This window comes from Pseudomonas agarici, from assembly GCF_001543125.1.
GTDB classification, from domain to species: Bacteria; Pseudomonadota; Gammaproteobacteria; order Pseudomonadales; family Pseudomonadaceae; genus Aquipseudomonas; species Aquipseudomonas agarici.
This window is the reverse complement of sequence record NZ_CP014135.1, coordinates 2,067,876-2,114,256: the sequence shown is the minus strand read 5'-3', so window position 1 is coordinate 2,114,256 and position 46,381 is coordinate 2,067,876. Positions and strand designations below refer to the sequence as shown.

Annotated in this window: 34 protein-coding genes, 4 tRNA genes and 1 riboswitch; of the genes, 7 read left to right on the top strand and 31 right to left on the bottom strand. The window is 57.8% G+C overall.

The window, feature by feature from the left end; genetic code table 11:
- Positions 1-567: 567 nt before the first annotated feature.
- The 3 genes from AWM79_RS09310 to AWM79_RS09300 form a co-directional block, all read right to left on the bottom strand.
- Entirely contained in the window at positions 568-2,010 is a 1,443-nt protein-coding gene (locus tag AWM79_RS09310; protein WP_060782677.1) for a hypothetical protein, read from the bottom strand.
- 73 nt (positions 2,011-2,083) lie between these two features.
- Positions 2,084-3,235 (bottom strand): iron-containing alcohol dehydrogenase, encoded by a 1,152-nt coding sequence (locus AWM79_RS09305; protein WP_060782676.1) that lies wholly within the window; start codon positions 3,233-3,235, stop codon positions 2,084-2,086.
- 181 nt (positions 3,236-3,416) lie between these two features.
- The gene (locus AWM79_RS09300) at positions 3,417-4,790 is read right to left on the bottom strand and encodes a sigma-54 interaction domain-containing protein (protein WP_060782675.1); all 1,374 of its coding nucleotides are present in this window, start codon (positions 4,788-4,790) and stop codon (positions 3,417-3,419) included.
- 1,115 nt (positions 4,791-5,905) lie between these two features.
- Between AWM79_RS09300 and AWM79_RS09295 the strand changes: the two genes are divergently transcribed.
- The gene (locus AWM79_RS09295) at positions 5,906-6,583 is read left to right on the top strand and encodes an OmpW/AlkL family protein (protein ID WP_017131603.1); all 678 of its coding nucleotides are present in this window, start codon (positions 5,906-5,908) and stop codon (positions 6,581-6,583) included.
- A 348-nt stretch (positions 6,584-6,931) separates the two neighbouring features.
- On the opposite strand, the gene AWM79_RS09290 is transcribed toward AWM79_RS09295, so the two are convergent.
- The 6 genes from AWM79_RS09290 to AWM79_RS09265 all read right to left on the bottom strand — a co-directional run bounded on the left by AWM79_RS09290 (position 6,932) and on the right by AWM79_RS09265 (position 13,295).
- Positions 6,932-7,216 (bottom strand): hypothetical protein, encoded by a 285-nt coding sequence (locus AWM79_RS09290; protein WP_017131602.1) that lies wholly within the window; start codon positions 7,214-7,216, stop codon positions 6,932-6,934.
- Positions 7,217-7,813: 597 nt separating this feature from the next.
- The gene (locus tag AWM79_RS09285; RefSeq protein WP_060782674.1) at positions 7,814-9,187 is read right to left on the bottom strand and encodes a beta-propeller fold lactonase family protein; all 1,374 of its coding nucleotides are present in this window, start codon (positions 9,185-9,187) and stop codon (positions 7,814-7,816) included.
- Positions 9,188-9,465: 278 nt separating this feature from the next.
- Entirely contained in the window at positions 9,466-10,491 is a 1,026-nt protein-coding gene (locus AWM79_RS09280) for a sensor histidine kinase (protein WP_017131600.1), read from the bottom strand.
- Positions 10,492-10,500: 9 nt separating this feature from the next.
- Positions 10,501-11,961 carry an ATPase domain-containing protein gene (locus tag AWM79_RS09275; RefSeq protein WP_060782673.1) on the bottom strand — a complete coding sequence of 487 codons (1,461 nt, stop codon included), beginning with the start codon at positions 11,959-11,961 and terminating at the stop codon, positions 10,501-10,503.
- Positions 11,958-12,392: a hypothetical protein gene (locus tag AWM79_RS09270; protein WP_156430098.1), complete on the bottom strand. Its 435-nt coding sequence runs from the start codon at positions 12,390-12,392 to the stop codon at positions 11,958-11,960. The genes AWM79_RS09275 and AWM79_RS09270 overlap by 4 nt, the downstream gene beginning before the upstream one ends.
- 826 nt (positions 12,393-13,218) lie before the next feature.
- Positions 13,219-13,295, bottom strand: a tRNA-Arg gene (locus AWM79_RS09265).
- Positions 13,296-13,851: 556 nt separating this feature from the next.
- Between AWM79_RS09265 and AWM79_RS09260 the strand changes: the two genes are divergently transcribed.
- Positions 13,852-14,178, top strand: coding sequence for an Arc family DNA-binding protein (locus AWM79_RS09260; protein ID WP_017131596.1), 327 nt, complete (start codon positions 13,852-13,854; stop codon positions 14,176-14,178).
- A 140-nt stretch (positions 14,179-14,318) separates the two neighbouring features.
- Here the strand turns inward: AWM79_RS09260 and mgtE are convergent, their stop codons facing one another.
- Positions 14,319-15,761 (bottom strand): magnesium transporter, encoded by a 1,443-nt coding sequence (gene mgtE, locus AWM79_RS09255; RefSeq protein WP_060782672.1) that lies wholly within the window; start codon positions 15,759-15,761, stop codon positions 14,319-14,321.
- Positions 15,762-16,081: 320 nt separating this feature from the next.
- Between mgtE and AWM79_RS24270 the strand changes: the two genes are divergently transcribed.
- The gene (locus tag AWM79_RS24270; RefSeq protein WP_082712598.1) at positions 16,082-16,561 is read left to right on the top strand and encodes an outer membrane protein assembly factor BamE; all 480 of its coding nucleotides are present in this window, start codon (positions 16,082-16,084) and stop codon (positions 16,559-16,561) included.
- 40 nt (positions 16,562-16,601) lie between these two features.
- Here AWM79_RS24270 and AWM79_RS09245 read toward each other — a convergent pair.
- The 7 genes from AWM79_RS09245 to ltaE all read right to left on the bottom strand — a co-directional run bounded on the left by AWM79_RS09245 (position 16,602) and on the right by ltaE (position 22,575).
- Positions 16,602-16,678 (bottom strand) — tRNA-Arg (locus AWM79_RS09245).
- Between the two features lie 71 nt (positions 16,679-16,749).
- A tRNA-Arg gene (locus AWM79_RS09240) sits at positions 16,750-16,826 on the bottom strand.
- A 107-nt stretch (positions 16,827-16,933) separates the two neighbouring features.
- Positions 16,934-17,024, bottom strand: a tRNA-Ser gene (locus AWM79_RS09235).
- 62 nt (positions 17,025-17,086) lie between these two features.
- A complete protein-coding gene (gene csrA / locus AWM79_RS09230) occupies positions 17,087-17,275 on the bottom strand; it encodes a carbon storage regulator CsrA (protein ID WP_002554426.1) in 189 nt (62 codons plus the stop codon).
- 188 nt (positions 17,276-17,463) lie between these two features.
- Positions 17,464-18,705 (bottom strand): aspartate kinase, encoded by a 1,242-nt coding sequence (locus tag AWM79_RS09225; RefSeq protein WP_017131593.1) that lies wholly within the window; start codon positions 18,703-18,705, stop codon positions 17,464-17,466.
- A gap of 94 nt (positions 18,706-18,799) precedes the next feature.
- On the bottom strand, positions 18,800-21,424 hold the full coding sequence (gene alaS / locus AWM79_RS09220; protein WP_017131592.1) for an alanine--tRNA ligase: 2,625 nt from the start codon (positions 21,422-21,424) through the stop codon (positions 18,800-18,802).
- Positions 21,425-21,549: 125 nt separating this feature from the next.
- Positions 21,550-22,575, bottom strand: a complete 1,026-nt coding sequence (gene ltaE, locus AWM79_RS09215; RefSeq protein WP_060782671.1) for a low-specificity L-threonine aldolase — start codon at positions 22,573-22,575, stop codon at positions 21,550-21,552.
- Positions 22,576-22,780: 205 nt separating this feature from the next.
- A riboswitch (FMN riboswitch) is annotated at positions 22,781-22,950 on the top strand.
- 131 nt (positions 22,951-23,081) lie between these two features.
- Here ltaE and AWM79_RS09210 point away from each other — a divergent pair.
- Positions 23,082-23,573, top strand: coding sequence for a 6,7-dimethyl-8-ribityllumazine synthase (locus AWM79_RS09210; RefSeq protein WP_060782670.1), 492 nt, complete (start codon positions 23,082-23,084; stop codon positions 23,571-23,573).
- Between the two features lie 133 nt (positions 23,574-23,706).
- A complete protein-coding gene (locus tag AWM79_RS09205) occupies positions 23,707-25,179 on the top strand; it encodes a M91 family zinc metallopeptidase (protein WP_060782669.1) in 1,473 nt (490 codons plus the stop codon).
- A 130-nt stretch (positions 25,180-25,309) separates the two neighbouring features.
- Here the strand turns inward: AWM79_RS09205 and astE are convergent, their stop codons facing one another.
- From astE to AWM79_RS09170, 7 genes are all read right to left on the bottom strand, one after another.
- Positions 25,310-26,317, bottom strand: a complete 1,008-nt coding sequence (gene astE, locus AWM79_RS09200; protein ID WP_017131589.1) for a succinylglutamate desuccinylase — start codon at positions 26,315-26,317, stop codon at positions 25,310-25,312.
- A gap of 17 nt (positions 26,318-26,334) precedes the next feature.
- Entirely contained in the window at positions 26,335-26,622 is a 288-nt protein-coding gene (locus AWM79_RS09195) for a hypothetical protein (RefSeq protein WP_017131588.1), read from the bottom strand.
- 65 nt (positions 26,623-26,687) lie between these two features.
- The gene (astB, locus tag AWM79_RS09190; RefSeq protein ID WP_017131587.1) at positions 26,688-28,034 is read right to left on the bottom strand and encodes an N-succinylarginine dihydrolase; all 1,347 of its coding nucleotides are present in this window, start codon (positions 28,032-28,034) and stop codon (positions 26,688-26,690) included.
- Positions 28,035-28,101: 67 nt separating this feature from the next.
- On the bottom strand, positions 28,102-29,568 hold the full coding sequence (gene astD / locus AWM79_RS09185) for a succinylglutamate-semialdehyde dehydrogenase (protein WP_167375456.1): 1,467 nt from the start codon (positions 29,566-29,568) through the stop codon (positions 28,102-28,104).
- Positions 29,565-30,590 (bottom strand): arginine N-succinyltransferase, encoded by a 1,026-nt coding sequence (astA, locus tag AWM79_RS09180; protein WP_017131585.1) that lies wholly within the window; start codon positions 30,588-30,590, stop codon positions 29,565-29,567. Before astA ends, astD begins: the two co-directional genes overlap by 4 nt.
- A 72-nt stretch (positions 30,591-30,662) precedes the next feature.
- Positions 30,663-31,679, bottom strand: coding sequence for an arginine/ornithine succinyltransferase subunit alpha (gene aruF / locus AWM79_RS09175; RefSeq protein ID WP_017131584.1), 1,017 nt, complete (start codon positions 31,677-31,679; stop codon positions 30,663-30,665).
- A 161-nt stretch (positions 31,680-31,840) separates the two neighbouring features.
- Entirely contained in the window at positions 31,841-33,061 is a 1,221-nt protein-coding gene (locus AWM79_RS09170) for an aspartate aminotransferase family protein (protein WP_017131583.1), read from the bottom strand.
- Between the two features lie 655 nt (positions 33,062-33,716).
- Between AWM79_RS09170 and AWM79_RS09165 the strand changes: the two genes are divergently transcribed.
- The gene (locus tag AWM79_RS09165; protein ID WP_060782668.1) at positions 33,717-36,935 is read left to right on the top strand and encodes a type III effector HrpK domain-containing protein; all 3,219 of its coding nucleotides are present in this window, start codon (positions 33,717-33,719) and stop codon (positions 36,933-36,935) included.
- A gap of 72 nt (positions 36,936-37,007) precedes the next feature.
- Complete coding sequence (locus AWM79_RS09160; RefSeq protein WP_017131581.1) at positions 37,008-37,547, top strand: winged helix-turn-helix domain-containing protein; 540 nt, start codon at positions 37,008-37,010, stop codon at positions 37,545-37,547.
- A 163-nt stretch (positions 37,548-37,710) separates the two neighbouring features.
- Here AWM79_RS09160 and argR read toward each other — a convergent pair whose 3' ends face one another.
- The 7 genes from argR to acs all read right to left on the bottom strand — a co-directional run bounded on the left by argR (position 37,711) and on the right by acs (position 45,520).
- Entirely contained in the window at positions 37,711-38,703 is a 993-nt protein-coding gene (argR, locus tag AWM79_RS09155) for a transcriptional regulator ArgR (RefSeq protein WP_026013131.1), read from the bottom strand.
- Between the two features lie 124 nt (positions 38,704-38,827).
- Positions 38,828-39,592, bottom strand: coding sequence for an ABC transporter ATP-binding protein (locus tag AWM79_RS09150; RefSeq protein ID WP_017131579.1), 765 nt, complete (start codon positions 39,590-39,592; stop codon positions 38,828-38,830).
- A 28-nt stretch (positions 39,593-39,620) separates the two neighbouring features.
- The gene (locus AWM79_RS09145; RefSeq protein WP_017131578.1) at positions 39,621-40,733 is read right to left on the bottom strand and encodes a succinylglutamate desuccinylase/aspartoacylase family protein; all 1,113 of its coding nucleotides are present in this window, start codon (positions 40,731-40,733) and stop codon (positions 39,621-39,623) included.
- Between the two features lie 2 nt (positions 40,734-40,735).
- Positions 40,736-41,434 carry an ABC transporter permease gene (locus AWM79_RS09140; protein WP_017131577.1) on the bottom strand — a complete coding sequence of 233 codons (699 nt, stop codon included), beginning with the start codon at positions 41,432-41,434 and terminating at the stop codon, positions 40,736-40,738.
- A complete protein-coding gene (locus tag AWM79_RS09135) occupies positions 41,431-42,120 on the bottom strand; it encodes an ABC transporter permease (RefSeq protein ID WP_060782667.1) in 690 nt (229 codons plus the stop codon). The genes AWM79_RS09140 and AWM79_RS09135 overlap by 4 nt, the downstream gene beginning before the upstream one ends.
- A gap of 90 nt (positions 42,121-42,210) precedes the next feature.
- The gene (locus tag AWM79_RS09130; RefSeq protein ID WP_017131575.1) at positions 42,211-42,987 is read right to left on the bottom strand and encodes an ABC transporter substrate-binding protein; all 777 of its coding nucleotides are present in this window, start codon (positions 42,985-42,987) and stop codon (positions 42,211-42,213) included.
- Positions 42,988-43,564: 577 nt separating this feature from the next.
- Positions 43,565-45,520: an acetate--CoA ligase gene (gene acs, locus AWM79_RS09125; protein WP_060782666.1), complete on the bottom strand. Its 1,956-nt coding sequence runs from the start codon at positions 45,518-45,520 to the stop codon at positions 43,565-43,567.
- Positions 45,521-46,381 lie beyond the last annotated feature (861 nt).

Genomic DNA, 46,381 nt, shown 5'->3' with positions numbered 1-46,381 from the left:
TGATAATCTAGTGACTATTCAGCCTGACTCCACAAGCACCCACACGAATTGCTTGATTCAGTTGTTAAAGAGCGGTGGGTTGAGCTGTTCGCTGAACCGAGGCGCGCATTCTACAGCAGCGCCAGTTGCTGTCAAGTGATTATTTGGAAATTTTCGGCTGTTTCTTTTCAAAAAACGCTTCAACTTCAACCACTTGCGCTGTCGATCTCTCATCAGCGGGAGGCGAATTCTACAGCGTTACACGCTGCTGTCAACACCTCTTTTACAGCGCTTCCGGGCTTCGATGAACTGAAGACCGCACCGATCTAAATCTACTTAACCCACTGAATGAAAAGGAGTTTTTCGTTTCGACCGCGTCGGAAGTGGGGCGAATTATAGGCCCATGGAAGCTACCGTCAACCCTTATTTTCATCTTTCTGTCGCAGGCTATTTTTGCCTTGCTTGATCGACACCATGAACAACTGCCAGAAGCGCCTGGCCATCACCCCACCATCAGTCACCGCATTGACCAGCATCTAGATCAAGCCTTGAACAGACGCAGATCTAAGGCGCTGCAACGGTGACTATTCAGTCGACCAAGACCTCCTCTGTCCCCTGCTCAACAACCGTTGCCGACAGGGCACCTACGACAGGACGGGCATCCACGGTCTTCAAGTCTTTGGCAAATGTCCCATCCTTCTCGCCCTTGAAGAAGTTCTTGCCGTAGATCAACAAACACAAGACCACGCCAACTCCAAATGCCCAGCTCGCTCCCTTGATCGCCAGCACCGCGCCGATCACCCCCGCGATGCCCAAGTCGCGCTGGCTGCGGGCTTCGAGGATGCCCAGACGGACACTCACATAACCCTGGATCAGCAATGTCAGCGACAGCGCGACGCCAAGAATCGGCTGTACCAGAGTCACCACCGGCAACAGCAGGAGGCCGGTGTTGGTCCCCCAACGGAACGAGCCGACGCCACCGATGATCGACGTCATCGCCTTCGGACCGCCCTTGAAACGCTCAATCACCACAACCAACATCGCTGCCCATTTCGGGCCACACATGGCGACGTCCGGGCCGAAGATGCTCATAAATGCATTACGCGCACCAAAAATCAGGTGCGCACGATCGGCGTTATAGTCGACCACATCATCGGTACGGACCGTCTCTGCCTCATCGAGCAGCGATTTCGCACTGAGCACGTCGCCAAAGACAATAATGTACGCCGCCAGCATCGTCGGCAGCGCGGAGAGGAACATCGACAACGGCGGCATACCCAGGCCAAACACTATGTAGTTGCTCCACAGCCCGGCGAAATCCGGTTTGCTGATGCCCCACCGAATGATTGGCCATGGCGCTTCACCGAACAACGGCGCAATCACCACCGCCAACAAAATGATCGGCAAGATGCCCAGTTTGGCAAAATTCCACCAGAAACGGTTGCGCTGCTTCAGTTGGTTAAAGTGCTGGGAGAAAATCAGGTAGAAGGCGATGCCGACCGCAATGGCGATAGTCCATGGCAGTACATCGAATTTGCCGCCGACCTTGAACACCGCGATCACCGCACTCAAGCCCGCGCCGACGATAATCCCAGACTTGATCGCCGAGGGCACATACTCCACGACTTTCTTCGCCATCCCGGTCGCTCCCAGCGCAATCGAGAAAACCCCCAGCATCAACTGGAAGGCAATCAAGGCATGGACACGCTCCGGGCCCACCGGAAATTGCGCGCAATAAGCCATCAACAACGGCACCGCCGGGGTGATCCAGCCGGGTACGGTCGGATCGCCAAGTAAATGATGCGTGAGATAAAGCAAGCCATTGAGCATTACAACGGCCAGCGCGATCTCAAAAGACATGCCCAGCAGTTCGGTCATCAATGGGATGGCGGCTAAGTCCACGGCACACATTAGCAAGCCTTGCAGATAGTCCGGCAGCTCGAATTTGTAGTGCATGAACGGCAACCGGACCTTGAAAGGGCCTAGCGGGATGTACGGACTTTCGCTGCGCTGCGCAGGGGTATTGGACATGAGTCTACCTGTATTATTGGTTTTGTAATGGCAGACGACCGAACCGGTGGGCCGGACGTCGTGGTTTTCGGGATCAGTAGGCCGCGCGATAGATTTTCTCGATATCGCTGGCGTTCAACGTGCGCGGGTTGTTGCGCATCAAGCGGTCGATCTTGCTGGCCTCTTCGGCCATAGCCGGGATGGCATCCTCAGGCACATTGAAGCTGCGCATCCCGGATGGGATTTCCACGGCAGCGCACAGATCCACCATGGCTTTGACTGCCTGATCCGCCGCATCCTTAGCGCTCAGGTCGATGACACGCACGCCCATGGCTTGCGCAATGTCACGGAAGCGCTCGACGCAGGCCATCTTGTTCCATTCCATCACATACGGCAGCAGCAGGGCATTGCTGACGCCGTGGGCAATGTTGAAGCGTCCGCCCAATGGATACGCCAGCGCATGCACCGCACCTACCCCCGCGTTGCCAAATGCCATGCCGGCCATCAGGCTGGCAGTGGCCATATCTTCCCGAGCTTGCAGGTTGGACGGATTGGCATAGGCCTTGGGCAGCGCCTTGGCGATCAGCTTGATCGCACCAAGCGCGATGGCATCAGTGATCGGCGAAGCGTTGAGCGAAATATAGGATTCGACCGCATGCACTAGCGCGTCGACACCACTGGCCGCCGTCACACTGCGTGGGCAGGTCAAAGTCATAATCGGGCTGACCAGCGCCACGTCGGGCAGCAGGTAATCGCTGACAATACCTCTCTTCAATTGCGCCTGCTTGTCAGAAAAGATCGCCACGTTGGTCACTTCCGAACCGGTGCCAGCGGTGGTCGGAATGGCGATCAGCACGGGGCCTTTGCGTTTCACCAGATCGACACCGAACAGTTCGGCCAGCGGACCTTCATGATGGGCAAACGCCGCGACGCCTTTGGCAATGTCGATAGCGCTACCGCCACCCAGAGCGATCAACCCATCGTGGTTGCCCTCGCGATAGACACGGGTGCAGTCCTCCACGATGGCAATTTCAGGCTCAGGCTTGACCTGGTCGAAGATGCCGTAACGGCGTTCACCCAGTTGCGCCAACGCCAGATCGACGGTGCCGGATTTGACCAGAATGGCGTCGGTGACGATCAGCGGGTTGTTGACGTTGAGGCGAGTCAGTTCCGCCGCAAGCTGCTCGATAGCGGCTTGGCCGGTTATCAATTTGTTGGCGATTTTAAAGGCAGAGATGCTGCTCATCGGACTCGTCCTGTGTGCGTTGTTTTTGGAAGACGTGCCAGAAGAGATAGCGAAAGCTGTGCCAATACGCGAAAAGCCTTGTGGCAGAGGCGCTTTCGCGATTCACAGGAAATTTGAAAGGGTTTTAACCGATCAGTGTCGATTAGATTTTTGATCGATTTCAGCGGTAGCGATTGAAATACTAATCAGAACGTTCCCAGCGTTTCATCTTCTGCACCACGGTTGCCTGACTCACGCCCAATGCTTTGGCCGCCAGGCGAGTGGTCTTGTGTACCTGCAACGCGGCACGAATCGCCTTGCGCTCGGCGCTCTCCAGTACCTTGCGCAGCGGCAGGCGGCTGTCGTTGGCGTTCTGCGGATTGAGGTTGAGAATCTCTTCGGGTAGATCCAATGCCTCGATGGTCCCGGCCTGATTGGTCACCACCATCCGCTCGACCAGGTTGATCAACTCGCGGATATTTCCCGGCCAGGCATACTCGTACAGCAGATCGAGAGCCTCCAGGCTCCATTGCACCTGGCGTGCATAACGGACGTTAAACTTATCAAGGTAATAATGTAACAGCGGCGGGATTTCCTCACTGCGCTCGCGCAGCGCCGGAATGTTGATCGGCACCACATTGAGCCGGTAATACAGGTCGGCGCGAAAGCGCTTTTGCGCCACCATCTGTTTGAGGTCATGGTGGGTAGCGCTGATGATGCGCACATCGACCTCTTTCAGTTCCAGTCCACCGACCGGAATGAAGCGATTTTCTTCGATGACCTTAAGCAACTTGACTTGCACCGGCAGTGGCAAATCACCGATTTCGTCGAGAAACAACGTGCCGTGATGTGCCAGCTCCAGCAGGCCGCGCTTACCCTTGGGGCCTGCACCGGTGAACGCGCCGGGCGCATAGCCAAACAGCTCGGCCTCAATAAGGTTCTCGGGCAGCGCGCCGCAGTTGAGCGCGAGAAACGGCTCGCTGGCACGCGGACTGGCGTTGTGAATGAATTGTGCAACGAGGGTCTTACCGACGCCGGTTTCACCCTGAAGCAAGACTTTCACCGAGCTACCGGCAACCTGTCGAGCCAGAGAGAAGACACGGCCGGAAACCTCCTGATCGGCCACCAGCGGCGAATGCAGGAGATTGTCTCGCTGGCCCGCATGAAGTTTGGCGGTGCTGTTGCGCAGTTGCTTGAACTGCTGCAGCTCATCGCGCTCGTGTTTCATGCGTAGCAGTTCAGTCATGTCGCGCACGGTGCTGACGACGTAGGAAATACGGTGTTCAGCGTCGAGAATCGGCGTAGCGCTGACCAGCAGCTTCTTGCCCTGACTCAGGCTCTGCATCACCGACACCGGTCGACCTTCCTGCAATACACGCAGTGACGCCGATTGCGAGATGACACCCTCCTTGACCAACTCCCGCATGGGTCGGCCGATAAGATCCGCACCATTGAGTCCGGACAGACGCTCATAGGCATGGTTGACCTTCAGCGTCTTGCCGTCGCCATCGGTGATATAGACGCCGTCATGCAAAGCGTTAAGCAATTCTTCGAAACCGGTGTCGTTGACGTTCACCGAGGGGCTCCGCGGGTGACTGGGAGGATTGAGAAGTCTAAGCGTTGTGGTGGCCTTGGTCTGCGATAGGTTGCCGGGCAGCCCATTAGGCGACATCCTCGGATAAGGTACAAGATGCGGGCATCCCGGCTGCTTGCCCTTGGGATAGAAGGGTTTCGGCCTTGCGATCAATATCTGTCACGGGATGACGGCGTCGATTTCGACCAGAAAACGGCTGCGGCTTATCAGCTTTTCTTGATAGTGCGCTCAAGGTCGAAAAGCTCGATTGCATGACAGGCTGGCTCGCTGCTGTCCAGGGCGGTTGATTATCCCAGGTCAAGCATGGTGGCGAAATTGTTCGAGTAAAGAACGAGAGTAAACCAGTGCTGCCTTAGTCCTGGACGAAGGCGATACCGGACTTGCGAATATCCCTATAGAAGAAGCTGCCGAACTCCTAATCCACTCGATGTGGATTATTTCAAGCATCGAGCACTTCACAAATACTCAACGATAACGAAAGATACAATCGCTCGAGGCTAGAATTAGAATTTCTTCGTGGGCACGCAAAGAGAATTTCATAAATTGTCATTCAGCGGCCATTTTATTTAAGCCGTTTACGGTCTTCATCGGCGCAGTTTCTTCACCCGTCTACCTTATAAAATCCGCATCTTTTTGAAAGCAAACCAGCGGGGTTGGTGCTAGCGTATGCGTACAAGCATTTTGTACTGGAATCACTACTAATGTCTTCTATTATTTACAAGGACAGCCTACTTCCATCAATAAAATTTGGATCTGAGGACGTTTCCATGAGCGTAACACCTAAAGTCGTGCTATGTGCTTCGGGGACCTATTCCAGTTGAGCTGCTTTCGCGGGTGATGAAAAAAAGCCTTTGCACATTAACGAATAACATCGTAAAAGAAGAAAATACGACCGCGCAAATATTGAGGGTTTAATATACTCCGGGCTCGTGACAAAAAATCAACCAAGTGCGTGTTTATGTGATGATCCGGGCTGTTTGTCAATTTAGGTGTAAAAGCATCCCATCGGCTTCTTTAGCTGAGCCAATATCAGTTTTTGTTAGCAACATATGATTTAACCAACACCGAAAAACCCAATAATTTAAAAGGAGTTATCCATGAATAAATACACGCTCATAGCTCAACTGCTTGCTCTTGCCATCGCCCCTGGTTTTGCTCACGCATATGAAGCGGGCGATATCATTGTTCGCGCTGGTGCGATCACCGTTGATCCGAACGAAGACAGCTCTGGCGTGAAGAGCCCACTGGGTAACCTGGGCGGCAGCGCGACAGTTGAAAGCGACACTCAACTGGGCCTCAACTTCGCTTACATGTTTACTGACCATTTGGGTATCGAGTTGCTGGCCGCCACATTCAACCACGATGTGGGTGTACATGGCCTGCAAGGCGGATTAGCTGGACTCAATGGCAACCTCGGCGAAGTCAAACATGCGCCACCAACTCTGAGCTTGATCTACTACCCGTTGGACAAGAACTACGCGTTCCAACCATACGCAGGCATTGGCGTCAACTACACGGCCTTCTATGACACCGACACTTCAAACAGCGCCGAAGCCAAAGGCTACAGCCACCTTGATCTGGATAATTCATGGGGCATGGCTGCGCAAATCGGCGCCGACTATATGATCGGCGACCATTGGATGATCAACGGCCAACTACGTTATATCGATATCGACACCAATGCCCACGTTGACCTAGCCGGTGCTGGCGACCTGAAGCTCAATGTGGATATCGACCCGTGGGTATATATGGTTGGTCTGGGCTATAAATTCTAAGCCCACCGTGACAGCAAGGGGTTGGACCTTCACAGGCCGCGACCCGCAGCGGGCGGTTCGAGAGGTTGAGGTTAGAAAAGACGTGCCGCCATCGCTTGAACTGGATGGCCTGCAACGGTGCTGTATCCACTCACCCAACCTGCGCCAGATTTGAGGAGCCAGTAACAGAGCGAAGTAGGCTTTCACACCCGCAATCATCATTCGGCTTAAGGGCCTTATCTACCCGACAACGACATTGGTTGATTTTTTGTGTCCGGCGTAGGAGCGTAGAACCTCATTCGGTACTTTTCAAAACATCGAGGCTCCGAATATTGGCCTGTCTTCGCCCCTACGCCAGCTCTAAAAGCGTTATCTGCTACCGCCGCCACCCATGGTGCTGTTTTCGGCGTTACTTAATACGCGTTGAGTCAAATTTATGCACTTATCAATGTCACCAGCTTTTTTTGCCGCCAGCGCCTCTTTCTTCGCTTGCTTAAGGTTATCCGTCGCCCCCCCTTCTAAATTTTGGCTGGCCGTAACGAGCACCTCATCAATTTTTTCTAGATTGAGGTCACACAAATTATCAGCAGCATGGGACTGGATTGAAAATACGGAAATGGCAATCGATGCAAGCAACGCAAATTTATATCTCATAATTTACTCCAGCAATGGCTGTGGGTTGCAGAAAAGAGTTTTTATCGTCCTAGCAAAAATCAGCGCTGTCCATTTTACCCCTATTACTTATAGCGCAACAAGACATTAAAGCAAGTGGTAAACATCAAATAAAAACCATCACCAAAAAGCACGTTTATAAAATACAAAATAAACGATTATTTCTAGCAGATGACACCCCCAGAGTTAGGGGGATAAAGTGAGGCCTTCTCAGCCATAAAGCTCTAAATCCGATGTCAATCACCTAGTGACCTGTACGGTGAGTTCGTTAGTTCAAGTTCGCAGGCCTGCCGCCCATGACCTAAGCGCTGTGACCCGTCTAGCCTGGCTATGGCGGGCAACAGCAACGCCGGTCAAGGGCAGGTGGCGCCGAAATTGACTCATAGAACTCACCACACGGGTTACTTAGGGAGACCCTGAAAAAAACCTGCAGATTTGATGAAATACCTACCTCGCGCAAACTGAACGATTGAGTCCTATGAAACAGGTGTCTTTCGCCGATGCCGAGCATACCGACAAAGCTGCGCCGAAGTTTATAGACAGCTTAAACTTCGGCGCTTATTAATGGCTCTTGGGATTTCAGAAATCAACAGCAACGACCCCTTGAGCCCTCGAGTTCGCCGGAAATCCGTCTTTTAAAAGGTCGACTGACGATGCGGCCTTGAGCAACCCATCCTTTTGCACGGAAAAACTGTGTATGGCGTTGCCAGCTCCCAATGTATTTTCCGCAGTCTGATTGATTCTTTGATTGATAATGTAGAGAAAATCTTCATCTGGTGAAAGCGCCATCTCGAATGAAGTGCTTCCAGGCTGCATCAGGTTTCGATTGTTGATAAACGACTCGCCAGGCATTGGAACATTAACGACTTGTATTTCCATGGGTGACAAAGCGTTGTCGCCAGAAATATCATAAACGGATATTGTGCTAGATGCCTGTTGAGTATTCAAGCGTGGTAAATTGTTCACCGTGTAAAGCCGCGTCGCTTGCTTGTTGACCAATACCCAACAAATATCCTGACCACTATTATTTACCGCATTTACAAACTTCAAACTACCCGAGTCATCGTATGAGAATACACCCAACTGATTTCTCGTTACGAACCCGGCGTACAATATATTTTGTGACGGATGGCTCCAAAGACCCAGAGGCATTGAAGGTACGCCCGGCGAACCAATGTAAAGGTAATTTTCAATTGTCTCAGGCAGTGTGGTTTTGTTGATAAGCGTTAATTCCCCTTTGTCATTGATTTTCATAGTCTTTATTTGACCTTGGACACTGCTCTTCGGGCCAGCTAAAAATGACCGAGAGCCGTCTCCGTCAAAATCAGCGTCAACTTGAAACTCATCGGCAAAAAATAGATTCTTCACTGTCCTGGATGCATGAATTTGCGCGGGCTTTTGGAAGTCAGGCACCTTTAAAGTGTCTGCATAGACCAGGGCTCCGTTATGCTGGATTTTAAAAGAAGTGTAACTGGCTCCCTCAGGATCAGATAAACTCGCTTTCTGATGGTAGTCTTCGTTCCGATTAGCAGCAATCAAGATGTTTCCTGAAATATTAATGCTGACCGGTGCGATGCCCTTGGATGAAAAGGGTGAACCCGGAATTTCACTAAGGTGCCCTTCTTTACCTATATTGAATCCAGATATACTATTGCTATTGGTGTTCACCGCATAAAGACGTTTTTTATCACCAGTGATGATGATCTGTGAATCGTTATCTTGCGGACCCAGTTTTCCGTGAGTATTGTTATTAATACCCGTGCCATTGGTTTTATAAAATCTCATAAATTTAATAGAACCATCGCTCAGTCGTCGATATTGAGCGACTGCATTTTGGTTTTCTGCAATGTTATTCGTCAATGTGTAGAGGAATTTTTTCTCGCTGCCGGCGAAAGCAACGCAGCTTATACAGATGGCCACCGCCGATAGCGTGATTTTTGGTATTACGTTCATAAAAACGCCCTTAGATACACTTTTTCGTGGGGAATTAGGCTGCTCTTGCAAAAATGGTTACTGCTGTAAGCACAGCCTAGATACTTGCACGAAGACGCTAGCACCGCTCCTGACAGTCTGCTTTCAAAAAAATGCGCATTTTCTAGAGAGGTTGAATCGTAGTGGCCAACTAATTCCGGACAGGACGTTAAGTTTTTCTTCGGCCCGAATTGGCGTCAGTCCATCGTTGAATTGATTCGGCCAAATCCGGTTTTCGGCCAGCTAGCGTTAAAGAAACCTCAATGGATCACCAATGGTAACGTCACCACAAACTCGCTTCCCTTACCATCTCCCTCGCTCATACCCGTCACGGTGCCGCCGTGGGCTTCGACCAACTCACGCACTACCGTCAGACCGATGCCTAAGCCGGCACCGTTGAAGCCAACGGCATGAACGTCCTGTACAAACGGATCGAAGATAAACGGCAGTGCCTGGGCAGAGATGCCGATGCCGTTATCACAGATACTCATCTCAAGTACATCGACCTCAGTCGAGACTGAAAGCGTGACAGTGCCGCCTGCTGGTGTGTATTTGGCCGCGTTGCCCAGCAGGTTGCCTAGAATTTGCGTGAGACGCACCGGATCGCCGTCCACCGCCAGCGCACATTCGGGCAACCGTGCCGTAAAGTGCAGATGGTGAGCACTCATCACTGGACTGCATACAGCGATGGCTTCATGGATGATCTGCATCATGTCTACCGTGCGGCAATCGAGGCGCAGCTTGCCAGTGCTGGCACGAGAGACGTCGAGCAAATCGTCCACCAGCCGCGACATGTGTCGCACCTGGCCTTCGATCAACGCCTGCATTCGCGGCAGTTCTTCACTGGAGACACGCGCCAGCCGTCCGGCGATCATGCTGATGGGCGTCAGCGGGTTGCGCAGCTCATGGGCCACCATGACGAGAATGTGTCGTTGTTGTTCCAGTGAGTGTTCGGCCGAGGCTTGCAAATGTTGCGCGCTGAGGGCGGCGATCACCAATTGTTCGTTGGCTTCGCGCATCTCCAGGTACAGCCTTTGTTCTTCTTGCGTGCGCTGGGGTTTTTCCGCCTCCGAATGCGCCAGGAGGATCGCCAGCACCAATTGCTGATTGGCTTCGAGCAGTTGTTCGACCTGCTGGCCATCGACGAGTTGGGCATTGGCGTCGCTCAACTCTTTTTGCAATGCCGCCAATACTGCCCGTGCCTTAACGGTTTTCTGGCCGAGCAGGAACAGTTCGCGAGCGGCATTGGCCACCGCTTCTTCGTTCTTGCCATCGACGTTGCTCATGACCTTGACTCACGCATTGCTGTCTCCGGGACGCTGGCGGGTTGGCCGCCCCCCGAGCAAACCTTCCTGATCCGGCAACATTTCGCCGATTTGCAGGCCGTTATCGTCAATGTGGTACAGGCGCAACTCATCGGAGTGGGCACTGGCCCGCACTTTGACCACAGCCATGATGCGCATCAAGCGGCTCTGCACTTCAATATAGCGCTGAACGATGATCGCGTCGGTGAGAAACGCGGTGCCATAAGGGCTAAATCGCAGATCGGTGTAGCGGTCTTCCAGCTCCGAGGTCATCAGTACGCTGACTCCGGCGCTAGTTAGGGCCGTGACCATGCGTGACAGCGACTCGCGAAAATCTTCACGAAAGGTCGGCGCCAGCGCCAGTTCGAAACCCGACAGCGAATCGATCACCACGCGAGCGGCTTTCAATCGGGCGATCTCGGCTAACAGCAACTGAACGATTTCGTCGATGGACAGATCCGGCGCGCGGCTGTCCACCAGGCCGACCTGGCCACTCTGGATCAGGCTGGCCAGAGTGGCGTTCTGTGAGTGATCGGGGCGCTGTTCGAACACCGCAATCACACCGGTTTCACCATTGCGTGCGCCTTCGGCGAGGAAAGTCGCCGCCAGAATGCTTTTACCCGACCCCGAGGGGCCGGCCACCAGCAATGAATAGCCTCGTGGCAGACCACCACCGAGCATCTCATCGAGCCGTGGCACGCCCATTTTCAGACGTTTGATAGGGAACCCCAGAGGAGCCTCAGCCGGACTGATTGCCGCCGGAGCAAAAACCTTGATCCCCGACGTAGCGATGCGAAAAGTGTGCAGTCCTGGCAGCGTCGGCTGGCCGCGCATCTTCATGATTTCCATCTTGCGCACCATGGAGTTGCGCTGAACGCTCTGACGCAACCAGATCAGACCATCGGCCACGGTAAAAATCGGGTTGGTGTCGGTTTCGGTAAAGTATTCGCCAATCAGGAAAGTCGTCGCCTGCCAGGTGGTCATCAACATGCCCAATTGCTGAACGAACTGCGGCAGGTTGTTGTTGGGGTTGTCCTGAGTCTGGCTGGCCAGCACCACCGAACGGAACGAGTCAACGAACACCAGTGATGGAGAGTGCGCCTCCACCTCGCTGACGATGCGTCGTAACACCTCGTCCAGATCTCCGGCCAGCGTGTCGTCGGCCAGGTTGATGTAGCGGATCGACCGGTTGATCGCTTCGCTGTCGAAAAAATCGAATTGCTGCTGATAGCGCAGCATCTTCAGCGGTGGCTCACCCAGTACGGTAAAGAACAGCGCCGGGCGTTCGGGCGTCGCCAGAGCAAACATCATCTGATGCGCTAGGGTGGTTTTGCCGCAACCCGGAGGGCCAGCGATCAGGTTGAACGAAAACTCCGGCAAACCTCCACCCAGCACCTCGTCCAGTCCTGGCACGCCGGTGGCCAAGCGGTTGATAGTCACTTTGGTGCTCATGGCGAATTTTCCTGCGAAGGGGTGTCGCTCAAAGATGGCTCCCACACGTCACGAAGCAATCGTGCAGTGAGCGAGGGCCCAATCAGCGTGGTCAGCAGCTCGTAGAAGGTGGTCAGCATCACTTCACCGAAAAACAACGCATCGGCTTCGCTTTGTTCGAGGAGCACGGACTTGAGGGCAGTCAGATCCAACGCGGCCTGCACGCGGTCATAGGTGCCGGCCAAGCGCGGATGAGCGCAAGCGCACAGCTGGAGGCTGCGGCGGTGAAGCGCGCCAACCCCTTGCTGACCAATGATGGGCATGAGGGCTGCGTTCATATCCTGCAAGGTCGAGACGATCGCCTGGGTGACCCTTGCAATGTCAACGTCGGGGCCAACACGGTGCGCCAGAGAAGCTACGATCTGGCGGTTCTCTTCGCTTAGCGTAAACATGACTGGCTAGATCTGATGGACAAAGTCTGATGGTACACCCTAAAACGCGATATCGAGATTCATTTGGACACAACACTTCAGTTGCGGCCATATCAGGTGGGCCCGGCTGTACCCGGTTTCGCCAGTCTCGAAACCGTTGATAGGCTGTCGTCCAGGCCTGAACCGTTCAGACATAGATACAGCTTTTCTGGAGACCTCAATACCTAGACGTGAGTGACACGTAAGCGTCAGGAAATGCAGACGGAAAACCGGCTGTTTTCTGGGCGGCGCGATCCATCTCCGGGAGATTGCGCGAGCGTCTCAATAATGTGGCCGGAGCCTCAGCTAATGTGCGTGCTCAGTTAAGGGATCTGAAGAGGGTCGCGAACTCCCGCGCAGCGGGGGTCACCCTTGATGAGTTGGAACCATGAGCATCGAAGAAATAGCCGCGCTCGCGGCGAAATGCAAGACCTGGACGATTAGCCGGCAGGTTATTCCTGGGCCTTGAACGCCTGGATCAAGGTTGCAGCGGAGAGTAAGAGAGTACCAGGCGCAGCGGATTATTCGTTGACGGCACAAACCCCGGCCTGCCCTGGTAGCAATCGGCAGCGTCCTGGTCTTTTGCGTCGACGACAACGAAAGCTATACCCGACTGCTTAGAAACCATATACACGCGTCGGAAGAAGTCAGACATCAGCCGTTGGCCGAGTTCCTTCCCCTGCAGACCCTTGTCAATCGCGAGACGACGGGACAGCGCAAACAAAAAAGCCCCGGCTGGGCTTTTGTTGGCCTGTTGTCACGGAAAAAGTGAGCTGGCAGCAGATCGGCGCGAGAGGCCCTATTTATATGGTGTCCCAGGGCAGGTTCGAACTGCCAACCTTCCCCTTAGGAGGGGGATGCTCTATCCAATTGAGCTACTGAGACAACGGCGACCACCAGGACAGGTGGGCGCAAAGGACGGCGAGCATGTTAACGGGCATGCCACCGTTTGTCATGTCGTCCATGGGCTTTTTGGCGCGTAGGCCGCAACAAAGTCATTTCCCCCGAGTGAATAGGCAAAAAACCAGCAATCCTGTCGCCGGTCGGAAAACTCGCCTTAACGCCATATTGCACCGTTCGTCCACTAGATAATCGCCCAGTTGCTACTATTCTCTAACAATAGAGGCAAAAGGCCAGATGACTGCCTGACCTATGCGACAGAACGATTTGATACTTCCAGACGGCCTCGATATAGCTGATTAGAGCGCTTCACCGGTAAAAATTTTCAAACCAGTGCGCATTTTTGACAATTGGTGCTGGCATATCGCCTTTATCCAGTTCAATATTTGTCACAGAATTGGCGCCAATGATCTGGCAATTTTGAGGCATGATGCGGGTCTCATATCAATTCAGGTTGAACATTTGGCGCAGAATGCTGTCCTACTGACATCCTGCGGCCAATTCCAATGAACCGCTCCCCTGAACTAACCGGTTTAAAACTATGCGCCCATTGAAACAGGCAATTTATTCCAGCCGTACCGCTGACAAATTCGTCGTGCGTCTGCCCGATGGAATGCGTGAACGCATCGCTGAGGTGTCTCGTAACCATCACCGAAGCATGAATTCCGAAATTATTGCACGCCTGGAGCAGAGTCTTATTCAGGAAGGCGCACTGGGTGACGAACTGAGCATGCGCCTGGACAGCCCTGAGCTATCCCTGCATGAACGCGAGTTGCTGCAGCGCTTTCGCCAACTGTCCCACCGCCAGCAGAATGCCCTGGTGTCACTGATTGCACACGACGCCGAAATGGCCGCAGACACCCACTGATTCCTCTCTGAAAGCTCGAGCCAGCCTCGCGCTGGCTTTTTTTTGCGCGAAATTTAAGGCGGGATGCGCAGGGACAGCAAGCCCGGACACAACAGAGAGGTGACGCAGCCAACCCACAGGAGAAGGCCGCGCCAGAGGACTCAGAGCAGGAACAGTGTCGCCAGTCCGAGGAAGATAAAAAAACCGCCGCTGTCGGTCATGGCGGTGATCATCACACTCGCCCCCATCGCCGGGTCACGCCCCAGCCGCGCCAGCGTCATTGGGATCAAGACCCCCATCAAGGCCGCCAACAGCAGGTTCAAGGTCATCGCGGCCGTCATGACCACACCCAGCGACCAACTGCCATACAGCAGATACGCCACGATACCAATCACTCCCCCCCACATGAGCCCATTGATCAGCGCAACAGCCAACTCCTTGCGCATCAGCCGCGAGGTATTGCCGGTACTAACCTGATCCAGCGCCATGGCCCGTACAATCATGGTGATTGTTTGGTTGCCGGAGTTGCCGCCAATACCCGCCACGATGGGCATCAACGCAGCCAGGGCGACCAGCTTCTCGATGGAGCCCTCGAACAGACCAATCACCCGCGAGGCAAAAAAAGCCGTGATCAAGTTGATCGCCAACCACGCCCAGCGGTTACGCAGGGATTTCCAGACCGAGGCAAAGATATCTTCTTCTTCACGCAGACCGGCCATGTTGAGGACTTCGCTTTCGCTTTCCTCACGGATCAAGTCGACCATTTCGTCAATGGTCAGACGGCCAATCAGCTTGCCGTTTTTGTCGACCACCGGCGCGGAGATCAAGTCATAACGTTCGAAAGCCTGGGCCGCATCATAAGCATCTTCATCCGGATGGAAACTCACCGGATCGTTGGCCATGACTTCGACCACCTGCTTATCGGGATCATTGACCAGCAATCGCTTGATCGGCAACACCCCCTTGAGTGCGCCATCGTAGTCGACCACAAAAAGCTTGTCGGTATGACCTGGCAGCTCCTTGAGCCGACGAAGATAACGCAACACCACTTCCAGGCTGACGTCTTCGCGGATGGTGACCATCTCGAAGTCCATCAGCGCGCCAACCTGCTCCTCGTCATAGGACAGCGCAGAACGAACGCGCTCACGTTGCTGACCGTCAAGGGCTTCCATCAGCTCATGGACGACGTCTCGCGGCAGCTCGGGGGCCAAGTCGGCGAGCTCGTCGGCATCCATCTCCTTGGCGGCGGCCAGGAGTTCGTGATCGTCCATGTCGGCGATCAGTGTTTCTCGTACAGAGTCGGAAACTTCAAGGAGGATGTCGCCGTCACGCTCGGCCTTGACCAATTGCCAGACGGTCAGGCGATCGTCCAGGGGCAAGGCTTCAAGGATATAGGCGACGTCGGCGGAGTGCAGATCGTCAAGCTTGCGCTGCAACTCGACAAGGTTTTGCCGATGAACCAGGTTTTCTACCCGATCCTGATGCAGGCCTTCCTGACGATGAGTCAGATCTTCGACCACTCGCTGGCGATGCAGCAACTCAACGACTTGAGCGAGGCGGTCCTGCAAGCTGTCTGGTGATTTCTTTACTTCAATTTCGGTCATAGGCGAACTCCACTCCCAGCAGCGGGGCGCGCCGGAAGGATCAATCAGTCAATTCATGATTGGTAAAGCGGGATGCTGAGTAACTACTGGGTAAGTCCATGGAGGTATTCCACAAGCCCCGGCGGGGCTGACAGGCGTAATCATACACTGCCTCAGACGCTTTAACGGCAAAAATCTTGGCAAGAACAAGCGCTTGCGAGACAAAACCAGGCATTCTTCGGCGGCTTTCCACTGCGACGACTCATCCTGAAAAGAAAACACACGCTCGATGAAAAAGTCAGCGGCTAGGCTCGATTGAAGACTGTCACGGAAGACTTCCAATGCCCACTAGAGCCTGGTATCTGTTGATCCCCCTCACGCTTCACCTATCCTCCTGCGCAAGCGCGGCCATCGTCCAGCGTTGCGAAGACGCCAGCGGCCATATCACTTTCACCACGCTGGGCTGCACACAAAACCAGAACCTGCAGATCCTGCGTGCCGACAACCCCCCACCTGGCGGCGAAACTCGTACCGCCACACCGAAGTCGCCACCAAAAGAACCAAGTACCGCCCCTCGGGGATTTACCGTAATCGGCGAACACGACAATGGATGCGGCAATCAACTCGATGCCAAGGTCAGGCGTCAGGCCATTATCCAGCAACAGGTGCGCCCCGGCATGAATCGCCTGGAAGTGGAAAGCGCCCTGGGCAGGCCGGACCGGATCAGTACGAGCAACAGTGTCATGCGCTATCACTACAACCTGAAAAAAGGCCGCAGCAGTCTGGTACTGTTCGATGAGAAGGGCTGCGTCAAACGCTAGCCAGCAAAAAGCCCGCAACCAGTGCGGGCTTTTTGGTGTATGGTGCACTCGACAGGATTCGAACCTGTGACCGCTCGGTTCGTAGCCGAGTACTCTATCCAGCTGAGCTACGAGTGCAAGTGTGTTTTTATACCAGATCACCACTGGTTGAAGCCACGTTGTTTGTATCGCTACCAACGACGCTTAAATGGTGCACTCGACAGGATTCGAACCTGTGACCGCTCGGTTCGTAGCCGAGTACTCTATCCAGCTGAGCTACGAGTGCATTTGTTGCCGCGCATTATAGGTCGCCAGATCTCTTTGTAAAGCACTTTTTCTAGTAATTTCAAAAACTTACAGAATAAGCCAGATCACAACGCACTAAACGAATAATGGCGGAGAACGGGGGATTCGAACCCCCGACACCCTTTTGAGGTGTACTCCCTTAGCAGGGGAGCGCCTTCGGCCACTCGGCCAGCTCTCCGCAACACGGGGCGTATATTAACCAGCTTTCCCCCCGTTTGCAAACAAAAAAAACGATAAAAATTAATGGCTTGGTTCTTCGTCCTTCTCTTTCTTGATCCGCAGGTAGATTTCCTCACGGTGCACAGCCACCTCCTTGGGAGCGTTGACGCCTATACGCACTTGATTTCCTTTGACGCCGAGCACGGTCACAGTGATTTCACCATCACCAATGATCAGGCTTTCTGCGCACCGACGAGTCAGAATCAGCATACCTATCTCCTCACGCATTTCAGTTCAGGGACAACACAGTCTGCAAAAAAAGTTTCGGCCTACATGCTAAATAGCCATAGCCCTACGCACCTAAGTATTGACGAGCACGAGCAAAAGAACAGCGTTTGATCGCGTCGAGCAAAAAAACACAAAGGGCGCGGTTCAGCCGCGCCCTTTGGGATAACGCATCACTCGCCTTGGCGAGCCGGGGCATCGAGTTCAAATGCCGTGTGCAACGCACGCACGGCCAACTCCAGGTATTTTTCTTCGATAACCACCGAAACCTTGATTTCGGACGTCGAAATCATCTGGATATTGATGCTTTCCTTCGCTAGGGCCTCGAACATGCGGCTGGCCACGCCCGCATGGGAGCGCATGCCGACACCGACGATCGATACTTTGGCGATCTTGGTATCGCCGATCACTTCCCGCGCACCGATTTCACGCGCGGTGTTTTCCAACACGGTTTGCGCCGCCTGGTAATCGTTGCGGTGAACGGTGAAGGTGAAGTCGGTGGTGTTATCGTGCGCGACGTTCTGCACAATCATGTCGACTTCGATGTTAGCGGCGCTGATTGGGCCGAGAATCTTGAAGGCCACCCCCGGAATATCAGGCACGCCACGGATGGTCAGCTTAGCTTCATCGCGGTTGAAGGCGATGCCGGAAATGATCGGCTGTTCCATGGATTCCTCTTCATCAATAGTAATGAGGGTACCCGGACCCTCCTTAAAGCTGTGCAGGACGCGCAGCGGAACGTTGTACTTGCCGGCAAACTCGACCGCGCGGATCTGCAGCACCTTGGAACCGAGGCTGGCCATTTCCAGCATCTCTTCAAAGGTGATCTTGTCCAGGCGTTGGGCCGAGGAAACGACGCGCGGGTCAGTGGTGTAGACGCCATCGACGTCGGTGTAGATCTGACACTCGTCGGCCTTCAGGGCCGCCGCCAGTGCCACGCCAGTGGTATCGGAACCACCACGACCGAGGGTGGTGATATTGCCGTTCTCGTCGACGCCCTGGAAACCGGCGACAACAACCACACGACCTTCCTTCAGGTCGGCGCGAATCTTCTGATCGTCGATCTGCAGAATACGTGCTTTATTGTGCGCGCTGTCTGTCAGGATCCGCACCTGGTTACCGGTGTAGGACACCGCCGGTACACCACGCTTGATCAGTGCCATGGTCAGCAACGCAATGGTCACTTGTTCACCGGTGGAAACGATCACATCCAGCTCACGGGGAACCGGCTGGTTTTCGCCACTGATTTGTTTGGCCAGATCGATCAGGCGGTTGGTTTCGCCGCTCATCGCAGACAGCACAACCACCAGGTCATCGCCGGCTTCGCGGAATTTCTTAACCTTGTCGGCAACCTGCTCGATTCTCTCGACAGTGCCGACCGAGGTGCCTCCAAACTTCTGTACGATCAAAGCCATTTTCTAAGCCGCCTCAGCCCGTAAAGGGGCGCCCATTAATCATTCAAACCACAGCCCCGTTGCCCACCACTAGACGATGGGCATTGGCGAGGCCTTAAACACCCTGCTCGACAAATGGCACGGTCAGGGCCAGTGCCGAGTCCAGTGCCGCGGCGTCGATACCACCGCCTTGCGCCATGTCTGGACGACCTCCCCCCTTCCCGCCCACCGCCGCAGCGGCTTGTTTCATCAGATCACCGGCTTTGAGTTGGCCGGTCAGGTCCTTGGTCACGCCTGCGACCAGAACGACCCGTTCCTCATGGACACTGCCGAGCAGGATCACCGCGCGGCCGAGTTTGTTTTTCAATTGATCGACCAGTGCCAGCAAGGCCTTACCATCCTGGCCATCCAGACGCGCGGCCAGGACTTTCACGCCCTTGACGTCCAGCGCCTGCGCCGACAGATCGTCACCCGCTGCGCTGGCCGCCTTGGCCTGCAATTGCTCGAGCTGTTTTTCCAGCAGGCGGTTGCGCTCCAGCACAGCCGACAGCTTGTCGATCAAGTTGTCGCGACTGCCCTTGATCAGGTTCGCCGCTTCCTTGAGTTGTTCTTCGGCGGCGTTCAGGTAGGCCAGCGCCACGGCACCGGTAACCGCCTCGATGCGCCGTACCCCCGATGCCACGCCTCCTTCGCTGACGATTTTCAGCAGGCCGATGTCACCGGTACGGTTGGCGTGAATACCGCCGCACAGCTCGACGGAGAAATCCCCGCCCATGCTCAGTACGCGAACACTGTCACCGTACTTCTCGCCGAACAGCGCCAGTGCACCCTTCTTCTTGGCCGTGTCGATATCGGTTTCTTCGGTTTCCACCGCCGAGTTCTTGCGGATTTCGGCGTTGACGATGTCTTCCAGGGCCTTGATCTGCTCAGGCTTGATCGCTTCGAAGTGGCTGAAATCGAAGCGCAGGCGCTGACTGTCGACCAGCGAACCCTTCTGCTGGACATGCTCGCCCAATACCTGGCGCAAGGCGGCGTGCAGCAGGTGAGTGGCAGAGTGGTTCAGCGAGGTGGCATGACGCACTTGGGCGGCGACCTCGGTGTCAACCTCGGCGCCGACCAACAAGTTCCCCAGGGCCAGCACACCATGGTGCAGGAACGCCCCGCCGGTCTTAGTGGTATCACGGACATCGAAGCGACCGGTAGCCGCCTGCAGATAACCGCAATCGCCGACCTGGCCGCCCGACTCGGCGTAGAACGGCGTCTGGTTCAGGATCACAACGCCCTCTTCACCTTCATTCAAGACGTCGACCGACTGCCCTTCTTTATAGAGCGCGATCACTTTCGCCGCCCCACGGGTGGCGCTGTAGCCGGTGAACGCGGTGGCCACATCGACCTTGACCAGGCTGTTGTAGTCCATGCCGAAGGAACTGGCGGAGCGCGCGCGCACCCGCTGGGCTTCCATCTCGCGCTCAAAACCGGCCTCGTCGAGGATGAGGTTGCGTTCGCGGGCGATGTCGCCGGTCAGGTCCATCGGGAAACCATAGGTGTCGTACAGCTTGAACACCACGTCCCCCGGAACCACGTTGCCCTTGAGCTCTGCCAGGTCCTGCTCGAGGATCTTCAGGCCCTGCTCCAGGGTCTTGGCGAATTGCTCTTCTTCAGCCTTCAGCACACGCTCGATATGCGCCTGTTGGGACTTCAGTTCGGGGAAAGCGGCGCCCATTTCGGCCACCAGCGCGGCAACAATCTGGTAGAAGAAGCTGCCCTTGGCTCCCAACTTGTTGCCGTGACGGCAGGCGCGACGAATGATCCGACGCAGCACGTAACCGCGACCTTCGTTGGACGGCAACACGCCGTCGGCAATCAGGAAACCGCAGGAGCGAATGTGATCGGCAACCACTTTCAGCGAAGCCTGGTTGTCATTGGCACAACCGATGGCCTGGGCCGAAGCGCTCAGCAGGCTCTGGAACAGGTCGATTTCATAGTTGGAGTGAACGTGTTGCAGTACCGCACTGATCCGCTCCAGGCCCATGCCGGTGTCCACCGAGGGTGCCGGCAATGGATGCAACACGCCATCGGCGGTGCGGTTGAACTGCATGAAGACGTTGTTCCAGATCTCGATGTAACGGTCACCGTCTTCTTCCGGCGAGCCGGGTGGGCCGCCCCAGATGTCGGCGCCGTGGTCGTAGAAAATCTCCGTGCAAGGGCCGCACGGACCGGTATCGCCCATGGTCCAGAAGTTGTCGGACGCGTAAGGCGCACCTTTGTTGTCGCCGATGCGGACCATCCGCTCGGCCGGCACGCCGACTTCCTGGGTCCAGATATCGTAGGCTTCGTCATCGCTGGCGTAGACGGTGACCCAGAGCTTTTCCTTCGGCAGATTCAGCCATTTGTCCGAGGTCAGGAAGGTCCAGGCGAAGGTGATCGCGTCACGCTTGAAGTAGTCGCCGAAACTGAAATTGCCCAGCATTTCGAAAAAGGTGTGGTGACGGGCGGTGTAACCGACGTTTTCCAAGTCATTGTGCTTGCCACCGGCACGCACGCACTTCTGGCTGCTGACAGCGCGGGTGTACGCGCGCTTTTCCTGACCCAGAAAACAATCCTTGAACTGGTTCATTCCCGCGTTAGTAAACAGCAGGGTGGGGTCGTTGCCCGGAATCAAAGAGCTGGAGGCGACACGGGTGTGGCCTTGCTGTTCGAAGAAACGAAGGAAGGCTTCACGGATTTCTGCGCTTTTCATAGGTTCTTCCACGGAGTCTGCGGCCGAAGGCAAGTGCATCACGTCAAATGGACTGGCGACTTGCAAAGGGCCGCATTATATCGGCCCTTTGCCTCGGGTACAGTGTGTTTATACGATAGAAGTCGTCAATTAGACGGCCTGCAGGTTGATTGACGGTTAAATTCGGCAAATACCGCAACCACCTGCTCGATTTGTGCCCGGTCGATGTCCATGTGGGTGACCATCCGCAAGCGCGGCGCGGCGCTCAACCGAACCCCGCGCTCGGCGGCAAACGCCTTGAGCGCATCTGCCCGCTCACCAAGATCGGCGTAGACCATGTTGGTCTGTACCGGCTCGATCCGATAACCTGCTTCACGCAACCCCTGCGCCAGATGCACTGAATTAGCATGATCGTCAGCCAGGCGCTGGACCTGATGATCCAGTGCATACAGTCCCGCCGCCGCCAGCAAACCGGCCTGACGCATGCCGCCACCGACCATCTTGCGCAGGCGCCGCGCCTTGCCGATCAGTTCCTCGCTGCCACACAGCACCGAACCGACCGGCGCTCCCAACCCTTTGGACAGACAGACCGAGACCGAATCGAAGTGGCGGGTGATGTCCCGTGCGTCAATCCCCAACTTGACCGCCGCGTTATACAGCCGCGCACCGTCCAGGTGCAGCGCCAATCCCTGCTCCTGGGTCAGACGGCGGGCCGCCGCCAGATACTCCAGCGGCAGGACTTTGCCTTGCATGGTGTTTTCCAGGGCCAGCAGGCGGGTGCGCGCAAAATGGAAGTCATCAGGCTTGATCGCTGCCATGACTTGCGCCAGGTCCAGCGAGCCGTCGGCCTGGACCTCAAGCGGTTGCGGCTGGATCGAGCCGAGCACCGCAGCGCCGCCGCCTTCATATTTATAGGTATGGCATTGCTGACCAACGATGTATTCCTCGCCGCGCGCGCAATGAGCCATCAATCCCAGCAGATTACTCATGGTTCCGGTGGGCACGAAGAGCGCTCTGGCGAAGCCCAGTCGATCGGCCAACTCGCTTTCCAGCCGATTGACCGACGGATCTTCGCCATACACATCATCCCCCAGGGGCGCATTCGCCATGGCCTCGCGCATACCGGCGCCGGGTTGGGTAACGGTGTCGCTACGAAGATCGATAACAGTCATGAAACAGGCCTCGGCTATGGAGCACTGGTGTCGGATACATCCCTTTCGAAAGTAATTACTGCGGTTTTGGCGAAGGATAATCAAGCTCCGCTACAAAACACGCGGGTGATTCACCACAAAAATTCGATGATTATTATCGTAAAAGGCCACATGCGTACCTGTGAAATATATGGTAAAAATCTGGCGCCGCCAGAAAATCTGCCGGCAACGTTCTCAGGGCGGGGTGTAATTCCCCACCGGCGGTAATGGCGCACGATGCGCATAGCCCGCGAGCGCTTGGCGTAGTGGACGGTCTCGACGGTCCCTCGACAAGGTCAGCAGACCCGGTGTGATTCCGGGGCCGACGGTCATAGTCCGGATGAAGAGAGAACGGGATTGACACCAAAGGGCCGTCCACAGAATCGCCGTGTGCATGCTTGCCAGCATCTACAGCCAAGCTGAACGTACCCTTAAATCCCCTTCGATTCATAACGCCCTGTTTTTCACATAAACAGGAGTCAGAACAGATGCAACCCACCACTCTTCATCACACTCAACGTATCGCGTTCATCCAAGCTTGCTGGCACAAAGACATCGTTGATCAGGCGCGCTTCGGCTTCGTCGCCCAAATCGCCAAGCTGGGTTACCAGGAAAGCGATATCGATTTCTTTGAAGTCGGCGGCGCCTTCGAAATTCCCCTGCATGCCAAGCTGCTGGCGCGCTCCGGCGGTTATGCCGGTATTGTCGCCGCCGGCCTGGTGGTCGATGGCGGAATCTACCGCCACGACTTCGTCGCCACGGCGGTGATCGATGGCTTGATGCAGGTCCAGCTGGATACCGAAGTGCCGGTGTTTTCAGTCGTGCTGACTCCACACCACTTCCACGCAGGTGAAGAGCACCAGAAGTTCTTCTTCGATCACTTTGCGCACAAGGGCCAGGAAGCTGCGAAAACCTGTGCCGACACTCTGAGCAAACTGCGCGCCCTGCCGCGCCCGGTGCCGCAGAAACTGGCGGTCTGATCCCCCCACCTGCCGGCCCCGGCCGGCAGGTCATAACTATCTACCCTCTCCCGACGGCGCCAATGCGCTTAAGTGGATTCGACAGTGCCCTCCCAGGGCTCTCGACATCCATCGACTGCGGAGACACCCAAGCATGAACGACTTTTCCCGACTCGGTCCGGAGATTCCCGTCCTACCCGGCAATGAACATTGGATCGACGGCAACCAAGAAGATGCCCAACCCTCCAGGAAGTCCCTGGATCAGTACCCCGACGACCAGCGAGTCACCTACGAGCACACGCTCCATAGAGACACCACGGCCACGGTGCACCGCCAGAAGCTCGAGGCGCCGCCCAACTATCGGGGTCCCACCGATCACCTGGTCTTCACCACCCGTGACAGCACCGACCAGGTGCACCTGTACCGAACCGATCATCCGGTCATTGACATCAATGACCAGCGCTACCACTTGAAAATGGCCTCCTCCGGACAAGTCATCGTGCTGCGCACGGCAGGCGGCGATGACAACATCCGAGTAGACGACCATGTGAAGATCACTGTCTTCATCGAATCGGGCAGCGGAGACGACCGAATACACTGCGGCGGCGGTTTCACCAAAGTCGACGCAGGCCTCGGCAACGATCGGGTCTTCACCCACTCCGGCGCCAGCTATATCGAGGCCGGAGAGGGCGATGACGTTGTTATTGCCCAAGGTAGCGGCCCCATGACGGCCTATGGTGGCAAGGGTCACGACATCCTGGTCGGCGCAGAAGGCGCCTGCTTTATGGATGGAGGCCAGGGCGACGATGTATTGCTGGGCGGCAAAGGCCATAACGTGCTCAGCGGCTCCGATGGTAATGATCAAATCACCCCCGGCCCCGACCGCAATACACTCTACACCGGCACCGGCGTGGACTTCATCGACCGGTTGGGCCCCGATACGCAGGTGTTCAACGCCTATGCAGCCGATGGGCCGGTGCCTTCAAGCATCCACCATGCCCCCGGCATTATCATTGCCGCCAAGGAGCTGGACACCTGCGGTGTGGTGGTCGAAGGCACGCCGCAATTTCAGGAGCGAGTCAAGGACGATCTTCGGCTGTTGCTGGGCTCCGGTAACGGCCAGCAACTGCTCGGCGCTCTGGGTGATGCCAAGGCAAAAAGTGGCGTGCCGGTAGTGATCAGGGAGTTGACCGAGGAGGAAAACGGCATGTGCTTCCCGAACCGCTCCTGGCCCGAGGATCCGTCCGAGGACGAGCATCCGTTTATCCGCGACAGCCATGCCGGCATTCCGGTCAAGGGCTGCACGGTGTACTACGACCCGTCGTTCCTCAAGGGGGAAGTCACCAGCGTCGTTCATCTTTACCATGAGTTGTGCCACGCCTATAACTTCGTCACCGGGACGATGTTCCTAGGCTATGGCCAAGATGGCGTGGACGGGGACAAGCCCCGTCAAAGTGTACCCAACGGCGAACTCCAGGCCGTCGGATTGAAGGCTGACGTGCCGCCATTCGACTTCGACAGGAACCCCGCGACGCCGCCGCTGGACAGCAACCCCGAGGCTTTCACCGAAAACGGCTTGCGTAGGGAGTTCGGCATTGCGCCGCGCAAGCAATACCGCGGCGACTAGTGGCCTATGTCGCTAATTCCGTTAGTCAATTTCGGCGCCACCAGCCCGGCCTGCGTGGCTGTGGTCACAGCGCCCTGGCCATGGGCGGGCGACATCCGAACTTGAGCTAACGAACTCACCGTATAAGCCGCTAAATCAAGCCCTCAGCGCCGGACGGCACCACCAGAATCCCCGCCCGTAGGCCGTTTTTCACCTTCGGGTTGGGGAAAATGATCCGCGCGCCCGGCTCTGTCACCACCCAGCGACTGCTTGCCAGGTCCTCGGCAAGCAGGTAGCCCTTGGGCAGCTCGGAGAAGTTCTCGATATCCGCCGGCAGGTGCAGCCGGAAGGAATCGCTGTGCTTGATGATTTCCCGTGCCACGCTGAACAGTTGCAGCCCATCGAGGTTTCCGTCCACAGCCACCTCGGTGCCCTCGATCAATTGCTTGAGGCAACGCTCGAGGCGGGAAACGTCAACGCCCTGGTTTTGGCCGAACGGCCGGGCCTTGCCCAGTTCCAGGGTAAAGGATTCGGCGCCCAGCTTGTCGTAGGTGTAGCTGCTGAACACGATGGAAGGTTTGTTCTGCAGCAGTACCGCTGACATGCCGGCGGCGCGCAGGCGGGCCAACTCGCCTCGCGAATGGGCACGCCCTTCCTTGTACGGGTAGAGTGCGAACTGTTCGATCTTCGAACCGCGAATAGCTGTATGCAGGTCGTAGTGCAGGCGGTTGCGATCGGCCAGGCTGAAAAAGCTCGCCGCCAACCGCTCCAGCTCGCAGGCCCGCAACGCTTCGCTGCCACTGCTTTGCTCATGACGACCGTTGAACAATCGATTGACGTCCTGCTCGATATAACGCTCGCCGCGACGCATCGCTTCGGGGTTGCCGAACAGGAACAGAATGCGCGCTCGAGGCTTCAGGTCGCCTCGGGCAATGTCGTGCAACAGGCGATCGAGCAATTCGATCGGCGCCGTTTCGTTACCGTGGATACCGGCGGACAACAGCAGGTCCAGCCCGTTGTCCCTGGCCTCGGGAGGCCGCACTTCCAGCGCGCCCTCACTCAGCCAGCGCATCCGCACGCCTTCGACCGTCAGTTGAGTCTTCTCCGCCGGTTCGCGACCGGCGAGGGTCAGTTCAAGCAGTTTGCCGAGGGCGAGCATAGGGTGCTGCTCCTTGATCAGTGAGCGTGGTTGCAATCGGGGCCGTGCACGTGATCGTCGTCACCGGCATCGGCCGGTTCCATCTCCAGTTGCAGACTTACAAGATTAGTCGCCAATGGACGAAGCAGCAGGTTGGCGTATTCGGCGTCGCCTTCCTCGACATCGACACCAATCAGCAATTGGCCGCGACCGTCATGCTGAATCCACAACTCCTTGCCCTGCCATATCACGGCAACGCGCGTGCAGGAGGTTTCCAGTTGAGTGCCATCGGTGTCTTCAAGGATCAACTGCAGGGTATCGCTCATGGTGGTGCTCTCATCTGGAGGAAAAGCCGGACCCCGACCTTCCGTCGGAGGCCGGGTGTGCGCTTTCAATTGATCTGGAATGGATAAACCGCGCCCAGTTTAAGGATCTGCGTCAGTTCATCCAGTGCCGTCCGGCACTCCAGCAGCAACCGAGGGTCCGCCAGGTCGCTTTCGCGCAGGGAGTCGCGGTAGTGCTTTTCGACCCATTGGGTCAGCGTGTCGTACAACGGCGCGGTCATGATAACCCCTGGATTGACCGCCGCCAGCTCAGTTTCATTCAACGCCACACGCAGACGCAGGCACGCCGGCCCGCCACCGTTTTGCATGCTCTGCTTGAGGTCGAAGACTTTCACCTCGCGGATCAACCCGGCGGAACCAGTGAGGCCCTGAAGGTACTGCCAGACGCGTTCGTTCTGACGGCACTCTTGCGGCACGATCAGCAGCATCGTGCCATCGGCACGGGTCAGCAGTTGGCTGTTGAACAGGTAGGAGCGTACCGCGTCATCCACCGTCACCAGGGCGCGCGGCACGCAGACCGCCTGGAAGTTGCCGCCACGTTTGGCCAACTTGTCGCGCAGCTCAGCGAGCACCCGCTCGGTGTCGAGGAACGCGTCCTCATGGTAGAACAGCACCTCGCCGTTACCCACCGCAATCACATCGTTGTGGAACACGCCCTGGTCAATCACCGACGGGTTCTGCTGGGCATAGACCACACCCTCATCGCTCAGGCCATGCAAGCGGGCGACTGCCTGGGAGGCTTCGAGTGTCTGGCGTGCCGGGTATTTCTGCGGTGCCGGGTAGCGGGTGTCGAAGGCGCTGCGACCGAATACGAAGAATTCGACACCGGCCTCACCGTATTCACGGCAAAAGCGCGTGTGGTTGGCCGCGCCTTCGTCGCCGAATTGGGCAACGGCAGGCAAGGCGACGTGATGAGCAAAGTGCTTGCTATCGGCGAACATCGCACCGAGCACACGGCTGGTGGTCGGGTGTTCGATACTGCGGTGGTACTTGCAGTTCAGGTTGGCCGCCGTGAAGTGCACGCGACCGTCGGCAGTGTCGGCGCTCGGGCTGACGGTGCCGGCGTTGGCCACCCACATGCTTGAGGCCGAGCAACTGGCAACCAACAACGGCATGGCCTGTCTGGCCGCCTGCTCGATCACTTGCGCGTCCGTGCCGGCAAAGCCGAGCCGGCGCAGGGCAGCGACGTCCGGGCGTTCCTGGGGAGCGAGTACGCCCTGGACAAAGCCCATCTCCATCAGCGCCTTCATCTTCGCCAGACCTTGCAAGGCCGCTTCCTTCGGATTGGAAGCCTGCTGGCTATTGCTCTGGGAAGCGACGTTGCCGTAGGACAGGCCGCCATAGTTATGGGTCGGGCCTACAAGACCGTCAAAATTGACTTCAAAGGATTTCATCGGCGAGGCTCCACGAATCTGTTTTTATAAGCATCAAATCATCTGCGCATGGCGACCGCTTTCGAGGTCAAAGCCGAACACCCGGCGTCAGGCTGGCCGGTGCCGTCAGGCTTGGCGTTTCCAGCGACGCCACTGGGTACGCGCAATAATCCGCTGCGTAATAGGCACTGGCGCGATGATTACCCGACGCCCCGACCCCACCGAATGGCGCACTGCTCGCGGCCCCGGTCAATTGCTTGTTCCAGTTGACGATCCCGGCCCGGCTTTCCAGCCAGAACTGCCGGTAGCGCGCCTCGGAATCCGACAGCAGGCCAGCCGCCAGACCGAACCGGGTATTGTTGGCCTCGGCAATCGCCGCGTCAAAATCGGCATAGCGGATCACCTGCAGCAACGGCCCGAAGAACTCTTCATCGAGACGCCCGGCTACCGCCGTCACATCGAGAATCCCTGGTGTCAGTAATGCCGCACCGGCCTGGGGCTGAGTCATTGCCAGCAGCGCCACGGCACCATTACCCAGCAGTTGCGCTTGCGCGTCCATCAGTGCCTGGGCGGCGCTCAGGGAAATCACCGAGCCCATGAACGGTGCCGGCTGCTGATCGAACGCACCCACTTCGATAGTCGAGCTGACTTGCACCAGACGCTCCAACAAGCGGTCGCCCCAGGCACCTTGCGGCACCAGCAGGCGGCGAGCGCAGGTGCAGCGCTGACCGGCCGAGATAAAGGCCGATTGGATAATGGTGTAGACCGCTGCATCCAAGTCTTGGACTTGATCTACCACCAGCGGGTTGTTGCCCCCCATTTCCAAGGCCAGGATCTTGTCCGGGCGCCCGGTGAATTGCTGGTGCAGGTGATTGCCGGTACGGCTCGAACCGGTGAAGAACAGGCCGTCGATCCCCAGGTTCGCCGCCAGGGCAATACCGGTTTCGCGAGCGCCTTGCAGCAGGTTCAGCACGCCTGCCGGCAGGCCGGCCTCGATCCAGCATTTGACGGTCAGCTCGGCGACTTTCGGGGTCAGTTCACTCGGTTTGAACAGCACGCTGTTACCCGCCAGCAACGCCGGTACGATATGACCGTTGGGCAGGTGGCCTGGGAAGTTGTAAGGGCCGAACACCGCTACCACGCCGTGTGGCTTGTGGCGCAATACTGCAGTGGCGTCACCCAGCGGGCCGCTCTTTTCGCCGGTCCGCTCACGGTAACTCTGAATCGAAATGGCGATCTTGTTGACCATGCTGGTCACTTCGGTCGCCGACTCCCACAGAGGCTTGCCGGTTTCCTCGCCAATGCATCGGGCCAGTTCCTCGGCGTGACTTTTCAGGCTGGCGGCAAAGGCTTCGAGCACCACGATGCGTTCATCCAGGCTGCGCCGGGCCCAGCTCGGGAAAGCCTCGCGGGCGGCCAGTACCGCCAGCTCGACCTGTGCCGAGCTGGCGCCATTGCCCGACCACAGTACCTGCTGGGTCACCGGATTCAACGACTCGAAAGCTTCGCCCTGGCCGGCGAGCCATTGGCCGGCGATGTAAAGCGTGCTCATTATTTCGACTCCCGAGAAACAGACAACGGAACCGCGCGGACCTGATCACCCGCGCTCAATTGAAGACGTTTGGCGGTCAATGGGTCGACCACCAGCGTGCCTGCCGCAAATCGTGCGGGAGCGGCGGTGATGCGGCAGTCTTCGCGCTTGCGGTTGTGGATCAGGAACGGTATGGCGTCATCGCCTGGCGTACCGATGGCCAGCACCAGCGCCTGGCTGTCGCGTATCGCACGGATCTTGCCGGTTTCGCACGCCACCGCTGGGCCGGCGTCGAAGATGTCGACATAGCCTTGGTAGCTGAAGCCTTCGCTCCTGAGCATCGACAGGGCCGGCTCGGTGTCGGTGTGTACCTTGCCGATCACCGCTCGGGCATCCTCGGAGAGGAAGCAGGTATACAAAGGAAACTTCGGCATCAGTTCGGCGATGAAAGCCTTGTTGCCAACACCCGTCAGGTAGTCGGCCTGGCTGAACTCCATCTTGAAGAAGTGCCGGCCCAGGCTCTCCCAGAACGGCGAACGCCCGGCTGCGTCGGACATACCGCGCATCTCGGCGATGATCTTGTTGCCAAACAGTTGCGGGAACTCGGCGATAAACAGCATCCGCGCCTTGGCCAGCATCCGCCCGTTGAGGCCGTTGCGGTAGTCGGCATGCAGGAACAGCGAACACAATTCCGAGTTGCCCGTCAGGTCATTGGCCAGGAACAGCGTCGGGATCTCGCGGTAGATGTTCAGCTCCTGAGAGGCGCTGACCGTCAGACCGACCCGGAAGTTGTACCAAGGCTCACGCAAGCCGACGGCACCGGCAATCGCCGAAATACCGACGACCCGACCGTTGTCGTCTTCGAGCACGAATAGGTAATCCGCGTCGCCGCGCCCAGCGTCGCCCCGGAAGGTTTTTTCCGCCCAGCCGACGCGGTGAGCCAAGCGCTGCTCATCGGCCGGCAAGGTGGTCAGGCCGGTGCCGGTGCTGCGGGCCAGGTCGATCAGAGCGGGTAAATCGCTGCTGCGTACAGGACGAACGATCATGCTATCTCCTCAAACGGGTGCCGACAGACGGCGCCCGTGAAACTCGCTGTAAGGCTGCTTTCGATACCGACCTTAAACCGCCACCAGGCGCACGCTGGCGCCTTCGCCGACGCCCAAGGCTTCGGCGGCCTGCAGATCCAAGGTGACTGGCTTGCCGGGGGCATAATCGAGCGCCAACAACACCGCGCGGTAGTCCTGCAACAATGCATTGGACACCAGGTATTGGCGACCACCGCCCTGGCTCTCACCGATCTTCACCGGCACCACGCGGCTCTGGGCAATCGAACGGATCCCGCTGACCCGCGCGTGCAGGGTTGGGCCACCGTCGAAAATATCGATGTAATGATCGGTCTCGAAACCCTCGCGCATCAGGATGTCGAAAGTAATCTGCGCACGCGGGTGCACTTGTCCCATGGCTTCTTGGGCAGCGTCTGGCAGCAGCGGAACGTAGATCGGGTAATGCGGCATCAGTTCGGCGAGGAAGGTCCGACTCTTCACGCCGCACAAGCGCTCGGCCTCGGCGTAGTTCAGGTCGAAGAAGTTGCGGCCAATGGCGTCCCAGAACGGCGAGTCGCCATGCTCGTCGCTATAGCCGACGATCTCGGTCACCACCGAATCGGCGAATCGCTCCGGGTGACTGGCGACGAACAATAGACGACCACGGGAGTTCAACTCTGACCAGGCCGAGCCCACCAGTTCCGGCACCACATAGAAGCTGGTCAGCAAGCTGTTGCCAGTCAGGTCATGGCACTGGGAAAGCACGTGGATCTTGTTGTGGATCTTCAGCTCGCGCGATGCATGGACAAAAGTCTCATTGCGGAAACTGTAGAACGGCTCCGAATAACCGGCCGAGGCGACGATCGCCGAGCAGCCGACCAGCGTGCCGGTGGCAGTGTCCTCGAGCACGAAGAAATAGCTTTCTTCGCCGTTGAAGCTGACTTCAGCGGCAAACGAGGCTTCGCTCGCGGCGATCTTGTCGCGCAGGCGGCCTTCGTCGTCCGGCAGGGAAGTGACACCGATCGGGCTGTCGGCGGCCAGACGCCGTACCTCGTCCAGGTCAGCCATTTGCGCGGGGCGCATCACCAGCATGGTGTCACTCCTTACTAAAAACGGATCGGCTGAATCGGCCGACACAGAGGAAAAAATGCCGGGCTGGCCCGGCACGAAAAAATCGGCGCGTCGCCGACTCCATGAGCCGACGGCGGCGCTACTACCTTTCAATCAAGCTTGCGTTGATCAAGCAGGCTCGATCAACCCTGGGTCAGTCTGGCCACGGCACGCTCGAAACGGTCCAGGCCTTCCTTGATGTCCACATCCTCGACCACCAGGCTCGGAGCGAAACGAATCACATCCGGACCGGCTTGCAGAATCATCAAATTTTCTTTCTCGGCCGCATTGAACACGTCCTTGGCCTTGCCCTTCCAGGCATCGGCCAACACGCAGCCAAGCAACAGGCCCACGCCACGAACCTGGCTGAACAGGCCGTACTTGGCGCCGATCTGCTCCAGGCGGGTCTTGAATACCGCGTGCTTGGCATTGACGCCATTGAGCACTTCAGGGGTGTTGATCACATCGATCACCGCATTGCCGACCGCACATGCCAACGGGTTGCCGCCGTAGGTGGTGCCATGGGTGCCGACCACCAGGTGCTTGGCCAGCGCTTCGCGGGTGAGCATCGCGGCAATCGGGAAACCGCCCCCCAGGCTCTTGGCACTGGTGAGAATGTCCGGCGTCACGCCGTAGTGCATATAGGCGAACAGCTTGCCGCTGCGGCCCATGCCGGTTTGTACCTCGTCGAACACCAACAGTGCGTCGTGCTGGTCGCACAGCGCGCGGGCCCCTTGCAGGTAGGCCAGCTCGGCCGGCAGCACGCCGCCCTCACCCTGGATCGGCTCCAACACCACGGCACAGGTCTTATCCGAGATAGCGGCTTTCAGCGCGTCCAAGTCATTGAACGGTACATGGGTGATGCCGGTGATTTTCGGCCCGAAGCCGTCGGAGTACTTCGACTGGCCACCGACGTTCACGGTGAACAGCGTGCGACCGTGAAAACTGTTGAGCGCAGCGATGATTTCGTATTTTTCCGCACCGAAACGATCGAATGCCACGCGACGGGCCAGCTTGAACGCGGCTTCGTTGGCTTCGGCACCGGAGTTGCAAAAGAACACGCGCTCGGCGAAGGTCGCGTCCACCAGTTTTTTGGCCAGGCGTAAGGCCGGCTCGTTAGTGAAAACGTTGGATACGTGCCACAGATTGTTGGCCTGCTCGGTCAGCGCACCGACCAGCGCCGGATGCGCGTGGCCCAGGACATTGACCGCAATCCCGCCGGCAAAATCGACCAACTCCCGCCCCGCCTGGTCCCAGACTCGAGAGCCCGCCCCTCGCACGGGAATAAAAGCCGCGGGGGCGTAGTTGGGAACCATTACCTGGTCGAAATCGGCGCGTTGCACCGGAGCTTGCTCAACGGACATCGGAGTCTCCTGAAGAGGTACGCCTGCCTGAAACTGGCGAGCGATGGGGGGATTGTAAGGACAGATTTCAGTCCGGCATTGTCGCCAAGCGACAACTTCTTATAGCGCCAAACCGGGTTTTGCCGAGGTTGTCGGCAATGCGACAAATAGCATCGCAAAGGCGCAGTTTAAACGGTGGGGCCCTTTTGATGCAGAGCCTACGAAATGAGATTTTCGACTGACGATCTTCGCAGTGTGAATTTTTGTGAAATGTTGTGAATTCGAGTGGAAAATTCGAAAGGCATGAACCCAGAGACCGACCTTCGCACGGCCACTCTCTCGGGAGCCCCAGCCGAGCGCTCCCCCTCCCTCGGAGCCCGCGATAAATGGCCTTTTGCACCAAGGCCGCCAGCCATCCGCCAGCCACCCCGAAGCCCACATTGCCCCCTCCGGCTCCGCTGTTTAAAGCGCTTGTAGCCGGCAATTAGCCCGCAGAATTTGTAACCAAATATACACACGCCTAGGGCTTCATGAGCAGGCCCCCGCTCAAGCGGCGGGTTGCTCACAGCAGCCCGATAACCCCGACCACACACTCGCGCCCCCTCAGCCCGCGCCGCTCGCGGCAGGGCCGGAGCGAGGTCGTGTGCCCGGAAAGTGATCCTCAGGGAGGTTCTGCATGACTGCCATACGCAACGCCACCGCCCCCATCGACCGCAAGGTCGATTCTGCCCAGAAAAAGTTCGAGATTGCGCTGGCCCAGGCCGGCGACCGACCGATCTTCGACCCGTCAAAGATCCGTGGCGCCAGCCTTCCCGAGCCCTTCCAGAATATCCAGCCGCCCAAGGACGGTAGCATCACCTACACGCCGCGCGACGGCGACAAGCCGGTGACGGTCAAGGAAAAAGACGACCCGGACCTGTACAAGCAGGTGCTCAATCAATACCAGCGCGACCAGAAGAACGGCGCCCACGAAGCCGGTATCATCCAGAGCCAGAAGGACGGTTACGTGCCAGCCGAGAGCAGCACCGTCGCCCCCGGCCTGGGAAACTACAAGGGGATCGGCGCCGTCGACGAGGTCGGCCCAGGGCTGATTCGCTACGAGACGCTCAGCGGCGAAAAAGTCGTGGTCAGTCAGAAGGACAACCCGACGCTATTCACCCAGGTCAGTCAGGACCGCGAGAAGCAACTCGCGATCAACCAGAGCGAAGCCGAGGGTTATCGTCTGGCTGCTCCCAACGAAACCTTCGACGGCATGCGCCTGGTAGGGGCGCCTGAAGAAATCGGCCCCGGCCTGATCCGTTATGAAACCGACTCCGGGCAGAAAATCATCGCCGCCAAGGACATTGCTCCGGAGATCTACAACCAGGCCGTCAACGAATACAAAGGCCTCTCCGGCGCCCCCGGCACCAGTGACAATAGCTGGATCGACGGATCCAGCCACGCCGCCGGCGCCAAGGACTGGGACAAGATCACCGGCAATACCGGCGCCCAGCCGACCCAGGAAGAACTCGACCTGAACCGACCGATCGCCGCATCGGAAATGATCTCGGAAAACTGGGATGCCTGGGGTCTGCACGATACCCCGATCGACTTCGCCAACCCGCCGACCACCCTGCCGCCCGAGGCTCAGGCCGCGCTCAAATATGTCGCCAGCAGTCCGTCACTGATGGCCGCACTGGACAGCGGTGGCCGGGGCAAGGCCGATGGGGTGATCACTCATTCCGATGTCGATCACTTTATCCACAACGCCAAGGATGATCTCTCCGCCGCCACGAAATCCTATACGGCGTTCCTCGGCGGCAATCCTGACGAGTTGGCCAAGGCTAACGCCAAGCCAGCGGCGATCCTGATGGCCAACAACTCCCTGGTCGCCAGTGCCGGTCCGAACATGACCCCCGGCAGCAGCGACCAACGGGAGAACAAGGGCGAGATCCATATCGACAACCTGACGGGCCTGGCGAGCGACCCGGGCCTGAGCTCGGAATTGACCAGCGCCGCCGATCTTTGGTCGCACCCCGGGATGATGCGCTCCCTGGACCTGGGTGGCGACGATCCGGTGCTGTACCACGAAGACAAGATCATCGTGCGCGACAACATCGGTGCCTGGATGGAAAAACAAGCGCCCAAGACCGACTCCGACACCTTGATCTTCCTCGACGGCGCGGCCGTGCGCGACGCAGTGGCGGATGTCGACACCTCCAAGCTGAACGCCGATGTGCTGCAACACCCGGAAAACTACGACGGTAAGACCAAGGCCGCAGTACTCACCCAATTGACTGACGCCCAAACCCGGCTGACCATCAGCGATTACAAGGATAATCACACCGGCCTGCTCGACAAGTACACCTCGCCCAACAAGGGGCTCAACCCCAACGAGGACAAGATCAAGGGCCAGCTACAGGACGCGATCCATACCCTGATGGCCGACAATGACGTCCAGGCTTTCATGCAGAACAAGCGGGGCCCGGCGCTGCAGAATATCGTCAGCAGCGACCCGAACCTGAAGATTGCCCTGCAATCCTACAAGGCCACCCAACTGGACACCGGCAACGTCCTCAACACCAACCTCGACGCCAAGGATGCGGACGACAAGCCAGTGCCACCCGGTACCGCGCTGCAGAACGCGGCCAACGACATCACTATCGCCAACCTCGCGCTGGGCGGTGACGGCAAAGTGGACCTGCATGCCATCGCCGAAAAATCCGGGCAGATGGACAACCTCTACAACACCTACAAGAACGACTTCGTCTCTGGCCAAGCGTTCAAAGATATGCTCGCCAGCGGCACGGACCCGGTGGCGGCAGCCAGCAGCTTCACCGCCAGCGCCTCGGCCTTCAAGGCCTTCCTTGGGCCGAATGCCACCTCGGGCGACGCCCAGATCCTGCAGGTCAACTTCAACGAAGCGCTGTCCGAAGCCCTGGTCAACAGTGCCGACAGCAACAGCCTCAACATCACGCTCGGCGATGCCAATGGCAATTTCGATGAGGCCAAGGTCACTGCGGCGCTCAACTCTGCCGCCGAGGCCGACCCGCAACTGTTTACTGCGGCCGACGGCAGCAAGATCGATCCTTCGCAAGTGATCAGTATGATGCGCTCGGTATGGGACATCGGGCGCCAGAACGACAAGATCATCGACGTCCTACCTAAAGCCATCGACGGTTTGAAGTTGGGCAATGTGACTGACGCCTACAAGCAGGGCCTGATGCATATCGGCAGCGGTATCCTCGCCGGAGGCGTGCTGATCGCTCGCTCCGCCACCGGCAGCAACACTCCGATCGCTGATGCCAATCGCGTCTCGGCGGGCCTGCAGTTCGCCGGCCTGCTGATGGAAGGCGGCACCAAATACGCCAAGGAGTTCGGCTTTGGCACCAGTTGGGATATCAACAAGAACGTCGGCGAAGGCATTGGTGCCTTCCCGACCAGCGAACTGACCGGCAAGGGTCCGCTGAGCGCCGACGCCATCGCCAAACTGAGCAGCGTTAGCAAGATAGTCGGCGGTGCCGGCAGCTTTATCGGTGGCATCGTGGGCATCGTGGGCGGCGTCGACGGCCTCGCTCACGGGGAACCCCTCAGTGGCGCCTTCAACCTGGCCGGTGGCATCCTCGGCACCGGTGCCGCGACGGCCAGCCTGATCGAAGGCGGTGCCGGCTTGTTCGGCTTCAGCGATATCGCTGCCGTCGCCGGCTCCCTCAGCGGCGTGCTCGGCATCGGCGGTGCGATCGTCGGTGGTATCGCCAGTGCCTTCCTGCCCTTTGCCCTGGCCGACGCCCGTGGCAAAGAGCAGGAGAAGTTCTACGGCGAAATGGTGCCGATCCTCAAGCAATACGACCTGACCGGCGGACCTGAACAGCCCGGCGACTATCCGGAGGATCCCATCCCGGCGATCAATACCTGATACCCCGAAAGTAAGAGCGGTTGCCCGTGGCGACCGCTCCCCGTCCAACTGCTCACGTAAAAAGGTAACACCATGAATTCCAGCGATATCGTTAACATTCCGGCACAGGATGCCGTGTACACAACGGACAACCTGGAGCATGAAATCCATTTCGGGCCTTTCAAGCTGGTGCCTTGGCAACAGGCACTGTTCAAGGACGGCGAACGCATCACGCTCGGTAGCCGGGCCATGCTGCTGTTGATCTGCCTGGCGTCACGTGCCGGCGAGCTACTGGAAAAGAAACAACTGATTGCCCTGGTCTGGCCCAAGGCGATTGTCGAGGAATGTAACCTACGCACCCAGATCCGTATGTTGCGCCAGGCTCTGGATGAAGATGAACATGCCTCGCATATCGTCACCGTAGCGGGACGCGGCTATCGTTTCGTCACCCCGACCGCCCTGCACCCGGCCTCCCGGACCATCACCATCGAGCCCAAGTCCGACCATGCCGCCAGCTTCCTGCCACGGGCGCTCACCCAGTATCAGGTCAACGTCAACCTGAGCCTGGCGTATTCAAACCCCGGCACGCGATTACGGGACGACCTGTATCGGGAAAGGCCGACAATGTTCTAGTGGCCTGTACGGTGAGTTCGTTAGCTCAAGTTCGGATGCCATAAGTTCATGGCTAAGGCGCTGTGACGAGTCATAGCCGGGCTATGGCGAGGAACAGCAACGCAAGCCAGGGATTTAGGGCGCCGAAATTGACTCATAGAACTAACCACACAGGCCACTAGGCTCAACCGCGCTCGGAAGGCACCGAGGACAATTCGAACGGGCTGCTGCTGCGCCGCTGGTTGCGATCTTCCCGCGGTGTGGCACCGAAGAAGTTACGGTAGGCGCTGGAGAAATGCGGCCCCGAGGAGAAGCCACAAGACAAGCCGATTTGGATGATCGACTTGCTGGTTTGCATCAGCATCTGCCGGGCCTTGTTCAGGCGTAGCTCCAGATAGTACTGGCTAGGCACCCGGTTGAGATATTGTTTGAAGATCCGCTCCAACTGCCGACGGGAGACACAGACATGCTGGGCGATTTCGTCGGTGGTCAGCGGTTCTTCAATATTGGCTTCCATCAGCAGCACCGCCTGGGTGAGTTTGGGATGGCTGGAGCCCAGGCGATTCTGCAACGGAATGCGTTGCCGCTCGCCGCCCTCACGAATGCGCTCGACCACCAACTCCTCAGACACCGCGCCAGCCAGCTCAGCGCCATGGTCACGAGCCAGGACCGCCAACAACAGATCCAGCACCGACATCCCGCCGCACGCTGTCAGGCGATCGCGATCCCAATCGAACAGATGGCTGGTGGCGATCACCTTGGGAAAACGCTCGGTAAAATCATCCTGCCAGCGCCAATGCACCGCGGCGCGATAGCCATCGAGCAACCCCAACTGCGCCAATGGATAGACACCGGCAGACAAGCCACCGATCACACAACCGGCGCGCACCAGTTGCTTGAGCGCACTGCTCAGTGCCGGCGCCAACACCGTCGGCGGCTCATCGGCCAGCAGGAATAATTTCTGACAACCTTCGAGCTTACCGACCCAGGGCTCGCCCGGCAGTTGCCAGGCGCCAGCCGGTACGCCTTCGGTGGATACCTCTGCCCGCAGGAACGACAACTCGTAGACAACCTCCGGATGCACGCGCTGAGCGACGCGCAAGGCCTCCTCGGCCAGCGCCAGCGTCAACGCTTTAGTGCCGGGCCAAATCAGGAAACCAATTCGATGGGCAGTCATGGCATGCAATCCGAAAACAGAACAGAGTGAAAAGCCGAGGGCAGCCAATTCAAAGTAGACCACACCGCGCACGGTGCGCAGCATGACTTATTTGGGCGCACAACGGCAGCATACAAAGCAGCGACTATTTCAAGCTGCCTGACAGGAATTGCCGCAAACGCTCGGACTGTGGGTTGACCAACACCTCGCGAGGATTGCCCCGCTCTTGCACCACGCCTTTGTGCAGAAACACCAGTTGATTGGAGACTTCACGGGCAAAGCCCATCTCGTGGGTCACCACGACCATGGTCCGACCTTCCTGGGCCAGGGCCTGCATCACTTTTAATACATCACCGACCAGTTCCGGGTCGAGGGCCGAGGTCGGCTCATCGAACAGCATGACCTCCGGCTCCATCGCCAACGCCCGCGCAATCGCCACACGCTGCTGCTCGCCACCGGACATATGGCCCGGATAGGCGTCCTTGCGATGGGCCACGCCGACCTTGTTCAGGTAGTGCTCGGCCTTTTCCAGCGCTTCTTTCTTCGATACGCCCAGGACATGCACGGGGGCTTCGATGATATTTTCCAGGGCGGTCATATGCGACCATAGGTTGAAATGCTGGAACACCATCGACAGCCGCGAGCGCAGGCGCTGCAGTTGCTTCGGGTCAGCCGCTTTCATTGCGCCGTCCTTGCCCGCCACCAGCTTGAGCTCTTCATTGTTGAGCAGGATGCGCCCAGCGTGGGGCTGTTCCAGCAGGTTGATGCAGCGCAGGAAGGTACTTTTGCCGGAACCACTGGAACCGATGATGCTGATCACATCACCGGCCTGGGCGGCCAGAGACACACCCTTGAGCACTTCGTGACTGCCATAGCGTTTATGCAGGTCTTGGACTTCAAGCTTGTACATGCGGTCGGTTCTCACAAAAACAGTCAGGTCAGTCGCTAAGCAGGCGCCCGTGGCGAAGGGGCTCACACCCCGCCACCTTGGCCAGCCAGATCGAGGGTTGGGCGTAACGCAGCCGCTCCACGGCATATAACACACCGGCTATGCCGGCACACACGGTGCTGACCCGGTCGGACAAAGGATCGATCACCTCAAACAGCGGCTCGCCCGGCTCGACCCAACTGCCCACCGGACACAGGTAGGTGACTACCCCGGCATGGGGCGCATAGAGCAACTCGGTGCCTTCGAACGGCATGGCTGCACAGGCCTCATGCCGTGGCACTGGCCACTCGCCGCCGATCAGGCCCTGCTCGGCGAGAAATGCGAGGATGCCTTCGGCATGCGCCTGGGCCTCGGATCGACCGGTATCGGCCTGGCCGCCCAGTTCCAGGGTAGTGGACATGCCCGCCAGGGGAATCGCTGCTTGCGGGAACTGTCGCGACAACCGCAGCCAAGGTAGCGAACAGGCCTCATCGAAGGAGGTACCGCCCGACTCTTCCGCCAGCAGCGCCACTTTCACGTTCAGATGCGCCGCCAGGGAGCGCCACTGCGGCCAGTGTTGTGGCAGGGCATACATGTGCACCGCCGCCTCGCAATCGCAATGCAGATCCAGCACCACATCGGCGTCACAGGCATGACCGAGCAAGACCCGTTGCATCCCCTGCAACGGATTGGTGGCTGGCGGCAAGGCGGCCAGCACCTCGCGCATGGCCTGGCGGATCAGTTGGACGTTGGCATGGGGATCGTCCCCCAGCTTATCGCCCACCAGGGCCGCCACCGGCTCGGTCAGCTCAACGAAGTCACGATTGAAATTCTTGCCGCTGGCGTATTCGAAACGGCCCTGGTGATTGCCTTGCAGCAACTGCCCGAGACCAAGCGGATTGGCAACCGGCACCAGTTCGATAACGCCCTTCAGCACACCCCGGGCTTCCAGCGCGGCCAGGTGCTTCTTCAGCTCCCAGGCGGTGCGCATGCCCGGCAGTTCGTCGGCATGCAGGCTGGCCTGGATATAGGCCTTGCGCTCACCGCTGCCGAAACGAAACACCGAAAGCTGGCGCTCGGTGCCCAGGCTGCCCCAGGGCAAGACATGATCGATACGTTCCATACTCAATGCTTCCGTGGAGCCAGGTAGCCCAGCCAGCGGCGCTCGGCCAGCTTGAACAGGCGCACCAGGATAAAGGTCAGGCACAGGTAGAACACACCCGCGGTGATGTAGGCTTCGAATGGCAGGTAATACTGCGCGTTGACGGTACGAGCGGCGCCAGTGATATCGATCAAGGTCACGATGGAGGCCAGACTGGTGGTCTGCAGCATCATGATCACTTCGTTGCTGTACTGCGGCAGCGCCCGGCGCAAGGCCGATGGCAGCAGGATCCGCCGATACATCTTATAGCGCGACATGCCCATGGCCTTCGCCGCCTCGATCTCGCCGTTGGGCGTGGCCCTGAGGCTGCCGGCGATGATTTCGGCGGTGTAGGCACTGGTGTTGATGGCAAAGGCCAGGCACGCACAGAAGGTCGCGCTCGACAGCCAGGGCCAGAGGAAGCTCTCGCGTATCGCTTCGAACTGGGCCAGGCCGTAGTAGATCAGGAACAGTTGCACCAGCATCGGCGTGCCACGGATCACGTAGGTGTAAAGCCAGGCGCTCATGTTCACCAGCGGCTGTTTGGACACCCGCATCAAGCCCAGCGGCAATGCCGCCAGCAAGCCAAACAGCAACGACAAAGCCAGCAGCTTCAGGGTGGTCAGCAAACCGTCGAGGTAAAGCGGCATGGCCTCCCAGATGACGTTGTAGTCGAAAATCATAGATCAGCCGCCCTTACGCCTACCGAGTAGCGCCTCTCAAGGTGACGCAATGCCAGCAAAGAGACGCTGGTGATCACCAGGTACATCGCCGCCACTGCCAGGAAGAAAGTGAAAGGCTCACGGGTTGCATCGGCCGCCTGCTTGGCCTTGAACATCATATCTTGCAGGCCCACCACGGAAATCAGCGCGGTGGCCTTGGTCAATACCAGCCAGTTGTTGGTGAAGCCGGGAATTGCCAGACGAATCATCTGCGGCACCGACACCCGGAAAAACACCTGTAGGCTGCTCATGCCGTAGGCCATGCCGGCCTCGGCCTGGCCTTTGGGAATCGCCATGAAAGCGCCGCGAAAGGTTTCCGACAGGTAGGCCCCAAAAATAAAGCCCAAGGTCCCGATACCGGCCGCCAGGGGATTGAGATCGACATAGTCGTCATGACCGAGCAACGGCGCGACGCGATTGAGCAAGTCCTGGCCGCCGTAGAAAATCAGCAGGATCAACACCAGATCGGGAATCCCGCGAATCACCGTGGCGTACAAATCGCCGAGCCAGGCCAGCCAGCGCACCGGCGACAGGCGCAACGCCACCCCGATCAGTCCCAGGATAATGGCCAGGGCCATGGACGACAAGGTAAGCTCAAGCGTCAGCCAAGCGCCATCGAGGATAACCGCCCCGTAGCCTTTCAACATGATTGAGGTCCTCGAAACACGGATGAAAAAATGGCGCAAACCTCAGGGAGCCTGTGGCTTGCGCCATTTCGGACGAACTGCCGCGATGACTTACTTGCCGTAAATATCGAAGTCGAAGTATTTGTCTTGGATTTGCTTGTACTTGCCGTTGGCACGGATCGCGGCGATTGCGGCGTTGAGCTTGTCGAGATTGACCTTGTCCCCCTTGCGCACAGCAATGCCGATACCGTCACCGAAAAACTTTTCGTCGGTGAATTGCGGACCGACGAACGCGAAGCCCTTGCCGGCATCGGTTTTCAGGAAGCCGTCCTGCAGCAGGGTGGCGTCGGCCACGGTACCATCGAGCCGGCCAGCAGCCACGTCCAGGTAGATCTCGTTCTGCGAACTGTAAGGTTTGATCTGGGCACCCAGCGGCTTGAGGACCTCATCGGCGAAGCGATTGTGGATCGAGCCACGCTGCACGCCGATATTCTTACCCTTGAGTTCGACCAGGTTGTCACTGATTACGGTGCCTTGCTTCATCACCAGGCGCGCCGGGGTGTTGTAGTACTTGTTACTGAAGTCGACAGACTTCTTGCGATCATCGGTGATCGACATGGACGATAGGATCGCGTCGATCTTGCGCACCTTGAGTGCCGGGATCAGGCCATCGAACTCCTGCTCGACCCAGACACACTTGACCTTCATCTCTTCGCACAGGGCGTTGCCGATGTCGTAGTCGAAACCGACGATGCTGCCATCCGGCGCCTTGGAGGCGAACGGCGGGTAAGCCGCCTCGATACCCACCTTCAGAGGTTTTTCATCGGCAAACGTCGGCAGCGACAGCACGGACAGTACCAGGGCGCCAAGCAGCACGAGTTTCTTCATCTTAGGACTCCATCGGTAAAGGGCAAAAACAGCAGAGTGAGCGTGAGCCCAACATGCGGATGGGTTAAATCGGGATAGCGGTGCTGCGTCCTAATAGGGACTGATTCGAATTCGGTCCAAACAATGACGAGCGAATGATGGGCATTCTAACGACAGGCCCGAAGTCGATATTTCTTCAATGCGACAACTAATTACAGAAGCATCGAGAATGCCGATCCGGCACATTGACAGTTTTTGGATTTTATGCGAAGGGAAAACACAGAGAACCGATCTATGCAGCAAATATCGGGCCTATTATTCGCAAAGCCCTCTATTCCGGCAAGCACAGCGTGCAACGACATTTTTTCGACACGCCATGCAACCCACAATATGAACGTAAGCGTTTCCCTTTGTCCTGGTGATGGACGACAGGTGACATATTTGGTTACTTGACGATGCCAGGGTAACAACCTGAAACGTCTTACGGCAAAAACCGACACTTAGCTCTTTTTAATTCAATCGCTTCAGAAAACCACCTCAAACAGAAAAGGGCCTCGCCCGACTGACGCCGGACGAGGCCCGATCACTTCGAATCGCCTCAGGCGACGCTCATGGTCTTGTGCGTATCGATCAAGTGTTGCACTACGCCCGGATCGGCCAGGGTGGAGATATCACCCAGCCCATCATATTCCGCCGTGGCGATCTTGCGCAGGATACGGCGCATGATTTTCCCCGAACGGGTCTTCGGCAACCCCGGCGCCCACTGAATAACGTCTGGCGAGGCAATCGGCCCGATCTCCTTGCGTACCCAGTTTTTCAGCTCCAGGCGCAACGCCTCGCTCGGTTCCTCACCGTTGTTGAGAGTGACATACACATAGATACCCTGGCCCTTGATGTCATGGGGCACACCGACCACCGCCGCTTCGGCGACTTTCGGGTGGGCGACCATGGCACTTTCGATCTCGGCGGTGCCCATGCGGTGGCCGGAGACGTTCAGCACGTCATCGACACGACCGGTAATCCAGTAATAGCCATCCTCGTCACGCCGAGCACCATCCCCGGTGAAGTACATGCCGCGGAAGGTTTTGAAGTAGGTGTCGACGAAACGGTCGTGATCGCCGTACAAAGTGCGCGCCTGACCCGGCCACGAATCAAGGATCACCAGGTTACCCTCGGCCGCCCCTTCGATAATATTGCCCAGGTTGTCCACCAATGCCGGCACCACGCCGAAGAACGGCCGCGCCGCCGAACCCGGTTTGAGGGCATGGGCGCCCGGCAGTGGGCTCATCATGTTGCCGCCGGTCTCGGTCTGCCACCAGGTGTCGACGATCGGGCAACGGGACTTGCCGACCTGCTTGTAGTACCAGTCCCAGGCTTGCGGGTTGATCGGTTCACCCACCGACCCGAGCAGGCGCAGGCTGCTGCCATCGGCCCCTTCGACGGCAGCCGAGCCCTGAGCCATCATCGCGCGAATCGCCGTCGGTGCCGTGTAAAGGACATTGACCCGGTGCTTATCGACGACCCTCGCCACCCGGGTGATATCCGGGTAGTTCGGCACGCCTTCGAACAGTACGGTGGTCGCACCGTTGGCCAGCGGCCCGTAGACGATATAGGTGTGGCCAGTGACCCAGCCGACGTCGGCGGTACACCAGTAGACTTCGCCCGGACGGTAGTCGAATACCCGCTCGTGGGTCAGGGCGGCATACAGCAGGTACCCGCCCGTGGTGTGCTGAACGCCCTTGGGCTTGCCGGTGGAGCCAGAGGTGTAGAGGATGAACAGCGCTTCTTCAGCGCCCATCTCTTTTGGCGCGCAGACGCTGCCCGCCACTTTCATCAGGTCTTCGAACCAGATGTCGCGACGCGGGTTCCACTTGATGTCACCCCCAGTGCGCTTGCACACGATGACTTTTTGGATACTGCTGGTTTCCGGGTTGGTCAGGGCGTCGTCGACGTTGGCCTTGAGCGGGATCTTCTTGCCAGCGCGAACCCCTTCGTCAGCGGTGATCACTACTTTTGAACGACAGTCGATGATCCGACCGGCCAAGGCTTCCGGCGAGAAACCGCCGAACACCACCGAGTGAATCGCGCCGATGCGGGTACAGGCCAGCATGGCAACCACAGCTTCGGGAATCATTGGCATATAGATGGTCACCACGTCGCCGCGATGGACATCCTGGCCACGCAGGGCGTTGGCGAATTTGCAGACTTGTTCGTGCAGTTCACGATAGGTGATGTTGCGTGAGTGGGCTGGGTCGTCGCCCTCCCAGATAATCGCAACCTGATCACCGCGTTCGGCCAGATGGCGGTCCAGGCAGTTAGAGGAAACGTTCAGGGTGCCATCGGCGAACCATTTGATATCGACGTGGTGATCGTCGAAGGACGTCTGTTTGACCGTGGTGAAAGGCTTGATCCAGTCGAGACGCTTGGCTTGTTCGCGCCAGAAGCCGTCAGGGTTGACGACCGACTGCTGGTACATCGCCTTGTAGGTCGCCTCGTCGGTCAGCGTAGTCGCCAGGACTTCGGGACGAACGGGGTACAGGGAAGCCGTACTCATCTTTCTTACCTCGGTGGATAGTTGTTGTTTTATGACCCTGTTGTAGCCGGGCTGACTCGGGTGGGCCATTCGACGATGGTAGTAACACCCCTTACAAATCATTGTATTAACTGCTGGCAAAGCCCAAGCACGCCGCCTGCAACCTTTTCAGGCCTGATGAAAATAGCCTGGATTTGGGGGCAGGCGAGACGTTTTTTGAGGATTATGACAAACTTTGTCACTAACTTTTATCAAAAACCCTTCTATATGAACGGCTTGCACACTCTTCAAAGCAACTTTGCCAACTAAACCTGCGAACTAACTGGATGATAGTTCCACGCAGGTTATTCATTCGAATTCAAACTTGACATTGTCTCGCTCGCGGCCTCGTCGACGAGCCGACCGCTGGGCTTGCCGGGGGCCGAGCGTCGCAAAATCCTTCTCCCGACAAAAAACTCTTTTGCCGCCAAAGCCCTGCAAGCCTGAGCCGCATCCCGAAAAGCACTCAGGAGGTCAGAATCCGTCACACCATTGAGCGGAAAAAGCCCTTATAATGTCTCGGTAAACGGGCTCGCAACACCCCCTGCAAGGTAGCGCTCTCACGCTGGCACCATTGCAGGAACAGACGCCCTTCCCTGTGCCATTCGCCCCTTGAGGGCCTCGTACACATTTTCCGTTGTTTGCCTGCGTAGCTTTACTTGCATAGCCAGGGCGGCAAACAATTCCATCTATCCAACGCGGCCGTTGGGCCGTGTGAAAAACCCATCATCAGTGTTTTCACACGGACGACAGGCCCTCACGCAGGAGACGACACGTCATGCTGAGCTGGGACGAATTCGACAAAGAAGAAGGCGAAGTAACGGTCAAGGGCGCCAACGCCGG

Coding starts and splice junctions, on each gene's coding strand:
- AWM79_RS09310 (WP_060782677.1), bottom strand. CDS start 2,010: ATGTCCAATACCCCTGCGCAGCGCAGCGAAAGTCCGTACATCCCGCTA.
- AWM79_RS09305 (WP_060782676.1), bottom strand. CDS start 3,235: ATGAGCAGCATCTCTGCCTTTAAAATCGCCAACAAATTGATAACCGGC.
- AWM79_RS09295 (WP_017131603.1), top strand. CDS start 5,906: ATGAATAAATACACGCTCATAGCTCAACTGCTTGCTCTTGCCATCGCC.
- AWM79_RS09290 (WP_017131602.1), bottom strand. CDS start 7,216: ATGAGATATAAATTTGCGTTGCTTGCATCGATTGCCATTTCCGTATTT.
- AWM79_RS09285 (WP_060782674.1), bottom strand. CDS start 9,187: ATGAACGTAATACCAAAAATCACGCTATCGGCGGTGGCCATCTGTATA.
- AWM79_RS09280 (WP_017131600.1), bottom strand. CDS start 10,491: ATGAGCAACGTCGATGGCAAGAACGAAGAAGCGGTGGCCAATGCCGCT.
- AWM79_RS09275 (WP_060782673.1), bottom strand. CDS start 11,961: ATGAGCACCAAAGTGACTATCAACCGCTTGGCCACCGGCGTGCCAGGA.
- AWM79_RS09270 (WP_156430098.1), bottom strand. CDS start 12,392: ATGTTTACGCTAAGCGAAGAGAACCGCCAGATCGTAGCTTCTCTGGCG.
- AWM79_RS09260 (WP_017131596.1), top strand. CDS start 13,852: ATGCGCCCATTGAAACAGGCAATTTATTCCAGCCGTACCGCTGACAAA.
- mgtE (WP_060782672.1), bottom strand. CDS start 15,761: ATGACCGAAATTGAAGTAAAGAAATCACCAGACAGCTTGCAGGACCGC.
- AWM79_RS24270 (WP_082712598.1), top strand. CDS start 16,082: ATGCCCACTAGAGCCTGGTATCTGTTGATCCCCCTCACGCTTCACCTA.
- csrA (WP_002554426.1), bottom strand. CDS start 17,275: ATGCTGATTCTGACTCGTCGGTGCGCAGAAAGCCTGATCATTGGTGAT.
- AWM79_RS09225 (WP_017131593.1), bottom strand. CDS start 18,705: ATGGCTTTGATCGTACAGAAGTTTGGAGGCACCTCGGTCGGCACTGTC.
- alaS (WP_017131592.1), bottom strand. CDS start 21,424: ATGAAAAGCGCAGAAATCCGTGAAGCCTTCCTTCGTTTCTTCGAACAG.
- ltaE (WP_060782671.1), bottom strand. CDS start 22,575: ATGACTGTTATCGATCTTCGTAGCGACACCGTTACCCAACCCGGCGCC.
- AWM79_RS09210 (WP_060782670.1), top strand. CDS start 23,082: ATGCAACCCACCACTCTTCATCACACTCAACGTATCGCGTTCATCCAA.
- AWM79_RS09205 (WP_060782669.1), top strand. CDS start 23,707: ATGAACGACTTTTCCCGACTCGGTCCGGAGATTCCCGTCCTACCCGGC.
- astE (WP_017131589.1), bottom strand. CDS start 26,317: ATGCTCGCCCTCGGCAAACTGCTTGAACTGACCCTCGCCGGTCGCGAA.
- AWM79_RS09195 (WP_017131588.1), bottom strand. CDS start 26,622: ATGAGCGATACCCTGCAGTTGATCCTTGAAGACACCGATGGCACTCAA.
- astB (WP_017131587.1), bottom strand. CDS start 28,034: ATGAAATCCTTTGAAGTCAATTTTGACGGTCTTGTAGGCCCGACCCAT.
- astA (WP_017131585.1), bottom strand. CDS start 30,590: ATGATCGTTCGTCCTGTACGCAGCAGCGATTTACCCGCTCTGATCGAC.
- aruF (WP_017131584.1), bottom strand. CDS start 31,679: ATGCTGGTGATGCGCCCCGCGCAAATGGCTGACCTGGACGAGGTACGG.
- AWM79_RS09170 (WP_017131583.1), bottom strand. CDS start 33,061: ATGTCCGTTGAGCAAGCTCCGGTGCAACGCGCCGATTTCGACCAGGTA.
- AWM79_RS09165 (WP_060782668.1), top strand. CDS start 33,717: ATGACTGCCATACGCAACGCCACCGCCCCCATCGACCGCAAGGTCGAT.
- AWM79_RS09160 (WP_017131581.1), top strand. CDS start 37,008: ATGAATTCCAGCGATATCGTTAACATTCCGGCACAGGATGCCGTGTAC.
- argR (WP_026013131.1), bottom strand. CDS start 38,703: ATGACTGCCCATCGAATTGGTTTCCTGATTTGGCCCGGCACTAAAGCG.
- AWM79_RS09150 (WP_017131579.1), bottom strand. CDS start 39,592: ATGTACAAGCTTGAAGTCCAAGACCTGCATAAACGCTATGGCAGTCAC.
- AWM79_RS09145 (WP_017131578.1), bottom strand. CDS start 40,733: ATGGAACGTATCGATCATGTCTTGCCCTGGGGCAGCCTGGGCACCGAG.
- AWM79_RS09140 (WP_017131577.1), bottom strand. CDS start 41,434: ATGATTTTCGACTACAACGTCATCTGGGAGGCCATGCCGCTTTACCTC.
- AWM79_RS09135 (WP_060782667.1), bottom strand. CDS start 42,120: ATGTTGAAAGGCTACGGGGCGGTTATCCTCGATGGCGCTTGGCTGACG.
- AWM79_RS09130 (WP_017131575.1), bottom strand. CDS start 42,987: ATGAAGAAACTCGTGCTGCTTGGCGCCCTGGTACTGTCCGTGCTGTCG.
- acs (WP_060782666.1), bottom strand. CDS start 45,520: ATGAGTACGGCTTCCCTGTACCCCGTTCGTCCCGAAGTCCTGGCGACT.